This window comes from Ramlibacter alkalitolerans (assembly GCF_016722765.1).
Lineage (GTDB): Bacteria > Pseudomonadota > Gammaproteobacteria > Burkholderiales > Burkholderiaceae_C > Ramlibacter > Ramlibacter alkalitolerans.
Genome location: NZ_JAEQND010000001.1, coordinates 56,280 through 113,429, shown reverse-complemented (window position 1 = coordinate 113,429; position 57,150 = coordinate 56,280). Strand labels below are relative to the sequence as shown.

General features: G+C 69.6%; 49 protein-coding genes and 6 tRNA genes (2 of these 55 running past the window's edge). 30 read left to right on the top strand and 25 right to left on the bottom strand.

From position 1 onward, the window contains the following. From JI746_RS00540 to JI746_RS00505, 8 genes are all read right to left on the bottom strand, one after another. A protein-coding gene (locus tag JI746_RS00540; protein ID WP_201686828.1) for a CHAT domain-containing protein crosses the window boundary here: on the bottom strand, positions 1 to 139 show its beginning. 1,577 nt of this gene lie to the left of the window's left edge; the window shows 139 of its 1,716 coding nt (coding positions 1-139); its start codon is at positions 137 to 139; the stop codon falls past the left edge of the window. A 14-nt stretch (positions 140 to 153) separates the two neighbouring features. Next, complete coding sequence (locus tag JI746_RS00535; RefSeq protein WP_201686827.1) at positions 154 to 777, bottom strand: DUF6151 family protein; 624 nt, start codon at positions 775 to 777, stop codon at positions 154 to 156. Between the two features lie 15 nt (positions 778 to 792). Next, positions 793 to 1,053: a hypothetical protein gene (locus JI746_RS00530; protein ID WP_201686826.1), complete on the bottom strand. Its 261-nt coding sequence runs from the start codon at positions 1,051 to 1,053 to the stop codon at positions 793 to 795. A gap of 64 nt (positions 1,054 to 1,117) precedes the next feature. Then, positions 1,118 to 1,627, bottom strand: a complete 510-nt coding sequence (locus JI746_RS00525) for a hypothetical protein (protein WP_201686825.1) — start codon at positions 1,625 to 1,627, stop codon at positions 1,118 to 1,120. A gap of 90 nt (positions 1,628 to 1,717) precedes the next feature. After that, positions 1,718 to 3,049, bottom strand: a complete 1,332-nt coding sequence (argG, locus tag JI746_RS00520; protein ID WP_201686824.1) for an argininosuccinate synthase — start codon at positions 3,047 to 3,049, stop codon at positions 1,718 to 1,720. A 9-nt stretch (positions 3,050 to 3,058) separates the two neighbouring features. Then, positions 3,059 to 3,376 (bottom strand): pyrimidine/purine nucleoside phosphorylase, encoded by a 318-nt coding sequence (gene ppnP, locus JI746_RS00515; RefSeq protein WP_201686823.1) that lies wholly within the window; start codon positions 3,374 to 3,376, stop codon positions 3,059 to 3,061. 109 nt (positions 3,377 to 3,485) lie between these two features. Further along, the gene (locus tag JI746_RS00510; RefSeq protein ID WP_201686822.1) at positions 3,486 to 4,199 is read right to left on the bottom strand and encodes a glycine zipper 2TM domain-containing protein; all 714 of its coding nucleotides are present in this window, start codon (positions 4,197 to 4,199) and stop codon (positions 3,486 to 3,488) included. Between the two features lie 88 nt (positions 4,200 to 4,287). Next, complete coding sequence (locus tag JI746_RS00505) at positions 4,288 to 4,650, bottom strand: ArsC family reductase (protein WP_201686821.1); 363 nt, start codon at positions 4,648 to 4,650, stop codon at positions 4,288 to 4,290. 44 nt (positions 4,651 to 4,694) lie between these two features. Between JI746_RS00505 and folC the strand changes: the two genes are divergently transcribed. The 16 genes from folC (at position 4,695) to JI746_RS00425 (ending at position 17,323) form a co-directional block, all read left to right on the top strand. After that, entirely contained in the window at positions 4,695 to 5,987 is a 1,293-nt protein-coding gene (folC, locus tag JI746_RS00500; protein WP_201686820.1) for a bifunctional tetrahydrofolate synthase/dihydrofolate synthase, read from the top strand. An 11-nt stretch (positions 5,988 to 5,998) separates the two neighbouring features. Beyond that, complete coding sequence (locus JI746_RS00495; protein ID WP_201686819.1) at positions 5,999 to 6,760, top strand: SPOR domain-containing protein; 762 nt, start codon at positions 5,999 to 6,001, stop codon at positions 6,758 to 6,760. Further along, the gene (locus tag JI746_RS00490; RefSeq protein WP_201686818.1) at positions 6,760 to 7,248 is read left to right on the top strand and encodes a CvpA family protein; all 489 of its coding nucleotides are present in this window, start codon (positions 6,760 to 6,762) and stop codon (positions 7,246 to 7,248) included. Before JI746_RS00495 ends, JI746_RS00490 begins: the two co-directional genes overlap by 1 nt. A gap of 16 nt (positions 7,249 to 7,264) precedes the next feature. Continuing rightward, entirely contained in the window at positions 7,265 to 8,773 is a 1,509-nt protein-coding gene (purF, locus tag JI746_RS00485; RefSeq protein WP_201686817.1) for an amidophosphoribosyltransferase, read from the top strand. Positions 8,774 to 8,775: 2 nt separating this feature from the next. Further along, positions 8,776 to 9,987: an O-succinylhomoserine sulfhydrylase gene (locus JI746_RS00480; protein WP_201686816.1), complete on the top strand. Its 1,212-nt coding sequence runs from the start codon at positions 8,776 to 8,778 to the stop codon at positions 9,985 to 9,987. Continuing rightward, on the top strand, positions 9,984 to 11,366 hold the full coding sequence (gene gltX, locus JI746_RS00475; RefSeq protein WP_201686815.1) for a glutamate--tRNA ligase: 1,383 nt from the start codon (positions 9,984 to 9,986) through the stop codon (positions 11,364 to 11,366). The genes JI746_RS00480 and gltX overlap by 4 nt, the downstream gene beginning before the upstream one ends. A 37-nt stretch (positions 11,367 to 11,403) precedes the next feature. Further along, a tRNA-Ala gene (locus tag JI746_RS00470) sits at positions 11,404 to 11,479 on the top strand. 62 nt (positions 11,480 to 11,541) lie between these two features. After that, a tRNA-Glu gene (locus tag JI746_RS00465) sits at positions 11,542 to 11,617 on the top strand. Positions 11,618 to 11,664: 47 nt separating this feature from the next. Further along, a tRNA-Asp gene (locus JI746_RS00460) sits at positions 11,665 to 11,741 on the top strand. 58 nt (positions 11,742 to 11,799) lie between these two features. Further along, positions 11,800 to 11,875, top strand: a tRNA-Ala gene (locus JI746_RS00455). A 26-nt stretch (positions 11,876 to 11,901) separates the two neighbouring features. Further along, positions 11,902 to 11,977: transfer RNA gene (locus tag JI746_RS00450), tRNA-Glu, on the top strand. A gap of 46 nt (positions 11,978 to 12,023) precedes the next feature. Then, a tRNA-Asp gene (locus tag JI746_RS00445) sits at positions 12,024 to 12,100 on the top strand. A gap of 238 nt (positions 12,101 to 12,338) precedes the next feature. After that, on the top strand, positions 12,339 to 12,776 hold the full coding sequence (locus tag JI746_RS00440) for a DUF2844 domain-containing protein (RefSeq protein ID WP_201686814.1): 438 nt from the start codon (positions 12,339 to 12,341) through the stop codon (positions 12,774 to 12,776). Further along, on the top strand, positions 12,773 to 14,014 hold the full coding sequence (locus JI746_RS00435) for a DUF3443 domain-containing protein (RefSeq protein WP_201686813.1): 1,242 nt from the start codon (positions 12,773 to 12,775) through the stop codon (positions 14,012 to 14,014). Before JI746_RS00440 ends, JI746_RS00435 begins: the two co-directional genes overlap by 4 nt. Positions 14,015 to 14,257: 243 nt before the next feature. Next, complete coding sequence (locus JI746_RS28135) at positions 14,258 to 15,844, top strand: sensor histidine kinase (protein ID WP_201686812.1); 1,587 nt, start codon at positions 14,258 to 14,260, stop codon at positions 15,842 to 15,844. Between the two features lie 9 nt (positions 15,845 to 15,853). Beyond that, positions 15,854 to 17,323 (top strand): sigma-54-dependent transcriptional regulator, encoded by a 1,470-nt coding sequence (locus JI746_RS00425; protein WP_201686811.1) that lies wholly within the window; start codon positions 15,854 to 15,856, stop codon positions 17,321 to 17,323. A 249-nt stretch (positions 17,324 to 17,572) separates the two neighbouring features. Here JI746_RS00425 and JI746_RS00420 read toward each other — a convergent pair whose 3' ends face one another. Then, positions 17,573 to 18,769 (bottom strand): type II secretion system F family protein, encoded by a 1,197-nt coding sequence (locus JI746_RS00420; protein ID WP_201686810.1) that lies wholly within the window; start codon positions 18,767 to 18,769, stop codon positions 17,573 to 17,575. Between the two features lie 15 nt (positions 18,770 to 18,784). After that, positions 18,785 to 19,219: a type II secretion system major pseudopilin GspG gene (gspG, locus tag JI746_RS00415; protein ID WP_201686809.1), complete on the bottom strand. Its 435-nt coding sequence runs from the start codon at positions 19,217 to 19,219 to the stop codon at positions 18,785 to 18,787. Positions 19,220 to 19,365: 146 nt separating this feature from the next. On the opposite strand from gspG, the gene JI746_RS00410 reads away from it, so the two are divergent. The 4 genes from JI746_RS00410 (at position 19,366) to JI746_RS28130 (ending at position 26,687) form a co-directional block, all read left to right on the top strand. After that, positions 19,366 to 20,004 carry a lytic transglycosylase domain-containing protein gene (locus JI746_RS00410; protein WP_201686808.1) on the top strand — a complete coding sequence of 213 codons (639 nt, stop codon included), beginning with the start codon at positions 19,366 to 19,368 and terminating at the stop codon, positions 20,002 to 20,004. A gap of 298 nt (positions 20,005 to 20,302) precedes the next feature. Further along, positions 20,303 to 21,031 (top strand): SCO family protein, encoded by a 729-nt coding sequence (locus tag JI746_RS00405; protein WP_201686807.1) that lies wholly within the window; start codon positions 20,303 to 20,305, stop codon positions 21,029 to 21,031. 91 nt (positions 21,032 to 21,122) lie between these two features. After that, complete coding sequence (locus JI746_RS00400; RefSeq protein ID WP_201686806.1) at positions 21,123 to 23,774, top strand: Ig-like domain-containing protein; 2,652 nt, start codon at positions 21,123 to 21,125, stop codon at positions 23,772 to 23,774. Between the two features lie 321 nt (positions 23,775 to 24,095). After that, positions 24,096 to 26,687 carry an Ig-like domain-containing protein gene (locus tag JI746_RS28130; RefSeq protein WP_201686805.1) on the top strand — a complete coding sequence of 864 codons (2,592 nt, stop codon included), beginning with the start codon at positions 24,096 to 24,098 and terminating at the stop codon, positions 26,685 to 26,687. 206 nt (positions 26,688 to 26,893) lie between these two features. Here JI746_RS28130 and JI746_RS00390 read toward each other — a convergent pair whose 3' ends face one another. The 15 genes from JI746_RS00390 to JI746_RS00320 form a co-directional block, all read right to left on the bottom strand. Then, entirely contained in the window at positions 26,894 to 27,358 is a 465-nt protein-coding gene (locus JI746_RS00390; protein WP_201686804.1) for a VanZ family protein, read from the bottom strand. Between the two features lie 98 nt (positions 27,359 to 27,456). Continuing rightward, positions 27,457 to 28,188, bottom strand: a complete 732-nt coding sequence (locus tag JI746_RS00385; RefSeq protein WP_201686803.1) for a type II secretion system protein — start codon at positions 28,186 to 28,188, stop codon at positions 27,457 to 27,459. Beyond that, positions 28,175 to 28,564 carry a type II secretion system protein gene (locus JI746_RS00380; RefSeq protein WP_330892704.1) on the bottom strand — a complete coding sequence of 130 codons (390 nt, stop codon included), beginning with the start codon at positions 28,562 to 28,564 and terminating at the stop codon, positions 28,175 to 28,177. Before JI746_RS00380 ends, JI746_RS00385 begins: the two co-directional genes overlap by 14 nt. Further along, the gene (locus tag JI746_RS00375) at positions 28,564 to 29,034 is read right to left on the bottom strand and encodes a type IV pilin protein (RefSeq protein WP_201686801.1); all 471 of its coding nucleotides are present in this window, start codon (positions 29,032 to 29,034) and stop codon (positions 28,564 to 28,566) included. Before JI746_RS00375 ends, JI746_RS00380 begins: the two co-directional genes overlap by 1 nt. A 1-nt stretch (position 29,035) precedes the next feature. After that, entirely contained in the window at positions 29,036 to 31,396 is a 2,361-nt protein-coding gene (locus JI746_RS00370) for a secretin and TonB N-terminal domain-containing protein (protein WP_201686800.1), read from the bottom strand. A gap of 87 nt (positions 31,397 to 31,483) precedes the next feature. Then, positions 31,484 to 32,077: a hypothetical protein gene (locus tag JI746_RS00365; protein WP_201686799.1), complete on the bottom strand. Its 594-nt coding sequence runs from the start codon at positions 32,075 to 32,077 to the stop codon at positions 31,484 to 31,486. Further along, positions 32,078 to 32,626: a hypothetical protein gene (locus JI746_RS00360; RefSeq protein ID WP_201686798.1), complete on the bottom strand. Its 549-nt coding sequence runs from the start codon at positions 32,624 to 32,626 to the stop codon at positions 32,078 to 32,080. Then, positions 32,613 to 33,137 carry a hypothetical protein gene (locus tag JI746_RS00355; protein ID WP_201686797.1) on the bottom strand — a complete coding sequence of 175 codons (525 nt, stop codon included), beginning with the start codon at positions 33,135 to 33,137 and terminating at the stop codon, positions 32,613 to 32,615. The genes JI746_RS00360 and JI746_RS00355 overlap by 14 nt, the downstream gene beginning before the upstream one ends. Before the next feature lies 1 nt (position 33,138). After that, positions 33,139 to 33,939, bottom strand: coding sequence for a hypothetical protein (locus JI746_RS00350; protein WP_201686796.1), 801 nt, complete (start codon positions 33,937 to 33,939; stop codon positions 33,139 to 33,141). Next, positions 33,920 to 35,575, bottom strand: coding sequence for a GspE/PulE family protein (locus JI746_RS00345; protein WP_408004068.1), 1,656 nt, complete (start codon positions 35,573 to 35,575; stop codon positions 33,920 to 33,922). Before JI746_RS00345 ends, JI746_RS00350 begins: the two co-directional genes overlap by 20 nt. Positions 35,576 to 35,636: 61 nt before the next feature. Then, complete coding sequence (locus tag JI746_RS00340; RefSeq protein WP_201686794.1) at positions 35,637 to 36,572, bottom strand: SCO family protein; 936 nt, start codon at positions 36,570 to 36,572, stop codon at positions 35,637 to 35,639. 182 nt (positions 36,573 to 36,754) lie between these two features. Continuing rightward, entirely contained in the window at positions 36,755 to 39,559 is a 2,805-nt protein-coding gene (locus JI746_RS00335; RefSeq protein WP_201686793.1) for a multicopper oxidase domain-containing protein, read from the bottom strand. Positions 39,560 to 39,902: 343 nt separating this feature from the next. Continuing rightward, positions 39,903 to 40,292: a response regulator gene (locus JI746_RS00330; protein WP_201686792.1), complete on the bottom strand. Its 390-nt coding sequence runs from the start codon at positions 40,290 to 40,292 to the stop codon at positions 39,903 to 39,905. A 79-nt stretch (positions 40,293 to 40,371) separates the two neighbouring features. Further along, the gene (locus JI746_RS00325) at positions 40,372 to 41,784 is read right to left on the bottom strand and encodes an efflux transporter outer membrane subunit (protein ID WP_201686791.1); all 1,413 of its coding nucleotides are present in this window, start codon (positions 41,782 to 41,784) and stop codon (positions 40,372 to 40,374) included. 930 nt (positions 41,785 to 42,714) lie between these two features. Next, on the bottom strand, positions 42,715 to 44,493 hold the full coding sequence (locus tag JI746_RS00320) for a hypothetical protein (protein ID WP_201686790.1): 1,779 nt from the start codon (positions 44,491 to 44,493) through the stop codon (positions 42,715 to 42,717). Between the two features lie 305 nt (positions 44,494 to 44,798). On the opposite strand from JI746_RS00320, the gene JI746_RS00315 reads away from it, so the two are divergent. From JI746_RS00315 to JI746_RS00270, 10 genes are all read left to right on the top strand, one after another. After that, entirely contained in the window at positions 44,799 to 46,196 is a 1,398-nt protein-coding gene (locus tag JI746_RS00315; protein WP_201686789.1) for a sensor histidine kinase, read from the top strand. After that, complete coding sequence (locus tag JI746_RS00310; protein ID WP_201686788.1) at positions 46,189 to 46,833, top strand: response regulator; 645 nt, start codon at positions 46,189 to 46,191, stop codon at positions 46,831 to 46,833. Before JI746_RS00315 ends, JI746_RS00310 begins: the two co-directional genes overlap by 8 nt. Positions 46,834 to 46,848: 15 nt before the next feature. Next, a complete protein-coding gene (locus tag JI746_RS00305) occupies positions 46,849 to 48,036 on the top strand; it encodes an HlyD family secretion protein (protein WP_201686787.1) in 1,188 nt (395 codons plus the stop codon). Next, on the top strand, positions 48,033 to 50,735 hold the full coding sequence (locus JI746_RS00300; RefSeq protein ID WP_201686786.1) for an ATP-binding cassette domain-containing protein: 2,703 nt from the start codon (positions 48,033 to 48,035) through the stop codon (positions 50,733 to 50,735). Before JI746_RS00305 ends, JI746_RS00300 begins: the two co-directional genes overlap by 4 nt. Continuing rightward, a complete protein-coding gene (locus tag JI746_RS00295) occupies positions 50,732 to 52,873 on the top strand; it encodes an ATP-binding cassette domain-containing protein (protein ID WP_201686785.1) in 2,142 nt (713 codons plus the stop codon). Before JI746_RS00300 ends, JI746_RS00295 begins: the two co-directional genes overlap by 4 nt. A gap of 193 nt (positions 52,874 to 53,066) precedes the next feature. Next, the gene (locus JI746_RS00290; RefSeq protein ID WP_201686784.1) at positions 53,067 to 53,846 is read left to right on the top strand and encodes an IclR family transcriptional regulator; all 780 of its coding nucleotides are present in this window, start codon (positions 53,067 to 53,069) and stop codon (positions 53,844 to 53,846) included. Positions 53,847 to 53,921: 75 nt separating this feature from the next. Further along, complete coding sequence (locus JI746_RS00285) at positions 53,922 to 54,725, top strand: HpcH/HpaI aldolase family protein (protein WP_201686783.1); 804 nt, start codon at positions 53,922 to 53,924, stop codon at positions 54,723 to 54,725. A gap of 23 nt (positions 54,726 to 54,748) precedes the next feature. Then, the gene (locus tag JI746_RS00280) at positions 54,749 to 55,738 is read left to right on the top strand and encodes a Bug family tripartite tricarboxylate transporter substrate binding protein (protein WP_201686782.1); all 990 of its coding nucleotides are present in this window, start codon (positions 54,749 to 54,751) and stop codon (positions 55,736 to 55,738) included. Positions 55,739 to 55,742: 4 nt separating this feature from the next. Beyond that, positions 55,743 to 57,032 (top strand): 3-isopropylmalate dehydratase large subunit, encoded by a 1,290-nt coding sequence (locus JI746_RS00275; protein ID WP_201686781.1) that lies wholly within the window; start codon positions 55,743 to 55,745, stop codon positions 57,030 to 57,032. Beyond that, a protein-coding gene (locus tag JI746_RS00270; protein WP_201686780.1) for a LeuD/DmdB family oxidoreductase small subunit crosses the window boundary here: on the top strand, positions 57,025 to 57,150 show its 5' end (the start). The gene runs 408 nt beyond the window's last position; only the first 126 of its 534 coding nucleotides appear in the window; the start codon lies at positions 57,025 to 57,027; the stop codon falls past the right edge of the window. The genes JI746_RS00275 and JI746_RS00270 overlap by 8 nt, the downstream gene beginning before the upstream one ends.

The following is a 57,150-nucleotide window of genomic DNA, read 5'->3' as shown; positions in this document are numbered from 1 at the left end:
GGAGCGGGCCGGCGGGAGAGCTGTCGACGCCGACGGCCACGCTGCGCGCGTCCAGGCGCCGGGCGGAAATGACGAAGTCGCGGTAGGCACCGGGCGGCGACGCAGGAGAGACCTCGTGGCTGGCTGTAAGTCCCATCATCGGCCTCCTTGTCCTCAGGCCCCTCCGGCCGCCGCCACCTGCGCCTTCACCTTCCGGTGTTCCTCGAGCGAGAGCACCTGCGGCTCCACGCGCGGCCGGCCGCTGTCCGCGTCGAAGAACGGGTTGGTGCGGTAGCCGCCGCTGGCCCGCGACCACGCCAGCCCCGAGACATAGCGCAGGAGCGCAGCGGCGAACGCGAACCGCGGCGACGCCGGGGGACGCCCGTGCGCGCTCTGGCGGTTCACCCGCATGCGCACCGGCCCGAAGGCCGCTTCCAGGTCGGCGCCCGGACTCTCCAGCGCGGTATGCACCAGGCCCACGTGCGACAGCCGAAGGTCGCGCGGCGTGTTGCCGACCGGCGTGCGGCAGCAGGCGGTGAACCAGCGCAGCGTGCCGCGCGGCGTGAGCGACATGCAGGCGAGCTGCTCGGCCCCTTGCACGAAGCGCACGTCGCGTGGCCGCACGGCGACGATGTCGGTGCCGCCGTGCGCGTCCAGCATGCCGGAGGGCAGCCCGAGGAAATGCGCGAAGGCCTGGCAGTCCTTGCAGTAGCAGACGGCGCGCGTGCCGCGGCCGGGATGGCGCACTTCGGCCTGGAAGCGGCCGCAGCGGCAGCGCAGGGGGAAGGGCGTGGCCATGACGCGCTCCTCAGGTCATTGCAGCACGTACACGAAACCGAAGGCCCCGACGGAGGCCACGCGGTCGCCGGCGGTGGTGTAGGAGGCGACGCCCAGCGAGCGGTAGTTCGAGGCGAAGGCCTTCAGGGTGCCCAGGCCCAGCATGCCCGCGATCGGGCTGCGCTCGCCCATGGCCTGGCGGATCTTCTGGCGGTGCCGCTCCGCCGAGGGATTCAGCAGGGCGGCGGCGGCCACGAGCGCGGCCACCACGAGGAGGGTCGAGGCTGCGCGCTTCATCGCTTACGGGCGCTGCGCACGGGGGCGGAAGATGGCGAGCATCGGAGTCTCCTGGCACGCGATTTCATTCCTGCCAGCGCTGGGTGGCAAGGATTTTCTCGAACCGCGCGGCAGCCTGCAGCGCGTCGCCGAAGCCTTCGACGGTGAAGTAGGCGATGGTGCGCCGCGAGCCGAGGAGGTACTGCAGGAAATAGGCGTCGCGCCCTTCGCGCAAACGCTTGGACACGGAGGAGAACTCGACCCGCGCATCCTGCAGGGGCGACTCCGTCACGGCGCGGATCACCTGCGTGTCCTTGCCCGCGGCCAGGCCGGGCATCTCGTCGCGGGCGAAGTTGCGCAGCACCGTCCAGTGCTGGGCGACGACTTCGGCCGGTGCGCCCGGGTGGAGCACGCGGAAGTTCACCAGCACCAGTTCCCCCTCGGGCCCGTGGCCCTCGGCGCGCTGGGCGGAGGCCCTGAAGTTCCATTCCTGCGGGAACTCCACGCTGAGGGTGCCGGCGCGCAGGGCGCGCTCCTGGGCCGGGACGAGGAGCGGGAACAGCGCGAGGGCGAACGCGGCGACGAGCTTCTTCATGGGGACGAACTCCGGTCGGAAGGCCGCGTCATACCACGGCGCGCGGGCCGTGTGCCTCCGGGCATCCCCTCTGCGCCGCGCGCGGCCCGCTCAGTCCTTGCCGAGCGAGGGCAGCGGCGCGTCGCCGCCCGACGTGAGCAGCCCGGTGCGCGAGTAGATCCCGAGCTTCTCGCGCGTGTCGGTGATGTCCAGGTTGCGCATCGTGAGCTGGCCGATGCGGTCCTTGGGCGAGAAGGGCGCGTTCTCGACCTTCTCCATCGACAGGCGCTCCGGCGCGTAGGTGAGGTTGGGCGACTGCGTGTCGAGGATCGAATAGTCGTTGCCCCGGCGCAGTTCCAGGCTCACCTCGCCCGTCACGGCGCGCGCCACCCAGCGCTGCGCCGTCTCGCGCAGCATGATCGCCTGCGGGTCGAACCAGCGGCCCTGGTACAGCAGGCGGCCCAGGCGGCGGCCGTTGTCGCGGTACTGCTCGATGGTGTCCTCGTTGTGGATGCCGGTGACCAGGCGCTCGTAGGCGATGAACAGCAGCGCCATGCCGGGAGCCTCGTAGATGCCGCGGCTCTTGGCCTCGATGATGCGGTTCTCGATCTGGTCGCTCATGCCCAGGCCGTGGCGGCCGCCGATGCGATTGGCTTCCAGGAACAGTTCGACCGGATCGTCGAAGCGCCTGCCGTTCAGGGCCACGGGCTGGCCTTCCTCGAAGCGCACGCGGACCTCTTCGGCCTTGACGGCGACCTCGTCCTTCCAGAACGCCACGCCCATGATCGGGTTGACGATCCGGATGCCGGAGTTCAGGTTCTCGAGGTCCTTCGCCTCGTGCGTCGCGCCGAGCATGTTGGAGTCGGTCGAATACGCCTTCTCGGCCGACATCTTGTAGCCGAAGCCCGCCGCCGTCATGAACGCCGACATCTCCGCGCGGCCGCCCAGTTCGTCGATGAAGGCCTGGTCCAGCCAGGGCTTGTAGATGCGCAGCGCCGGGTTGGTCAGCAGGCCGTAGCGGTAGAAGCGCTCGATGTCGTTGCCCTTGAAGGTGCTGCCGTCGCCCCAGATGTGGACGTCGTCCTCCTTCATCGCGGCCACCAGCATCGTGCCGGTGACGGCGCGGCCCAGGGGCGTGGTGTTGAAGTACATCGCGCCGCCGGTGGAGATGTGGAAGGCGCCGCACTGCAGGGCGGCGATGCCTTCGTGCGCCAGCTGCTTGCGGCAGTCGACCAGGCGCGCCTTCTCGGCGCCGTATTCCATCGCCTTGCGCGGGATCGCGTCGTAATCGGTTTCGTCGGGCTGGCCGAGGTTGGCGGTGTAGGCGAACGGGATGGCGCCCTTCTTGCGCATCCAGTGCAGGGCGGCGCTGGTGTCCAGGCCGCCCGAGAAGGCGATGCCGACCTTCTGCCCGATCGGCAGGCTTTCGAGGATGGTGCTCATGTCCCGCTTTCAGCCGAAGTGGCAGATGTAGTGATAGGGCTCGGTCGTGCGGATCTCGAAGCTGGAGTCGCCGGGCACGGAGAACCTGTCGCCGGCCGAGGACTTCTTCCATTCGCTGCTGCCGGCGAGCTTGTACTCGCAGGAGCCGGCCACGCACTCCATGATCTCGGGCGCGCCGGTCTTGAAGGTCAGGCTGGCCGGCAGGACCACGCCCACCGATTTCCTCGTGCCGTCGGCCAGCGTGATGCTGTGGCTGACGCACTTGCCGTCGAAGTACACGTTGGCCTGGGTCGCGACGGCGACGCCGTCGAATGTCTCGGTGGTCATGGGAGGGAAAAGCTGCGGGGAAACCGCTGATTTTAGGCGAGGGGACAAAGCGCCTCCCCAAAAGAGAAAACCCCGCAGGGCGGGGTTCTCTCGGATCGGCGCGGGATGCTCAGCGCCAGTGGCGGTGGCCGCCGTGGCCGCCGCGGAACACGAAGCCCAGCGAGATGCCGACCGGCGGGTAGTACGGCCGGTAGACAGGGTACGGGTAGGCCGGATACACCGGGTACGGCTGCACGTAGACCGGCGCCGGCACGACCGCCGGAGCCGTTGCCACGATCGCGGGCTGCGCCGCGATCACGCCTTGCACCGGCGGAGCGCTCACCGCGCCGGCGATGCCCGGCGCCGGCACGCTGCCCTGCGCCACGGGGCTGACCTGCAGGCGGACCGTCGGGCCCGGGTCGTAGGGCATGCGGGTGGTGTACTGCTGGCCGGCGTACTGGTAGGTCACGTCGTAGCCGACGGTGCGGTTCTCGTACGTCGTCTCCGTCGTGCAGGTGGGCATCGCCGCCTGCTGGGCACGCATGTTGTTGGCCTCGACGTTGTTGCCCAGGAGCGCGCCGCCCACGGTGCCGATCAGCATGGCCGCGGCCGTGCCGGCGCCGCCGCCGATCTGGCTGCCGATCGCCGCGCCGGTGACGGCGCCCGCGAGGCCGCCCATGCCGGAGGTCTGGGGCGGGGCCTGCACGTAGCCGGGAGCGCAGTTCTGGCGCGGCACGGCGACCTGCTGGATCACGGGCTGGGAGGAGACGACCTGGCCGACTTCCTGCGCGGCGGCGCCGAAGGCTGCCAGGCCGAGGGCCGCAAAAATGACGGTGTGTTTCATGAAGGGACTCGTTGTGGACTGCTGATGCTGAAAGTTTAGACAGCCGGCCCAGCCGTTGCGAGCCTTTACAGTAAAGCGACGGTAAAAATCAACTGCCAGCGGCAGTGCGTGCCTGCCAGGCCGCCGGTTCGAAGCCCACGGTGACGGCGCCATCCGGCCATTCCACCACCGGGCGCTTGATGACGCTCGGCTGCGCCAGCATCAGCGCGCGGGCGCCGGCTTCGTTGCCCGAACGCAACTGTTCCTGCGCATCGAGCTTGCGCCAGGTCGTGCCCTGCCGGTTCAGGAGCCTTTCCCAGCCGGCCGCGTGCAGCCAGGCGTCCAGGCGGTCGGCGGGCACGCCGCCCTTCTTGAAATCATGGAACGCGTAGTCCACGCCCTGGGCGGCCAGCCAGGCGCGCGCCTTCTTCACCGTGTCGCAGTTCGGGATGCCGTAGAGGGTTGCGGCCATGGCCGGATCTTAGGGCAGGGTGCCGGGGCAACGACAATCCCCGCATGAACGACCTCAGCGACTGGCTGGCGCACTGCGAGCGCCTGCATCCGAAGAACATCGCGCTCGGCCTCGACCGGGTCGAACAGGTGGCGGGCCGCCTCGGCCTGCGCTTCGACTGCCCGGTCATCACGGTGGCCGGCACCAACGGCAAGGGCTCGACCTGCGCGATGCTGGAGGCGATCGCGCTGCAGGCCGGCTGGCGCACCGGCGTGTACACCTCGCCGCACCTGGTGCACTTCGAGGAGCGCTGCCGCATCGGCGGCGAGATCGTGCAGGCCGCCTCGCTGCTGCCGCACTTCGAGCGGGTGGAAGCGGCGCGCGCCATGGACGACGTGGCCCTCACCTACTTCGAATTCACGACGCTCGCGATCCTGAGCCTGATGGCGGCCAGCGCCCTCGACGTCGCGATCCTCGAAGTGGGCCTGGGCGGGCGCCTCGATGCGGTGAACGTCGTGGACACCGACTGCGCGATCATCACCAGCATCGACCTGGACCACATGGAATACCTCGGGGCGGACCGGGAGGCGATCGGCCGCGAGAAGGCCGGCATCCTGCGTCCCGGCAAGCCGGCGATCGTGAGCGATCCGGTGCCGCCGCACAGCGTGGTCCAGGAGGCCAGCGCGCTCGGCGCCGACCTGTGGCTGCTGGGGCGCGACTTCAACTTCTCCGGCGACAAGCAGCAGTGGGCCTGGGCCGGGCGCGGGCGCCGTTATTCCGGCCTGGCCTATCCCGCGCTGCGCGGCGCCAACCAGTTGCTCAATGCCTCGGGCGTGCTGGCTGCGCTCGAGACCTTGCGGCAGCGGCTGCCCGTGACCGCGCAGGCGATCCGCAACGGCCTGGCGATGGTGGAACTGCCCGGCCGCTTCCAGATCATCCCCGGCCAGCCGGCGCTGGTGCTGGACGTGGCGCACAACCCGCATGCGGTGGCGGCGCTGGCGGCCAACCTCGATGCCATGGGCTTCTATCCGACCACCCACGGCGTGTTCGGCGCCATGGCGGACAAGGACCTGGCGCCCATGCTGGCGAAGATGGGGCCGCTGGTGGACCGCTGGTACTTCACCGACCTGCCCACGCCGCGCGCGGCGAGCGCGCAGGCGCTGCTGGAAAAGTGGCAGGCCCTGCCGGGCCGGCGCGACGTGCCGGCGAGCATCCACACCGGCCCCGAGGACGCCCTGCGCGCCGCCGTGGCTGCTGCCGAGCCGACTGATAGAATCCTCGTCTTCGGATCGTTCTACACGGTGGGCGGCGTCCTCACGCACGGTGTGCCCCGCCTGTCCGCCAAGCATCTCGGCTGACTCCCCTCCCGATGGCCCTGTTCAAGTTGCGCAAGAAGGTCGACGCTCCGAAGGCCGCGTCCGCGCCGGCCGAAAGCATCGAAGTGATGCGGCGGCGCGCCCGCCACCGCCTGATCGGCGCCGTGGTCCTCGTCCTGATCGGCGTGGTGGGTTTCCCGCTGCTGTTCGATACGCAGCCGCGCCCCGTCGCGGTCGACATCCCGATCGAGATTCCCGACCGCAACAAGGTCAAGCCGCTGCCGCCGCTGCCGCAGGCACCTGCCCCGGCCGCTGCCGGCAAGGTCGCCAGCGCACCGGCGCCGGCCCCGGTGATCACCGAAACCCGCCAGGAAGCCGGCCTCGCTGCGCCGCAAACGAATCCGGCACCGGTGGTGGCGGCGAAGCCCGAGCCGCCCAAGGTGGCCAAGGCCGAGAGCGCTCCCGAGAAGAAGCCGGAACTTCGCGCCGATGCGCGGCCCGAACCGAAGACGCCCGAAGCGAAGGTGGAGACCGCCAAGGCCCAGAAGCTGCTGGAAGGCAAGTCGGTCGATACGGCCGCGGCGGGCCTGCGCTACGTGGTGCAGGTCGGCGCCTTCGCGGAACGCGAAAAGGCGCGGCTGGCGCAGCAGAAGCTGGATCGCGCCGGACTGAAGAACTACACCAACGTCGCCGAAACGAAGAACGGGCCGCGCATCCGCGTGCGGGCCGGCCCCTTCGCCTCCCGCGCCGAGGCGGACCGGGCGGCGGAGAAGATCAAGGGCCTGGCGCTGCCGGCCGCGATCCTGTCGCTTTAGTGGCGGTCCTCGACTGGGTCGTGCTGGCGGTGCTGGCCGCCTCCGTGCTGCTGGGCCTGTGGCGCGGGCTGGTGTACGAGGTGCTGTCGGTGCTGAACTGGGTGGCCGCCTTCGTGCTGGCGCAGTGGCTCGCGCCGCGGGTGGCGGAACGGATGCCGATCGGCCACGCGGGGGACTCCATCCGCTACGCTGCGGGATTCGTGGTGGTGTTCATCGCCGCGCTGTTCGCCCTCGGGCTGCTGGCCTGGCTCACCAAGAAGCTGGTCGCCGCCTCGGGCCTGGCGCCCGTGGACAGGGTGCTCGGCGCCGTGTTCGGCCTGGTGCGCGGCGCGGTGGCCGTGCTGGCGCTGGCCGTGGTGGTCCACCTCACGGGGCTGAAGAACAGCGGCTGGTGGACGGAATCGATGACGGCCGGGGTGGCGACGGCGGCCCTGCGTGGATTGAAGCCGGCGGTGCCCGAGCGGTTCGGCACCTACCTGCCGGCATGAAGGAAAGCGAAACACTATGTGCGGAATCGTCGGGGTCGTCAGCCAGGGCCCGGTCAACCAGCTGATCTACGACGCCTTGCTGCTGCTGCAGCACCGCGGCCAGGATGCCGCGGGCATCGTCACGCAGCAGGGCCGCAAGGTCTACATGCACAAGGCCAAGGGCATGGTGCGGGATGTCTTCCGCACCCGCAACATGCGCGCGCTGCCAGGCAACGTGGGCCTCGGCCAGGTGCGCTACCCGACCGCCGGCAACGCCTACAGCGAGGAAGAGGCACAGCCCTTCTACGTCAACGCGCCCTTCGGCATCACGCTGGCGCACAACGGCAACCTCACCAACGCGCAGGCGCTCAAGACCGAGCTGTTCACGGCCGACCACCGCCACATCAACACCGAGAGCGACACCGAGGTGCTGGTGAACGTGTTCGCGCACGAACTGGAGCGCACCACCCGCGGCGTGCAGCTGTCGCCGCAGGACGTGTTCGCCGCCGTGGCCAACGTGCACCGGCGCGTCCGCGGCTCCTATGCGGTGGTGGCGCTGGTCGCGGGACACGGGCTGGTGGCCTTCCGCGACCCGTTCGGCATCCGCCCGCTGTGCGTCGGCCGCGGGCCCGACGGCACCGTGATGGTGGCCAGCGAATCGGTGGCGCTCGAAGGCACGAACCACCGCTTCGAGCGCAACGTCGCTCCGGGCGAGTGCGTGTTCGTGGACCTGCAGGGCAAGGTTCATGCGGCGCAGTGCGCCGAGGCGCCGAAACTCTCGCCCTGCATCTTCGAATTCGTGTACCTGGCGCGGCCGGACTCGGTGCTCGATGGCATCTCGGTCTACCAGGCGCGGCTGAACCTGGGCGAGACGCTCGCCAAGCGCGTGATCTCCACCGTGCCGCCGCACGAGATCGACGTCGTGATCCCGATCCCCGAATCGAGCCGCCCGAGCGCGATGCAGCTCGCGCAGCTCCTGGGCATTCCCTACCGCGAAGGCTTCGTCAAGAACCGCTACGTGGGCCGCACCTTCATCATGCCGGGGCAGGCGGTGCGCAAGCGCTCAGTGCGGCAGAAGCTCAACGCGATCGGCAGCGAGTTCAAGGGCCGCAACGTGCTGCTGGTGGACGACTCCATCGTGCGCGGCACCACCAGCCGCGAGATCGTGCAGATGGCGCGCGACGCCGGCGCCCGCAAGGTCTACATGGCGAGCGCGGCGCCGCCGGTGCGCTTCCCGAACGTCTACGGCATCGACATGCCGACGCCCTCGGAGCTGGTCGCGCACGGCCGGACGGTGGAGCAGGTGCGCGAACTCATTGGCTGCGACGCGCTGATCTACCAGGATGTCGACGGCATGAAGAACGCCATCGGCAAGCTCAACCCGCAGATCGACGGCTTCGATGCGTCCTGCTTCGACGGCGTCTACGTCACCGGCGACATCAACCCCGAGGACATTGCGCGCATCAACGAGGCGCGCGTCGGCCAGGAAGATCCGCTGGACGTGACGACCTCGCGCCTTTCCATTCCCAATCCCCAAGAGGCCTGAGCATGCAAGGCAAGAAGCTGCCCCCGGGCCTGCGCCGCGAGACCCTGGCGGTGCGCGCCGCGCTGCCGCCCAGCCAGTGGGGCGAGAACTCCGAGGCGCTGTACCTCACCAGCGGCTTCGTGCAGCCGGATGCCGAGACCTCGGCCCACCGGTTCGCCAACCCGCAGGAGGGCTACACCTACGCCCGCACCTCCAATCCCACGGTGACCAGCTTCGAGCTGCGCCTGGCCGCCATGGAGGGCACCGAGGCGGCGATCGGCACCTCCACCGGCATGGCCGGCATCCTGCTGCTGTGCATGGGCGTGCTCAAGGCCGGCGACCACGTGATCTGCTCGCGCTCGGTGTTCGGCTCCACGATGAACCTGTTCGCCAAGGAGTTCGGCAAGTTCGGGGTGGAAAGCACCTTCGTGTCGCAGACCGACCTGAACGAATGGCAGCAGGCGCTCAAGCCCAACACGAAGCTGCTGTTCGCGGAGACGCCGACCAACCCGCTGACCGACGTGTGCGACATCCGCGCGCTGGCGGAACTCGCGCATGGCGCGGGCGCGCTGCTGGCGGTGGACAACTGCTTCTGCACGCCGGCGCTGCAGCGGCCGGTGGAACTCGGGGCCGACTTCGTGATCCACTCCGGCACCAAGTACCTCGACGGGCAGGGCAGGGTGATGGCCGGCGCGCTGTGCGGATCGGCGAAGTGGATCAACGACGTGTTCGCGCCGATCGTGCGCACGGCGGGGATGTCGCTGGCGCCCTTCAACGCGTGGGTGGTGCTCAAGGGCCTGGAGACGCTGGACATCCGCATGCGCCAGCAGTGCGCGAACGCGCTGCAGATCGCGCAGTTCCTCGAATCGCACCCTAGCGTGACGCGCGTCTACTACCCCGGCCTGCCGTCGCATCCGCAGCATGCGCTGGCGATGCGCCAGCAGTCCGGCCTCGGCGGCGGCGTGGTGTCCTTCGACGTGAAAGGCGAGGACCCGGCCAGCCTGCGCGCCAACGCCTTCAAGGTGATCGACAGCGCGCAGGTGATGAGCATCGCCACCAACCTCGGCGACACCAAGAGCATCATCAGCCATTCCGCCACCACCTCGCACGGGCGCCTGTCCGAGCAGCAGCGCCAGGCGGCCGGCATCGGCCAGGGGCTGCTGCGCCTGGCCGTCGGCCTCGAACATCCCCTGGACATCCAGGACGACCTCCTGCGCGGACTGGAGCAACTTTGAACGTTCGTACCCGCTTCGCCCCGTCGCCCACCGGCTTCATCCACCTGGGCAACATCCGCTCGGCGCTGTACCCCTGGGCCTTCGCCCGTTCGCAGGGCGGCACCTTCATCCTGCGCATCGAGGACACCGACCTGGAGCGTTCCTCGCAGGCCGCCGTCGACGTCATCCTCGAAGGCATGCGCTGGCTGGGCCTCGATCCCGACGAGGGGCCGTACTACCAGATGCAGCGCATGGACCGCTACCGCGAAGTGCTGGCGCAGATGCGCGAGCAGGGGCTCATCTACCCCTGCTACATGAGCGTGGAAGCACTGGACAAGCTGCGCGAACGGCAGATGGCCGCCAAGGAAAAACCGCGCTACGACGGCACCTGGCGGCCCGAGCCGGGCAAGACGCTGCCGGCGGTGCCCGAGGGCGTGCAGCCGGTCTGGCGCTTTCGCAATCCGATCGGCGGCACGGTGGCCTGGGACGACAAGGTCAAGGGCCGCATCGAGATCAGCAACGACGAACTCGACGACCTGGTGATCGCGCGCCCCGACGGCACCCCCACGTACAACTTCTGCGTGGTGGTGGACGACATCGACATGCAGATCACGCACGTGATCCGCGGCGACGACCACGTGAACAACACGCCGCGCCAGATCAACATCTTCCGCGCGCTCGGCCAGGAGCCGCCGGTGTTCGCGCACCTGCCCACCGTGCTCAACGAGCAGGGCGAGAAGATGAGCAAGCGCAACGGCGCCAAGCCGGTGACGCAGTACCGCGACGAAGGCTTCCTGCCCGACGCGATGGTCAACTACCTGGCGCGCCTGGGCTGGTCGCACGGCGACGCCGAGATCTTCGGGCGCGAGCAGTTCCTGCAGTGGTTCAACCTCGACCACCTGGGCCGCAGCGCGGCGCAGTTCGACGAGGCCAAGCTGCGCTGGGTGAACGCGCAGCACATGAAGCTCACGGCGGACGAAGCGCTGGCGCAGCTGGTGAAGGACCTGCTGGCCCGGCGCGAGATCGCCACCGATGCGCGCCTGCCTGCCCTGTGCGGCCTGCTCAAGGACCGCTGCGACACGACGGTGGCGCTGGCCGACTGGGTGGCGCGCTTCTACACCGACGTGCAGCCCGATCCCGCCGAGCTGAAGAAGCACATCACCGAGGGCGTGCGGCCGGCGCTGGGCATGCTGGCGAAGATGCTCGAAGCCTGTCCCTGGACGCGGGAAGACATCGCCGAGGCGATCAAGGAAACGCTGCGCGCCACCGGCCTCAAGATGCCCCAGCTGGCGATGCCGGTGCGGGTGGTCGTGATGGGCACGGCGCAGACGCCATCGCTGGATGCGGTGCTCGCGCTCAGCCAGCGCGAACGTGTGGTCGAGCGTCTTCAAAACGCCTGATTTTTCAGTGTAGAATTCAAGGCTCGACACCTGCCGGGGGGGTATAGCTCAGCTGGGAGAGCGCTTGCATGGCATGCAAGAGGTCAGCGGTTCGATCCCGCTTACCTCCACCACGTGGTGTCGGGATGCGTTGATGGTTTCAGGTAGCACGTCCTTGGCGTGCGTCCCAGGTTTTGACCCTATCGTCTAGAGGCCTAGGACATCACCCTTTCACGGTGAGTACCGGGGTTCGAATCCCCGTAGGGTCGCCAAGTTCTGTCGACGCTTGTGCTCGCAAGAGCGGAAGTCGGCACGATGCGGAGTGGTAGTTCAGTTGGTTAGAATACCGGCCTGTCACGCCGGGGGTCGCGGGTTCGAGTCCCGTCCACTCCGCCAGAATCGGGAACACGGGCTTCGGCCCGTGTTTCTTTTAAGAGAAAGAAGAGCGGACACCGGGGGTATAGCTCAGCTGGGAGAGCGCTTGCATGGCATGCAAGAGGTCAGCGGTTCGATCCCGCTTACCTCCACCAGGTTTCCGTTCGTTGCGTCCAGGTTCGACCCTATCGTCTAGAGGCCTAGGACATCACCCTTTCACGGTGAGTACCGGGGTTCGAATCCCCGTAGGGTCGCCAAGTTCGCTGGCACTTCCCCGCATCGCGGGGGGGGCCGGCACGACGCGGAGTGGTAGTTCAGTTGGTTAGAATACCGGCCTGTCACGCCGGGGGTCGCGGGTTCGAGTCCCGTCCACTCCGCCAAGTCTTCGAAGGCCCTGTTCGCAAGAGCAGGGCCTTCTGCTTTTTCGGCCCCGCCGGCGCCATCGTCCGATCGCATGAAGCAGGCACGCCCCGTGCATGCGTCGGATTTCTCAACCGCGCCTGCTTTTGCTTACAAAGGGTCGGCACGCCGGAACTGGCCTTGGAGGGCCCGCTCTATCGTGCTCACGCCCGGAGGGGCCGCGGGACCGCGGACAACGGGCGCATCGACGAAAGACACATGATCCGAATCCTTGTGGCGAGCGTGGTGCTGGCGGCCGGCGGGGCCTGGGCCGGGCTCGATGAAGCGCCGACGCGCGGCGACGATGCCGCCGTGCAGACTTCGCAGGGCAGCACCGTGGCCGGTGCGCCGTACACCGTCGTGCACCGGACGCTGCGCACGGGCGTGGTGGTCGATCAATACGTGGACGGCACCGGCCGGGTGTTCGCGCTGGCCTGGTCCGGCCCGTTCAAGCCGAACCTCAAGCGCCTGCTCGGTCGCCACTTCGAGGCCTACCGCGCCCGCGGCGCGGCGCGCCATGGCGGCCCGCACTCGCGCCTGGCGGTGGACACCGGCGAGGCCGTCGTCGTCTCCGAGGGCCACATGGGCGCGTTCCAGGGCCGCGCCTGGCTGCCCTCGCGCCTGCCCGCCGGCTTCGACACGCGGGAGATGAAATGAGCCCGCGCGCGCCTGGCGCGGCGCGTTGGCTGCGGCACGCCGCGGCGCTGGCGCTGCTGGCGATCCTCGCGGCCTGCGGCGGCGGAGGCAGCGACGATGCCGCCGCGCCCGCCGCGAGCCCGGGCGCGACGCCCGGAGACACCGCACCGGACGTTGCCGCCGGCAGCAACGTCGTGCCCATCCTGCTGGATCGCGGCACCGACGGCAGCGCCATCAATTCGCCGTTCGTGAGCGTGACGCTCTGCGCACCCGCCAGCGGCAACTGCCGCACCATCGACCACATCCTGCTCGATACCGGCTCGGTCGGCCTGCGGGTCAAGGCGTCCGCCCTGGGCACGCTCGCCTTGCCCGCGGTGAACGCCGGCGGCGGCGTGCTGGCGGAGTGCGGCCTGTTCGCGAGCGGTTTTGCCTGGGGCTCGGTGCGCAGCGCGGATGTGCGCCTGGGCGGCCAGCAGGCCGCTGCCCTGCCGGTGCAGGTGATGGACGATCCGGCCGGCCCGTATGCCAGGGTGCCGGCCGATTGCTCCGACACGGGCCCCGCGCTGGCGGATGCGGGCTCCAACGGCATCCTGGGCGTCGGCTTCGACGTGCAGGACTGCGGCAGCGCCTGTGCATCCAGCGTCGTCAGCCGGCTGCCGGGCGTGTATTTCAGCTGCACGGCCAGCGGCTGCTCCATCGCGACAGCGCCGCTGGCCAGCCAGCTGGCGCACCCGGTGGCAGCGCTCGCCGGCGGCGACAACAACGGCCTGGCCATCGTGCTGCCGGACGTGCCCGTCGGCGGCTCGCAACGCGTGGCCGGCTCGCTGGTGCTGGGCATCGGCACGCGCGCCAACAACCAGCTCGGCGGGACGGCGATCTACACGGCGCGCGCCAACGGAAGTTTTTCCACCACTTACAAGGGCGCCGTTCTCCCGGCCTTCATCGACAGCGGCTCGAACGGCATCTTCTTTCCCGATGCCGCCATCCCGCTGTGCAGCAGCGGTTTCTACTGCCCGCCCAGCCCGCTTGCACTTTCGGCGACGGCGACGGGCGTGAACGGGGCCAGCGTGGCGGTGCCGTTCACGGTGGTGGACGCCAGCTCGCTGCCCTCCGGCACGGCGGCGGCGCGGCTCGGTGGCAGCGTGGTCCTGGGAAGCAGCTTCGACTGGGGCCTGCCCTTCTTCTTCGGCCGCAAGGTCTTCGTCGCGATCGCCGGTCGCGCCACCCCGGTGGGTCCCGGACCGTTCTGGGCGTTCTGAAGAAGGACCTTCGATGGCGCCCGGCCCTGCCCCTGCTGCAAAACGAAGCTCCATCCGGCTGTTCTGTCAAGTCGCGGAAAGCCTGAGCGAACCACACCGCTCGTCCAAATTCGTGGCACTTTCGTGCCGAGATGATCGTGACGAATTGCAAGTTCGTCATAAAGCCATTAATAATCGATTGGCCCAGGGGAGCACAAGGGCGGGGCGGGCCCGGGGCGGCTTGGGGACACAAGGAGGAACTTCGTGAAGGACATCGCCGGATTGCCTGGCGGCGGCTTGCGTTTCCCGGCGGCTTTGCGCAGCGGCCGGTGGCGCTGGCCGCGCCGTGCGTCCACGGTGTCGGCCTCCGCTTCGGAAGCCACCGCACCGGCGGTCGCGCCGCAACCGGCCTTCGCACCCCCGCGCCAGACGGCGCCCGGCACGCGCGAAACTCCGCCGTCGGCGGCGCCCGTGCGGCCTTTCAACCTGCTGCGCTGGTTCTCCATCGCCAGCCTGGCGGCGCTGCTGCCGGTGGCGGCGGTCACCGGCACGGTGCTGTCCCACTTCGTCACGCAGCAGGCGCTGCAGCGCGACGCCCTGCTGACGGCCCAGTTCATCTACAACTGCCTGGGCGTCGAGGCCGCGCAGATCGGTGCCGTGAGCCTGGTGCCCTTCCTCGATCCGCGGGTGGACACCTGGTCCGCCGGCCTGTCGCCCAAGGTCGTGGCGCAGGCGCGCTCCGAGGTGTACGAGCACCTCGAGACGCTGCCCGACGTGCTGCTCACGAGCGTCTACGCGCGCGACGGCAAGATCGTCTGGTCCACCAACCGCGACCTGATCGGCACCTTCACCAACGAGAACGAGGAGCTGCGCGAGGCCTTCGCGTCCAAGATGGACGTCGCCAAGCACCATGCCGGCAACATGTCGGAGCGCTCGGAACAACGCTTCGTCGTCGAGCCGCGCGAGTTCTTCATCGAGAACTACGTGCCGCTGACGGACCCGAAGGGCGAAGTGGTCGCGGTGGTGGAGGTCTACAAGGAGCCGCGCCACCTGATGGACTCGATCCGCGCCGGGCAGATCCTGGTGTGGATGACGACGCTCGCCGGCGGCTTCGTGATCTACCTCGGCCTGTTCAGCATCGTGCGGCGCGGCTCGCGCGTGCTGTCGCAGCAGCAGCGGCAGCTGCTGGAGGCGCAGTCGCAGGTGTTCGCGGGCGAGATGGCCACCGCGCTGGCGCACAGCCTGCGCAACCCGCTGGCCAGCGTGCGCTCCAGCGCCGAACTGGCGGCCTGCACCGACGACCTGCCGGTGCGCAAGAACGCGCAGGACATCATCACCCAGGTCGACTTCCTGTCGCAGTGGGTGCGCGAACTGCTGCTGTACTCGCGCCCGATCTCGGGCGAGACCGAGCCGGTCGACCTGTGCACCGTGCTCGACAGCCTGCTGGCCTCCTTCGGGCCCACCTTCGAGCGCTCCAACGTGCGCCTGAACTGGGCCCGCAACGAGGTCTGCGGCACCCACGTGAAGGGCAACACCTCGCTGGTGCGGCAGGCCCTGCACAGCGTGATCTCCAATGCCGTCGAGGCCATGCCCCGCGGCGGCGAACTGCGCATCGAACTGCGCAAGGTCAAGAACCCGGACGGCGTCGAACTCACGTTCAGCGACTCCGGGGTGGGCATGACGGAGCAGCAACTGGAATCGGCCTTCCGGCCCTTCCACACGACCAAGTCGCACGGGCTGGGCGTGGGGCTGCCGATGCTGAAGCGCGCGATGGAGCGCTTCGGCGGTTTCGTGGCGCTGTCCAGCGAGCCGAACGTCGGCACGCAGGTGCGGCTGCATTTCAAGGGATAGGACAGAGCAATGGGCAAGACGGTACTGGTGGTGGAAGACGACGCCATCCAGCAGGCCAACATCAGCGCGTACCTCACGCGCAATGGTTGGGAGGTCCAGGCTTGCGGATCGGCGGAAGAGGCGCTCGGCCTCTTCGATACCCTGCATCCGGACGCGGTGGTGACCGACCAGCGCCTGCCACGCATGACGGGGGTCGAGCTGATCACCAGGATGCGCGAAGGCGATCCGCTCGCCAAGTGCATCGTGATGACGGGCGACGACAGCGCGCAGACGGCGGTGCAGGCCATGAAGGCGGGCGCGTACGACTACGTGCTCAAGCCGGTCTCGATGGCCGAACTGAACCTGCTGCTGGAGCGGGCGGTGGGCACCGCCAAGATGGAACAGGTGCTGCAGTTCCACCAGCAGCGGCAGGCGAGCGGCGCCGGCCTGAACGCGATGATCGGCGAATCCCCCGCGATGCAGGAGATGAAGACGACCATCCGCCAGGTGCTGGAGGCGGAGCGCCGCGTTGCCGACGGCGACCTGCCGGCGGTGCTGGTGCACGGCGAGACCGGCACCGGCAAGGAACTCGTCGCGCGCTCGATGCACTTCGACGGCGCGCGCGCGGCCGGCCCCTTCGTCGAGATCAACTGCGCCTCGATCCCGTCGCACCTGCTGGAGTCCGAGCTGTTCGGCCACGAGAAGGGCGCGTTCACGGACGCCAAGGAGCGCCGCACGGGCCTGGTGGAAGCGGCCGACGGCGGCACGCTGTTCCTCGACGAGATCGGCGAGATCGACATGTCGCTCCAGGCCAAGCTGCTCAAGCTGCTGGAGGAGAAGACGGTGCGCCGGGTCGGGGCGGTGAAGGAGCGCAAGGTCAACCTGCGCATCATCAGCGCCACCAACCGCGACCTCGCGGCGATGGTCAAGCAGGGCACCTTCCGCAGCGACCTGTACTTCCGCCTGCGCATCATCTCCGTCAACGTGCCGGCGCTGCGCGATCGCGGCAGCGACATCCTGCTGCTGGCGCGCCACTTCCTGCAGGCGCACGGGCGGCGCTACGGCAAGCCGAACCTGCGCTTCAGCCCGGACGCCGAGCGCCAGCTGCTCGAATACTTCTGGCCCGGCAACGTGCGCGAGATGCGCAACATGCTGGAGCAGACGGTGCTGCTGGCCCCCACGGACCTGATCAGCACGACGCAGCTCGCGCTGTGCCCGAGCCTGGCGCCGGAATCCAAGTTCGAGCGCGACTTCAAGGGCTGCAACGAGCCCTGCATGTCGGTGCCCAAGGGCAACGGCAACACCGACATGGCGGACCTGGCCGAGATGGAGCGCACGCTGGTCGTCAAGACGCTGGAGCGCACCGGCTGGAACGTGACCAAGTCGGCCAAGCTGCTGGGCCTGTCGCGCGACATGATGCGCTACCGCATCGAGAAGATGGGCCTCACGCGCCCCGTCGACCAGCCCGGCTCGGGCTTCGGCACGCTGCAGGAATATTGATCAAGCGCGCGGCCCGCAGGGGCCGGCGTCGGAGCATCAGGCACGGGTCCGCAAGGCCTCGTGCCTTTTTCCTTAGCGTCCCCGTTTGTTCGGCAAACGGAAAAGACTTCAACGCAAAAGCCGCAAAGGAAACGCAAAAGCCGCAAAGGAAACGCAAAAGCCGCAAAGGCTATCCTTCGAAGGGATCCCTTTGGCGGCTTTTGCGAAACTTTTGCGGCTTTTGCGTTCTTCTCCCTGGATTCGGGCTTGCTACCGGATCGACCCCGCCAGCTCGAAGATCGGGATGTACATCAGGACCACGACGACGCCGATCACCGCGCCGACGAAGACCATCAGCAACGGCTCGAACAGGCGCACGAACCACTCGATCCAGCGGCCCATTTCCTCGTCGTAGAAGTCCGCGGTCTTCTCCATCATCGCGCCCAGGTTGCCGGCCTGCTCGCCGGCGTGCAGCATGCGCAGCGCCACCGGCGTCGACAGCTGGTTGGCCTCGAAGGCCTGCGACAGGGGCTGGCCCTCGCGCACGCGCTGGCCGGCCTGGTCCAGCAGCACCGCCATGCGGGCGCCGATCAGGCCGCGCGCCATGCCGATCGCCTGCAGGACGGGGATGCCGCTTTGCAGCAGGATGCCCAGCGAGCGGTACAGGCGCGTGACGTGGTACAGGAACACCCGCTCGCGCACGCCCGGCAGCGCCAGCACGGCCTGGCCCACCGCGGCGCGCACCGCCGTCACCTGCCACAGGCCCACGGCGCCGGCCACGGCCACGGCTGCCGACACGGCAAGAGCAGCGACGTGGTCGTTGATCATCTTGCCGAAGTTCATCAGCATCTGCGACAGCCAGGGCAGCTTGGTCCCCATCTCGCCGAACACGGTGCTGAAGCGCGGCACCACGTAGCCGACCAGGAACAGCAGCACGCCCATGCCCACCAGCAGCAGCAGCACCGGGTAGACCGAGGCGCTGACGATCTTCTGCGTGAGCATGTCGATGCGCGTGCGGTAGGCCACGTAGCGCGTCAGCCCACCGTGCACGGCGCCGGTCTTCTCGCTCGACTGGATCAGCGCCACGTACAGGTCGGGGAACACCTCCGGGAACTGCGTCAGCGCCTGCGAGAAGGACTTGCCCTCATACAGCAGCCGCACCAGCGCGGCGAGCATCTTGCGCGTGCTGCCGTCGTGCTCCTTCTCCGCCAGGCTTTCCAGCGCCGTGATGAGCGACAGGCCGGCATTGAGGAGCGTCGCGAGCTCCTGGCTGAAAAGGACCAGCGGGAAGGCCTTGGAGCGCCCCAGCGAAACACTCATCGCCGCCAGTTTGCGCACCGGCGAGACGGCGATCACGCGCAGGCCCTGGTGCTCCGCGGCCTGGCGCGCCCCTTCGAGCGTGCCGGCGTCGAACGTCATTTGCACGATGCCGCGGCCGCCGTCGACGGCCTTCACCTGGAACTGCATGATCGATCCGCCGTGTCAGTAGGAGATGTCGGCGTTTTCTTCGGTGCCGCCGGGAGCGCCGTCCTTGCCGAAGGACATCAGGTCGAATTCCGCGGTGTCGCCGGGCGACTTGTACACATAGGCACGGCCCCAGGGATCCGGCGGAACGGCCTTGGCCAGGTAGGGGCCGTGCCAGCGGGGCTCGTTGGCGGGCGCCGCGCTCAGGGCGGCCAGGCCCTGTTCGGTGCTGGGGTACTTGCCCAGGTCGATCCGGTACATGTCCAGCGCCTTGACGATGCTGGCGATCTGGGTCTGGGCCGCCTTGCCTTCGGATTTGCCGAGCTGGCTGAAATACCGCGGGCCGACGATGCTGACCAGCAGGCCGAGCACGACCAGCACGACGAGCAGTTCGAGGAGAGTGAAGCCGCGCCCGACGCCGCGACGTGGCTGCTGGGTGGAAAGTTGTCGCATGGAGAGAGTCCCTCGGTTATGGATACACACTCTGTCGCAAATTTGGTGCCCGCGATAGCGGGAAATCAGCGGCGGCGCTGGCGTGGTCCTTGCGAAGGAAAGGTCTACCGGTCCGAGAGCCGGATCCACACTCTCCGGAGCCCACGATGTCGCATCTCCGTCCTTCCTGGCGCCTGCGGGCCGGCGCCGCCGCCGCCCTCTGTTGTTGCGTGCTGGGCGCCCAGGCCGCGCAGGCCCCGATCCAGGTGACCGACGAAGGCGCCGAGGGCGTCCTCCTGAGCAACCTGGACGGCCCGTTCGAGCCCGAGCCCACGCAGGTCCCCACCCCCGCGGCCGCCGCGCCCGCCCCCGCGGCGCGCGCCGGCAGGCCCGTGGCGCTCGCCAGGCGGCGCGAGGCCCTGGCCCCCGTGGTCAGCGCCGCCGCGCGCACCCACGGCCTTCCCGAGGCCCTCCTGCAGGCCGTGATCGAGACCGAGTCGGGTTTCAACCCCAAGGCGGTTTCGCCGAAGGGCGCGATGGGGCTCATGCAACTGATGCCCGGCACGGCGCGGACCCTGAACGTGGCGAACCCCCACGACCCGGCGGCCAACGTGGATGGCGGTGCCCGCTACCTGAAGGACCTGCTGGCGCGCTTCGGCAACAACCTCGCGCTGGCGCTGGCCGCCTACAACGCCGGCCCCGGCAACGTGGAGCGGGCAGGCGGCATCCCCCGCAACGCCGAGACCCAGGCGTACGTGCCCCGCGTCATCTCCCGCTACCACCACCTGCAAAGCGGGCTGGAGTAGCTCCAGCCCCGGGGGTCTCGGGGGAACGGGTTTCCTCCCCCACCCATTGATGGGGAATCCCCCGCCCGCATTCCCCACCCTTTTCCCCATTTCCAGGCCCGGCCCGCGTTCCAGCGGTCCGGGCCTCGTGTTTGATGTGGATCAAAAGATTGGTTTCGGCACCGTGGTGCCGCCGCAACGCTCCTGCCGCCCTCCGAGGTGCCGGAAGAGTGGGCACTTTGGTTCTTGGTCTGCTCTTTGCGTAACACGAGTTACATACGCGCCGAGTTTCCAGCGTCGCGTCACAAGAGGAGCAGTGATGAATTTCAGGAGCAAGACTCTCGCGTGCACCGGGCTGATGCTGGGGATGATCCTTTGCATGCCGCGGGCCTGGTCGCACGGCGACGGTCACGAGGGTCATCACGCCACCACCCCGCCGGCCTCCGTTGCGGGCAAGCCGGTGCGGCCCACCGATGCCGCGGTGCTCGTGGACCAGGACGGCCGCAAGCTGCGCCTGGCGAGCGATACGCTCGCCGGCAAGATCGTGGTGGTCAGCTTCGTCTACACGAACTGCACCGACATCTGCCCGATGGTGTCGCACACCTTCGCGCAGCTGCAGGAGAGCCTCGCGCCGCTGCTGGAGAAGAAGGTGCGACTGGTGTCGCTCACGGGGGACCCGGTGCGCGACACGCCCGCGCGATTCAAGGAGTACGCCGAGCACTTCTCCCCGAAGCCGGGCTGGCTCTGGCTCACGGGCGACGTGAGCAACGTCGCCCAGGCGCTGCAGGCCTTCGGCATCCACATCACGAAGCCCGAGAACCATCCGGGCCAGATCCTGGTCGGCGACGCGAAGAGCGGTCGCTGGATCCGGCTCTATGACATCGACAAACCGCAGCAGGTGTTGGCCAAGGTCGACGAACTGCTTGCTGCGCAACGCGCCGTGCAGCACTCCGTCGACGACGGCGCGCGGCGCGAACAGTGCACCGGGACAGCGCCGCAGGCGGTGTCCGCAGGAGCGAAGCCTGGCTGTGTCGCTCAGCCTGGTTGATGCAGTACCAGCGACGAACCATGAACGTGGGCAAGCGTAAGCCGGTAAATGCTCGCGATCACCATCCCCTTGACAGGAAAACACAGTAATCATGAAACCGAAGCGCAATCTGATTTCGGCGGCGGTGGTCCTTGCCATTGCAGCTGCCTCCGCCTCCCCCGCCTACGCGGTCCTCGAGCGCATGGGCCCGATCGACAAGTCCCCCACCGTCGGCGGCTTCCCGTCGTGGTTCCAGGACAAGACCGGCGTCACGCTGGAGTTCTGCGCGCCCTCGACGCAGGCGGAACTGGATGGCGGCTGGTGCCTGCTGCTGACCGGTGACACCACCGTTCCCGAGAACTTCCCCACGACCTTCTTCGACGAGCACTTCTACTTCGCCGCCGACAACGTGCTGCTGGAGCCGAACTCCGGCTTCCGCGCCCGCCTGGTCATCGCCCAGGAAGCGGCCTTCAACACGGTGCCCATCGCCGATGGCCAGCAAAGTGTGTTCCAGCGCCATCGCATCTTCCTGACGCGCCTGCCCTTCGACGGCGACTACCGCGTGATCACGCCGTACCAGGACGTCACCTACACCAACCAGGTGGCCGGCGAGCGCATCTTCGAAACCAACGACATCGGCATCGCCTGCGCCGACTTCCTGTGCTCCCTCGATGGCCCCAACGGCCCGTGGCTGCTGCCTTCGGCCACCGCCGGCGGCGCCGAAGTGCCGCCCATGCCCGACCTGCTGACGGCCGCACCCGGAACCGACCCGTTCTTCGACAGCGCCGTCGCCCAGGGCGCCGCGCCGACGGGCGATCCCGGCACGGGCAAGAAGTACATCGCCGACCCGGCACGCGTGGGCCCGATCACCGGCAGCCAGCTGGCCCCCATCACGGTGTATGACATCGACAACCAGAACCCCGCCAACACCAAGGGCGTGGCGCGCTCGCAGGACCACAACACCTTCCGCGTGGAAGTCCGTGCCTCGCAGGCCGACGGCAACGGCGACCTGCTGATGGTCCTGGACGGCGCGACGAACTTCACGCTGCAGGGCCGCCTGATGACCGGCAGCATTCCGGGCAACCTGACGGGCACGCGCTCCACCTACAAGGCGGACGCCAGCGGCAACGTGACCGACCTGGACGTGTTCACGCAGGCTTCGCCGACCGTCGTGGCCCGCATCCCCGGCCAGCCGATCTCCCCCGCCGTCACGCCCGTGGTCTCGTTCTACGACGTGGCCTGCGGCGGTGCCATCACCGTCGACCCGCTGACCGGCGCGGAGAAGGTCAACCCCGGCCCGTACACCGCGCCCGCCGGCGCGCCGCACAACCTGGCGAACACCGGCAAGGACTTCTGGGGCCAGAGCTCGCCCGGCGGCCTGCCGCCCAGCCACGTGTGCGTCGAGGACACGAGCTCGCGCAACGCCGCGGGCCAGGTCGTGCCGTCGTACTACCTGGTGCCGGTCACCGACCACGTGATCATCAACACCGCCCACTACGTCGGTCCGGAGAACGGCACGCTGACGGTCAACGCGGTCTCCAGCGACCCGACCGCCGTCCTGTCGGTGGCGGGCTACGGCCCCGCGGCCGCCGGCTCGCCTGGCGTGTCCGTCGGCGTCGGCGCCGGCACCGGCCTCGAGCTCGCCGGCACCGCCGCGCAGATCATCGCCCTGAAGGCCCCGCCGTCCCAGGTGCAGGTGGTCTCCAGCAAGGGTGGCTCCGTGCTGCGCAAGGTCGACACCGCCCATGGCGTCGCCCAGCTGGTGGGTGCGCCGAGCGCCGTCAACGATTCCGCCTCGATCGACGAGGACTGCTCGCCGGCGTCCGCCGCGTCCTGCGCCGTCGGCCAGGGCGTGACGATCGACCTGCTGGCCAACGACACCGTGATGCTGAACGGCACGGTCTCCAGCCTGCGTGACGTCGTCGCGCAGAACCTGGCAACCGTGACGGTCAGCGCGCAGGCCCCGCGCCTGGGCTCCGCCACCGTGTCGGCCGACGGCTTCATGACCTATGTCCCGAGCCCGAACGCGAACGGCACCGACAACGTCATCTACACCGTCACGGTCGACGGCCAGGCCTCCAACCAGGCGGTCGCGGCGGTCACGATCAACGCGGTGAACGACGTCCCGGTGGCCGCGAGCCAGACCATCAACGGTGTGGCGGGCCGGACCGGCACGATCAACCTGCTGCTCGGCGCGACCGATCCGGACGGCGCGACGGACGTCAAGGATGCGGTGCTCACGACGTGGCCCGCCGAACTCGGCCCGCAGCCGACCCCGGTCAACGGCGTGATCAGCTTCACGCCGGCGGCGACGGGCAACTTCTCCTTCAACTTCCTGGTGCAGGATGCCGCGGGTGCGCAGTCGGCCAACACGGCCCTCGGCACCATCACGTCGGTGGCTAGCGAGTCGATCACCTTCCAGGGTGGTTCCACGCAGTACACGATCAACAAGAACCGCTGGATCGTGCAGGGTACGGACACCGTCCGCGCCCGCCAGGAGATCTCGATCGTCTACACCAACGGTATCGCCCGCACGGGTGAGAACTGCGGTGTCGCCGGTTCGGAGAACCTCCCGGCCTGCGTGGTGGGTCGCGTCACGCTGGACGGCACGGGAACCTTCCTGTTCGACCAGATCATCTCGGCGAACAGCTCGCAGGATCCGCGCGGCACGTTCTGGAGCACCCGTCCGACCAACATCCGGGCGTTCTCCAGCAAGCCGGTCCTGGGTGGCAGCACCGCCAGCACGGGCATCTTCTTCAAGTAAGGAGAAGCAAAGCCGCTTGACCGGGAGTTCCGTCCGCGTGTCCCCACACGTGGGCGGTTCCCCCCGGTGTCGGGGAAAACCCCCCGGCACGCTGCGACTGGAGGTTTTGCGGGGAATGTGGCGGATCGCACCGCCGACGACATCCGGAACCTCCAATCGTCAAGCGGCCGAAAGTCGAGAGACAAGTAGTACGTCGGGCAGCGCCTCGCAAGGGCGCTGCCCTTTGTTTATTCCATGGGGCCCAAGAAATGCACAACCAACTGTGAGTCGTGTCGCAGTTCCAGCACGGCCTCGTTCCCCGTACTACTACAGAGGTCACCCGTGAAGCAAAGACGCAATCTCCTGGCAGCCGCCGTGCTGCTTTCCCTCGCCAACCTGCCGGCGTACGCCGTGCTGGAGCGCGCAGGCCCCGTGAACAACGCACCCACCGTCGGCGGTTTCCCGGCGTGGTACCAGGACAAGACCGGCGTCGCCGTCGAATTCTGCGATCCGAAGAACCAGGCCGAACTCGATGGCGGCTGGTGCCTGCTGCTGCCCGGCGACGTCACCATCCCCGAAGCGTTCCCGGGGAACTTCTTCGACGAACACTTCTACTACGCCGCCGACAACGTGCTCAGCGACGCCGGCAACAACTTCACCGCCAAGCTGGTGCTGGCGGTGGAAGCCGCGTTCGCCAACGGTCCCGCCGTTCCCGGCGACCAGATCACCTTCGGCCGCCTGCGCATCCAGACCACGGGCGTGCCTTTCGAGGGCAACTACCGCGTCATCACGCCGTACTCGGAAACCAACTACCTGAACCAGGCCGCCGGCGAACGCATCTTCGAGACGCTGGACATCGGCGCCGGCTGCCAGGGCAACTTCGATTGCACCCTGGCCTCGCCGATCGGCCCGTTCCTGCTTCCTTCCCCGCAGGCCGGTGGCGCCGAAGTGCCGCCCATGCCGGACCTGAAGGCCGCGCCTGCCGGCACCGACCCGTTCTACGACCAGATGGTCGCCCTCGGCGCCGGACCGACCGCCGACGCCGGCACCGGCAGGAAGTACATCGCCGACCCGGCGCGCATCGGCGCCGTGACCGGCAGCCCGCTGCCCGACTTCATCGCGCGCAACATCGACGGCACCACGACCGCGCGCAACCACAACACCTTCCGCATCGAGGCGAGCGACGCCGGCGGCGTGGTGTTCTACACCCTGGACGGCGAGACCAACTTCTCCCTCATGGGACGCCTGGTGGGCGGCGCGCTGCAAGGCAACGTTGCCAACGGCCGTGCCGTGTACAAGGCCGACGGCACCGGCACGGTGACGGCCGTCGACGTGTTCACCACCGCCACGCCCACCGTTCAGGCCCGCATCCCGGCCCAGACGGCGCTCGCGGCCGTCAAGCCGATCCTCGCGTTCTACGACCAGCCCTGCGGCGGCGCGATCACCGTGGATCCCGTCACCGGCGCCACGACCATCAACGACGGCCCGTACACCGCGCCGGCGGGCGCGCTGCCGCACGACATGCTGGTCACCGGCTCCGACTACTGGGGCCAGAGCCAGCCGGGCGGCGTGCCGGCCAGCCATGTCTGCATCGTCGACCAGACCGCCAAGAATGCTGCCGGCCAGGTCGTGCCCGCGTACTACCTGCGCCGCCTGACCGACGAAGTGACGGTCGCGACCGCCGGCTTCAACGGCACCAGCAACGGCACGCTGAGCGTCACCGCCACGTCGAGCGACCCGACCGCCGTCCTGACGCTGGCCGGCTACGGGCCCGCGACCACCACGCCCGGGACTTCCGCCGGGATCGGCGCCGGCACCGGCCTCGAACTGGTGGGCAATGCCGCCACCGTCACCGGGTTGCAGGCGCCGACCAATGTCGTCCAGGTCGTGTCCACCAAGGGCGGCACCGGCCGCCGCGACACCGACACGAGCACCGGCACCACCACGCTGCTCGGCGTGCCGACCGCCTTCGCCGATTCGGGGACCGTCGCCGAGGACTGCGGCGCGGCCGCCTGCGCCGCCGGCCAGGGCGTGACCGTGGACCTGCTGGCCAACGACACGATCCTGCTGAACGGACAGTCCACGACGCTGCGCAACGTGGTCGCCAGCGGCCTCGGCACGGTCACCGTCGCCGTGCAGCAAGGCCGCCTCGGCACGGCCACGGTGAGCGCGGATGGCATCCTGAGCTACACGCCGAACGCGAACGCCAACGGCACCGACAGCGTCATCTACACCGCCACCGTCAACGGCGTCGCCTCCAACCAGTCGCAGGCCACGATCAACATCACGCCGGTCAACGATGCGCCGGTGGCCGGCAACACCGCTTCGGGCGGCGTGGTGGGCAAGCAGAACATCATGAACCTGGTGGCCAATTCCACCGACGCCGACGGCAACGGGGACGTGCGCGACGCGGTGGTCCTCACCTGGCCCACGCAACTCGGTGGGCGGCCCACGCCCGTCAACGGCGTCATCAGCTACACGCCGGCGGCGAGCGGCGCCTTCAGCTTCACCTACCAGGTGACGGACGTGGCCGGTGCGCTGTCCGCCAACACGGCAACCGGCACGGTCACCGTGTCGCCCGGCGAGATCATCACCTTCGGCAAGCACCAGTTCGTGCAGAACAAGAACCGCTGGACCATCGACGGCACCGACAACATCGTCCAGGGCCAGACCATCACGATCGTGTACGAGAACGGCCTGCTCAAGGGCGCCGCGCTGCCCTGCAACGGCACCGCGACCAACCCGACCTGCGTGATCGGCACCTCGCCCGTCGACGGCCTGGGCAACTGGGGCCTCGACAAGGTGGGCGTGTCCGGTGCGCTCAATCCGAAGGCCGGTGCATCGATCTGGGCCTCGCCCCCGACCCACATCCGCGCGTTCTCGACGCTGCCTTCGCTGGGCGGCACGGCCGCGATCGACATCGTGTTCAAGTGATCAGGGACTGATTCGCAAGGAGAGCGAAGCGTTGCCCGCCCGGAAGCGCCATTCCTGCATGCCTTCACCGGCACGGCGCAACCGGGCGGGCGTTTTTTTCGCCTCCTGCGCGGACCCTCCGGACTGAGGCAGCAACGCACCAGGACCGCATGGCGCTGCGACGCGGAGGAAGACCCAGGTCTTCCTCCGCGTTCTTCATGGGCAGGTCAACGGGCGGGCGGAGCAAGCCCGTCGGCTTCGGGCCTGGAAGCGAATCCCACCAGCCAGGCCAGGCCGTAGCCGGCCAGCCCGCCGGCCACGTCCAGCACCGCATGCCAGAGTTCCGGCCGCCGACCCGGCATCCACAGCTGCACCAGCTCGGAGAGCGCGCCCATGGCCACGAAAGCCAGGACGACGCGCCACGCCCGCGCGGCGGGAAAGGCGAACCAGACGGCGACGCCCAGCACGGCGAAGGCCGCGACGTGGTCCAGGTCGCCACCGGGCATGATCTCGTCGAACACATCGGCGACGCGGTTGGCCCAGGCGAATTGCCCGCGCAGGAACTCGATGGCCCCATACGGGACGACCATGAGGGCGAGCACGCATGCGAGAACCACGACCAGCACGATCCGCGGCGCGATCGGCGTGGGCGGCGCGACGGGCGCCGGGGGCAGGCTGGTGTGCTGCTTCATGGGTGTGAGCTTTCCATGGTGGGATTGTGGCCGGCCGTGATGCCGGTCCGCATCGGATTCGCCGAAGGGTGGCCCTTGCTCAAGCCGGCCCCGCCTGGTCAACGCCTGATCTGGATCACCGGCCCCGGGCGGACCGGCACGGGGGGCGCCGCCGGTGCGGCCTGCGTCCCTGGCGCCCCCGGCGCCGCGGCTGCGGGCTGCCCGGACGGCGCGGCGGCCACGGGACTGGCGCTGCCGGGGGTGCCGGTGTCCGCCGTCGTCGACGTCGCAGTGGCGGGGCTGCCCGGTGTGGCCGTCGTGTCCGTGCCCGGCGTGCCCGGCGCGCCGGGCGTCGCCCCGGCCGCCTGCGGCTTGGTCGGCGCACCGGGGAGGTTGTCGGGGATGAACAGCCAGTCGGAATAGTGGGTGCTGCCCCTGAAGTCGCGGAACCTGGCGGGGAAGTTGTCCTGCTTCATCGGCGTGTCGTCGGAGTGGCTGCGCACGCCGGCGATGCGACCGGTGTCCGACATCACGACGTCGAAGCGGTCGCGCGTCATCGGGTCGTTATAGAGCTGGCGCAGGTGGCGCCGCGGCTGCGGAAAGCGCCGGTCCTCCAGCAGGTCCTCGAGCTGCGAGGGGTACTGCCGCGTGCCGGGCGACTGCATGTAGTAGGCGCGGATGGCGCGGGCGTACTGGTTGCCGGTCCAGAGCAGTTCCTTCTCGCGCGCGCGCCGGCTGGCGATGGTCCAGGTCTCGCCGGTGCCGGCCAGGCCCAGGCCCAGCAGCACCAGCAGGAACAGCACGCCCAGGTAGGTGAAGCCCCCCTGGTGGCGGCGCTTACCAGCTCGCATAGGGAGTGCCGTCCTTGGCGTTGCCGGGCGCCCCGCTGTGCACGTCCTTCACGCCACTGGGCTGGCCGGGATCGGCGGCGGTTTCCACCGTCCACTGGTCGGGCGCGCCGGTGATCGGGTCGGCCGGCAGGCTGCGCAGGTACTTCGCCTCCACCAGCGTCTGCAGCGACTCCGGGTAGCGGCCCAGGTCGCCCTTGTAGTGGTCGATCGCGGTGCGCATCACCGACAGGCTCTGCCGCAGGGCCGTTTCCTTCGCGTTGTCCAGGCTGGCGAAGTAGCTGGGCACCGCGATCGTCAGCAGCGTGCCGACGATCGCCAGCACGATCAGGAGTTCGATGAGCGTGAAGCCCTTGCTTCGTGTCCTGCGTTCGTTCATCACCATTCCCGGTAGTTGCTGCCGTCCAGCGCCTTGCCGTCCGACATCGAACGGACGTCGAAGACGTCCTTGCCGGCGCTCGGCGCGTCCGGCGGGCTGTCGGAGCCGCGCAGGAGCCAGGTCTGCGCCGGCTGCAGGCTGGCGTCCCCGAACGGGTCGCGCGGGACGCGGCGCAGGAAATAGATCTTGGCGCCGCCCGCGCTGCTCTTGTCGATCACGCCGCCGACCAGCACCTCCAGGTTGGGCGGATAGCCGCTGTCGGTCGCGGCCTTGGCGATGCGGCCCTGGTCGGCCGCGTCCTTGTAGGCATCGATGGCGTCGCGGATCTGCATCAGGGCGGCCTTGAGCTCCTGTTCCTTGCCCCGGCGCACCACGGTTTCGGCTACCGGCGCGGCCAGCGCAGCCAGCAGCGCGATCAGGGCCACCGTGATGACCAGCTCGATCAGGGTGAATCCGCGCACGCCTCGCATGTCAGGGCTCCACGGCCAGTTCGGCGCTGGCGGCGGGGGCCGCCGGCACGATGCGGTTGTTGGGGCCGATGGCGGAGAAGCCCGTCACGCGCACCGGCGCCGAGGGTGCCGCCGCGAGGCCCTGCACGTGCACGTGGACCAGCGCGCCGTCGCCCGAGGAGCCTTCGGTGCCGGCCGGCCGCGAGATGCCCACGAACACCATCCCGGCGGCGTCGTCGCGGCGGGCGGAGAACGTGGTCGCGGCGCCGTCGCTCTTGAGCAGTTCGCCCTCGGTGACATCCAGCAGCTTCACGGCCTTGGGGTCGTACGCGATCTGGAACGCGGTGCTGACCAGCGGCTGGTCGGCCCGCAGCCGCACGTTGATCGTCGTGTCCTCGCCCACCTTCACGCTGCCGCCGCCATCGAGCGTCAGCGCCACCGGGCCGGTGGCCGGGGCCGCGCTCTGCGGCGCGCCAGCAGGTGCGGCGCCCGGCGCGGCTGCCGGCGGCGCCGTCACCGGCGCGGCCGGCGTGGCCGTGCGGCCGCGGGTCGCCCCGCGCGAGCCGCCGCCGGGCAGCGGCGTGGCGCCGGCGGGCACGCCGGGCGTCGCGGTGCCGGTGCCGGCACCGGGCGTTCCGGGGGGCGCCGTCAGCGTGACGGCGTCGCCGGCGGTGCCGGACGCGGCATCGGGACCCTGCAGCGAAAGCGAGAGCGGGCGCGAGCGCAGGCTGCCTTCGGTGCCGGAGGAGAACTCCAGCTGGTAGGGCGGCAGGTAGGGCGTGTTGCGCACGATGCGCGGGGTGATCGACAGCACCAGTTCGCGCTTGGTCCAGTGGTCGTTGTTGGACCCGAACAGGCGACCGACGGCCGGCACATCGAGCAGGCCCGGCACGCCGTCGGCGGTGTTGTTGTGATCGTTGCGGATCAGGCCGGCCAGGATCTGCGTCTCGCCGTTCTTCAGCCGCAGCGTGGTCGAGGCGTTGCTGGTCCGCACCTGCACGAGCGTGGTGCCGTTGTTGGTCGTGCCCGTGTTGGTCGAGTCGCTGACCTCCAGCACCACCTTGATGGCGACCTCGTCGCTCTGGTAGATGGTCGGCTCGACTTCCAGCTTGATACCGGTGTCGAGGTACTGCACGGTCTCGGTGGTCACCGGGCCCTGCGTGGACGGCACGGAGGTGGCGTTCACAATCGGGATGCGGTCGCCGATGTGGATCTTGGCCTTGTCCTTGTTGCGCACCCGGATGCGCGGCGAGGCCAGCGTGTTCACGTCGGTGTTCTGCTGCTGCACGCGGGCCTGCAGCGGGCGGTCGATGCCGATGCGGCTGCTGTTGATCGAGCCGCGCAGCGAGCTCAGCAGGGTGGCCGCGCCGCCTTCGGCCGGCAGCACGGTGAAGGTGGAGGGCCACTCGAGCCCGAGGTCCAGGATCTTGTCGCGCGAGACGTCCAGCAGTTCGACTTCCAGCACCACCTCGCCTTCGGCCTGATCCTGCGCCTGCAGCAGCTTCTCGGCCAGGCGCACCGCGTCGGGCGAGTCGCGCATGGTCAGCGAGTTCAGCTTCTCGTCGATGAACAGGTCCTTGGTCTTCAACATGGTCTTGATCAGGGTCTGGGCCTGCTTGACGTCCATGTTGGTGATGAAGAAGGTGCGGATCACCCAGTCCTGGTACTCGCGGATCTTGGCCGGCGTGTTCGGGTACACCAGGACGGTGTTGTCGTTGATGACCTTCTTCTCGAGCTGGTTCTGCGACAGCAGCAGGTCGAGCGCGTCCTCCACCGGCACCTGGCGCACGAAGATCGTGGCCTTGATGTCGGACTTCACGTCCTTGTCCAGGATGAAGTTGATGGCCGTCGTGCGCGACAGGGCATCCAGGATCATGCGGATGTTGGCGTCGCGGAATTCCAGCGTGACCGGGCGCGTGAATTTCGTGCGCAGGCGCGGGTAGGTGCTGACGGTGCGCGCATGCTCCTGCTCGATGTCGCGGCGCAGCGCCAGCGCTTCCGGGGAGTTCGGGTCGAGCGAAAGGATCTGCGTGAGCTGCTTCTCGGCCAGTTCCACGTCGCCGCGGCGGAAGGCGGCGCGGGCCTGCTTGACCATGTCGTCCAGGTTGCGCCGCTGCTCCAGCGTGCGCACCGCGTCGATCGCGCGCGTATTGCGCGGCGACAGGCGCAGCACGCGCCGGTAGCCCTCCATGGCGGCGTCGTATTCACCGGCCGAACGCATGCGGTCCGCGCGCGCGAGCAGCGTGGCGACGATGCGCTCCTGCTCCAGCACCAGCGCGGAGCGGTACTCCGGCTCGCTCGGCGACTGCGCCGCCGCGTCGTTCAGGCGCGCCAGCCCCTCCTCGTAACGGCCGGCACTGATCAACGCCTGCCCTTCCTTCATGGCCTGCTGCGAGGCGCAACCGGCAAGGGCGATGGAGAGAGCGAGTGGTAGCAGCCTGAGCCTGTTCTTCTCCGTACCAAACAACATCTAGGACTTTCCGATCGTTATGGTTTGTTGCGCGTTCATCGGCAAGTACGTCAGCAGCAGCTGGTTGGCGTCGATCCGTTCGAGGCGGTACTGGCCATCGATGACGTCGCCGACTGCGACTGCGTACAGGCGTTCCCCGCGTTGCAGGAACACCTTCATCTTCCCGTCGTCGATCCTTCCCATGAAGGAGAAGGGCACGGGTGGGGCGGCGGGAGGAGGTGGGGGCGGCGGCGGCGGCGGGGGCGGCGCGGGCGGCGGCGGAGGGGGCGGCGGCGGCGGCGGCGGCTGCCATGACTTGACCGCGAAGGCTTGCGGGGGCGGCGCCGAGGCGGCGGCCGCAGCGACGTCGGCCGCTGCCGCGTTCGCCGCGGCGGTTTCGCCGGCGCGCAGGGTGGCCAGCGGGGCCGGGGCGGTCTCGACGGCCGCGGCGGGGCGCGGGGCTGGTGCTGGCGCGCCGCGGGTTGCCGCGCCGCGGGCCGGGCGGCTCGCCATCGCCACGGTTTCGGGCGCCGGGGCCGGCGTGATGTAGTCGTACGCCACCAGGGCGCCCGCGCCACCCAGGAAGGTGGTCCAGAAGATCAGGCGCTTGTTCATCTAGCGGCTCGCAAGGAACAGGGACAGCTGCACGCGGGCTTCCACCTGCGCCTCGCCGATGCTCTGGCGGGACACCGCGACATCGTCGAGCGCCAGCCCGGGAACCGTCTTCTGCGATTCGGCGATGAAGCGCCGGATCTGGCTGTAGTTGCCCTTCAGGGGCAGCGTGATCTTGTAGCGCACCAGGCCCGCGGCCGGCAGGTCGGCGCCGGTGTACTCGCCGTGCATCAGCGACAGCTTCTCCGCGTTCGCCGCGGCGTAGATGCGCTCGACGTACTGCGTCACCTCGCTGGTGGCGGGCAGGGCGCTGTAGAAGCGCTCGCGGCGCTGCGCCGGCGACAGCGGCGCAGCCTCCGCGCCGCTGCGCACGGCCGCGGCCCTGCGCTCGGCGCGCGCCAGCTTGATTTCCTCGGCGGCCAGCTGCTGGCGCGCCGGCAGCAGCACGCCTGCGCCGTAGGCCGCGCCGCCCAGCACCAGCAGCGCGCCGATGGCGCCCGGCCAGCGCAGCGCCAGCAGGCGCTCGACGATGATCAGCTTAGGGATTCGCACTTTGGACTCCCCACTGGGCCAGGATGTGGAAGCGCACCGGCTTGAAGGGCATGTCCTTCATCACCGTGTGATCGAGCAGCACCACCTGCGCCAGCGCGGGGTTCTGCTGCAGCTGGCGCTGGAACGCCAGCATCGCGTCGAGGTTGCGCGCCTCGGCGTGGATCTTGACCTGGCGGCGCTGCGCGTCGGGCGCAATGGCGATCAGGGCGACATCCTGGCCTTCGGCCGTTTCCAGTGCCGTGAAGAGGGTGTCCCACGGCAGCCGGGCGCCATCGAGCAGCTTGCGCGCGGCGATCACGCTCTTGTCGTCGGGCTGGTTGCCGGCCAGCGCCACGGCGCCACCGGGGGCTTGCAGGTGCGCGATGCGCAAGGCGTGCGCGTCCTTCTGCGCATCGACCTTGGCCTGTTCCTGGCCGAGGCCGGCGAGGGCGGCGAGGCCGGCCACCAGCAGCAGCCAGCCGGCCGCACTGGGCGCCGGCTTGCGCTGGAAATCGAACTGCAGGCGTCGCATTTCAGTTCACCGTGAGGGCCATGGCAAGAAAGGGATCGTCGGCGCGCTGCGACAGACCGATGGTGCGCGGCGTCACGCCCTGGCAGGGCGGCACCTTCAGGGCATCGTTGCCCGGCGCGTGCACGAACACGGGCGGCATGCCCTCGTCCGCCAGGCCGGCGAGCTGCGCCTCGCGCTCGATCAGGTGGGCGAGCTCGTGCGGCCGGGCGCCGCTGGCGGTGCTGCGCAGGCTGCGCCAGCGGCCGCCGCTGGCGACCAGCACGCAGCTGCGCGCCGGCTCCGCCAGCACGAACATGAAATCGCGCGAGCCGACGCTGCCGCGCACGCGGTCGAACGCGGCGGACAGGTAGGGCTGCACCGAGACGAGCTTCAGCCGGGACGCGGCCACCGCGTTGCGCAGGCCGTGCAGCAGCGTCGATTCGACGCCGGCGGCGATGCGCGCACTGCCCGAGCGCTCGCGCCCGATCAGGATCTCGCGGCCGCCCGAGTCGCTGCCGAAGGTCTCGTCGAACAGGATGCCCGCATAGGCCGCCTGCTCGGAGGGACGGCCGACTTCCGCGCGCCACGGCAGCAGCACGTACTGCACGAAGTGGTTGGACAGCACGATGGTGAGATCGCCGCGACCGACTTCCGGGCGCGCGAGCAGCCCGGCGAGCGCCGCGATGGCAACCTTCGCGGTCGGTGCCTCGCACTCGGCCTGCGAATGCAGCTGGGGCGCACCGCGCCAGCCGGCGCGCCGCGCCAGCACCACGCGGTCGGGCCCCACCACCGCGGTGAAGCGCTCACGCAACAAACGTGACACGATTGATCTCCTGCAGGGTCGTGCGGCCCAGGGCCACCTGCGCCACCGCCGATTCGCGCAGGAAGCGCAGGCCCCGCTTGCGGGCCGCCTCCTTGATGCGCGCGATCGGCTGCCGGTCGATGATCAGCTGGCGCAGCTCGTCATCGAACAACAGGATCTCGGCGATGGCGGTGCGGCCCCGGTAACCGGTGCCGCGGCAACGGCCGCAGCCCTTGCCCACGACGAAGTGATAGTCCTTGACGGCTTCGGGATCGAGCCCCGACTCCACGAGTTCGGCGATGCCCGGCTTGACCGGCGCGGCGCAGCTCGAGCAGACCTGGCGCAGCAGGCGCTGCGCGAAGATGCCGTTGAGGGCGGAAACCACGCTGTACGTGTCCACGTTCATCTGGTTCAGGCGACCGATGACGTCGAACACGTTGTTGGCGTGGATGGTGGTGAACACCAGGTGGCCGGTGAGGGCCGACTGCACCGCGATCTGCGCCGTCTCGGCATCGCGGATCTCGCCCACCATGATCTTGTCGGGGTCGTGGCGCAGGATCGAACGCAGGCCGCGGGCGAAGGTCAGGCCCTTCTTCTCGTTGACCGGGATCTGCAGCACGCCGGGCAGCTGGTATTCGACCGGGTCCTCGATGGTGACGATCTTGTCCTGGCCGTTGTTGATCTCGGAGATCATGGCGTACAGGGTGGTCGTCTTGCCGGAGCCGGTGGGGCCGGTCACCAGCACCATGCCGTAGGGCTCCTTGGCCAGCTTGCGCATCACCTTGATGTCCTGCTCCTCGAAGCCGAGGGAGGACAGGCGCACGCCCTGGGCGGAATCCGCCAGGTCCTTCTTGTCCAGGATCCGCAGCACGGCGTCCTCGCCGAACACGCTGGGCATGATCGAGACGCGGAAGTCCACCGGGCGGCCCTGGATGCCGACCTTGAAGCGGCCGTCCTGCGGCACGCGGCGTTCGGCGATGTCGAGTTCGGCCATCACCTTGATGCGCGAGACGACCTGTTCGGCCATCTCGACGCCCTGGACGCGGCTGATCGAGGTGAGCACGCCGTCGACGCGGTACTTGATCGCCAGGCCGACGTCGGTGCTTTCCAGGTGGATGTCGCTCGCGTGCGCCTTGAGCGCGTCGTACAGCGTGGAGTTCACCAGCTTGATGACGACGCTGGCGTCCTCGTCGATGCGCACCAGCGAGAGGTCTTCCACCGCCTCGCCGGCCCGCGCCTCGACATCGCTGCCGGTATGGACGCTCTGCACGGCGCGGAAGGTTTCCTCGTGCCGCGCCAGCAGGGCGGCCAGGTCCTCGGGATGCGCCAGGTACAGCGGTGCGCCGCCGAGGCGGGCGTCGAGCCACGCCACCAGCGCGCTGTCGAACGGATCGGCGAAGACGCCGACCGTCTCGCCCGTGGCCAGGTGGACCACCGTGCATTCGCGCTGCAGCGCCTTGGTCAGCGGGATGGTGCTGAAGTCGGGCGTGCTCGCGAACAGCAGGGCGCTCGGGAGCCAGGGGTAGTGAAGCGTGGTCGCCACCGCCTGGAGGAAGGCGGCGGGGTCGAGCCCCATCACGTCCTCGAGTTCGGCGATCACCCGGCGCCCGGAGGCGGCGGCACGCTCGCGCGCGGCCTTCAGCAGGCCGGGCGCCACGCCGCCTGTCTCGGGCAGCGCGTGGAGCAGTGGGGTACCGATTTTCGACTCCTCGCGTTCTTTACTTCTTCGCCTGGAAGGCCGCGCTGCCTTGTTCCAGGAACGACAGCACTGCCTCGACATCCGCTTCGGACAGCTTCAGGTTCGGCATCGCCAGCTTGTTGTACTTCTCGTACAGGCTGACGGCGATCGGGTCCTTGGCTGCCAGGACGGCGTCCGGTTCCTTCAGCCAGCGGACCAGCCAGCCACGCTGGCGGACCCGGGTGACGTGCGTGAGGTCCGGACCAATGGATTTTGCAGTTTCCGTGCCCGGCTGGCCAACGGTATGGCATGTGACGCAGCGTGTACGAAACAGTTCCTCCCCTTTTGACAACGTCGGGAGCCTGACCGGTGCATTTTCATACTTCGGGTTCGCAACTTTCGGCGGCACCTTCCAGTTGGAAAGCCAGCTCCCCACCTGGGTGGCGAGCACCTCCGGGTTTTCCATGGGAGAGGCCTTCTGCCAGCGCCCGGTGAGCTGGTTGCCGACGATCACCGCGAGGTCGTGGTCGATCACGCCGGGGTTGTCCTTGTTGATCGGGGGCATGTAGAGCCCGAGGCGGGCGCGCAGCAGGTCGATGTCCTTCTGCTTGCCCGTGAGGAAAGTCCAGCCCGGCGCCACGTTGAACTTCGCCATGTAGGCCTTCAGGGCCTCGGGCGTGTCGTTTTCAGGGTCGATCGAGATCGAATAGAAGAACACGTCCTTGCCGACCCGGTCCCCGAGCAGGTCCTGGACCTGGCGCAGGCGGGCGGTCTCCATGCCGCAGGCGGCGGAGCACCCAGTAAAGATGAAGTTGATGACGACGACCTTGCCCTTGATCAAGTCGTCGAAGAAACGGACCGTCTTGTGGTCCTGGGTGACGAGCGGCACGTTGGGGAAGTAGTTGGCACCCCAGGGGCTCGCCTGCGAGCCGTTGGCGGCATGGCCGGGAGCGGTCCACCAGATGCCGGTGAGCACCAGGAGGAAGGTGACCGTTCGGAGAAGGTCGCGAAGCGTGACGGGAATCATGGAGTCTTTCCTCTCTTTCGTTGTGAACCGGGGTACTGCCAAGAGCTACTGCAAGAACCGCTCCAACCTGAAAGGCGGGTGGGGGCGCCGGACCGCCTCCACCCGCCTGCCTACCTACTCATGCCCCCGGCTCATTGACTGCCCAGGCTGCCGAGGCCCGTGCGGAAGGTCGGGATGCCGACCGAAGGCGCGTACTCCACACCGTCCCACGTCGGCAGCGGCGTGGGCATGACCATGAACTGGCCGGGCCGCTCGATGTCCCAGCGCAGCAGCATCGCGTTGTCCTCGTGCTGCGTGTTGTGGCAGTGCTCCACGTAGGTGCCGGCGAATTCGCGGAACTTGATGGCCAGGGTCAGGGAACCGCCGCTTTCCGGGTCGCCCCCGATGCGGTAGACGTCCTTGCGCGACCACTTTTCCCATTCCGGCGGCGCCTTGCCGTTGCGGTCCAGGATGATCCCTTCCTCGAAGTGCACGTGCACCGGGTGGCTCCAGCCGCCGCCGGAGGTGATCCGCCAGACTTCCGTGGTGCCGTCGCCGGAGGCGCCGGCGTCGGTCGGGCCGCTCGCCAGCTGCGGGGCGGCGCTGATGCGGCGCGGATCCGCGGTGTACGACACGCCGCCGTCGGCCTTGACCGTCCAGGGGTTCACGTCCGTGCCGCTCGAGCGACCGAAGTCGAAGGTGCGGTAGCGGGCGTTCTGCAGCGCGGCCATCTGCGACCCGTTGCTGCGATCCAGCCAGAGCGGGATCATCTTCTTGCCGGCGGCCTTGCCGGGCTTGGCGGGCTCGTACTCGGCCGGGTTCATGCTCAGGTCGGTGCCGGTGTAGGCCTTCACCACCAGCTGCATGGACTTGCCGACCGTCGGGTCACCCTTGTCCCATTCGCGGCCGCCGTCCTTCAGGACCGGCTTGTACTTCTCCGACAGGATGTCGGCCAGCGGGATCTTCTTCTTCGCGATGATCCCGGTGTCGTGGTGCATCGTGTTGATGAAGTACAGCTTGGTGCCGGCAGCGAACTTGGAGAAGTCCACGACGATGTCGTAGCGCTCCGCGATCGCCTGGGTCGGCAGCGAACCCTTGTGCTCGTCCTTGTTGCCGTTGGCATCCAGGTCCATGGTGCCGTCGAACGGAACGGCGTGCTCCAGGATGTTGCCGTCGTTGGCGACCATGTGGAAGGGCACGCGGTTGTACGACTTCCCGGAGCCGGCCGGGCCCTTGTACTCGCCGGAGCTGCCCTGGACTTCCGCCACGAGGGAGAGCGCCAGGTAGCGGGAGACCGAGCCGTTCAGGATCCGGAAGCGGTACTTGCGGGCCCGCACGTCCAGCACCGGGGCGTACTGCCAGTTCACCAGCAGGCGGTCGCCGATGAAGCCGTCCTTGTTGAAGGGGTTGAACCACAGCTGGCCGTTGCGGTCCCAGGCCTTGTCGCCGATCACCAGGTTCACGTCGTAGTCGCGGTTGCCCCAGGGCATGTTCTGCCCGGACGGCAGGCGCAGGTTCACCCCGTCGTCGATGGCCTCGTTACCCCGGTCCAGGCCGGAGTAGTAGTTCATCATCACGGCGTTGCCCTTGTAGACGTTCTGGGCCGTGAAGTCGAGCATGTGGTCGTGGAACCAGTGCGTGGACATGGTCTCGCGCCAGTCGCCGCGGATGTTGATCTTGCCGTTCTGGCAGGTCTTCACCCCGGGGTTGCTGTCGTTGACCCACAGCGTCTCGCCGTCGGCGCAGGGGAAGGACGCACGCGGATCCGACGCCGTCGTGTTGATGGAGTCGTAGCCGGCGAGCTGCAGGGGCCAGCGGTAGTCGTAGAACTGGCCGGGGAAGAAGAAGGCGTTGGCGAAGCCGTCGCTTTCAGCCGGCGAGTGGCCGTTGTGCTCGTGGGTCGTGATCGTGTGCAGACCGAAGCCGCGGTTGGCGGAGGGGTCGATCGGCAGCGCGTTGTAATGGCGCATCAGCAGCGGCTGGCCGTAGCGCGCCATCAGCAGCTTCGGGGGCAGGGTGCCGTCGAAGGTCCACAGGGAGTGCTTTTCCTGCGTCGGCATGTTCGGGTGGATCTTGATCGCGATCCCCCGGGTCGTGCCGTTGAACGCCGGGTTGCTGTTGTCCGCGGTGTTGTAGTACAGGCCACCCGGGCCGAACTCGCCGACCTGGTAGTTGTGCATCTGCTTGTGGTCGCGCAGGCCGGTGTTGACGCGCGAGGGCGCCTGCACCGTCTTGTAGTAGGCCTGGGGGTAGAACTCGTTCCAGCGCTGGTGGGCCCAGCCTTCCCCTGGCGGACGGCCTTCGGCCGGCGGGTTGACCAGGAAGCGGCCGAGGAACTGCTCGATGTCCGGCTTCCAGGGGTTCTGCAGGCCCGTGTTCGCCTCGCGGGTCGGGAACGGGGAGATGCCGGCCTGGCGCAGGAAGGCGTCGAGCTCGAGCGGGTCCGCCGTGCTGCGCGCGACGTCGGCGTCCAGCTCCGGGCCCGCGCCGGCCTTCGGGCGGGGGAAGGGCAGGGTGCCGGCTTCCACGTTCGGATCCAGCTTCTCGGGCCCGAACTCTTCGAACATCAGCAGCTTCTGCGTGAACGGCTGGGCGCCGAACATCGGGCTGGGGTAGCCGTCGGTGGGGTAGTTGTACGAGCTCAGCGCGTCGCGCTGGATCACGTTCTCGTCCGCCAGCTCCGTCTTGTGCAGGTACTCGCCGCCGCCCAGCTCCATGGAGCCCTCGTTGGCTTCCGGCTGGCTGAGCAGGTCCTGCAGGGCCTGGATGGGGTTCGCCGGCTGCTCATAGCCGTGCGACGGATCGGTCATCGGCGGGTCCTCGAAGGAATCCAGGCCCGTGGCCATGCTGGTGTTGAGGCTGAAGGTGCCGATCGCGGCGGCACAGACGGCCGTCAGAACGAACCCCGGTTTGCTGGCGGCGGCTTGGCGCCGCTCTTTCCCGCTGCTTGCTTTCATTGATGCGCTCCTGAAGGTGAGTTTTCTTCGATCGTTGCTGTGCAACGTCCTGGTCTCCTGCATCAACTCAATCGCATCAAGTGTGCCAGCTTTGATACATCAAGAAACAGATGAACACAACCGTCGGGCAAAGTACCCCGATCGGGGCAACCGGGTTCAGACCAAGGTGCCGTGGGGGTGGGGGAACCCCGGAGGTGGGGAAAATGCCCCGAATTCAGGCGCGCGGCGCCCAAAGCTCATCCTCGGCGCGACGTGACGCTGCTTCGGGCCTCTGGGGCCGAAGTGAGGAATTGCCGGGGAATCGGGGGGAAGTCCCCGATCCGGGGTGGAGCGGGGCGGCTTCTCAGGTCTCGTGCGTGCCGCAGTTGCAGTGGGCCGCTTCGGCGATCAGCCACTGTTCCATCTCGGACAGGGCAAAGGGCTTGTACAGGACCTGCCGGATCCGGTGCTCGCGGGCCTGCCGCACGACGATCTCGCCGGTGTGAGCCGTCATCAGAATGCAGCCGCAGCAGTCGTGCCGCGCCCGGATGGCGCCCAGCGTCTGGAAGCCGTCCATGCCGGGAAGCTCGTAATCCATCAGGATCACACAGGGCTTGCTGCTCGCCACCGCCTGCAGGGCATCCTCGCCGCTGCGGGCGAGCAGCGCCTGCCAGCCCCGGCGGCGCAGGAACTCCTGCAGGTTGTCCCCCAGCAGGTGCTCGTCTTCCACGATCAGGACGGATCCGCGAGACACATCATTCCTTGGACTGCATGGCGCGATTCGAAATGCAGAGCATGACTTGTGCCACTTTGGTTCGTATGATGCCAAGTCGTCAGGAATTGCCGGCGACTTCCCAGCCGCCGCCGAGCGCGCGGATCAGGCGCACGGTCGCCTGGTACTGGGCCGAGCGGACCTGCAAGGCCTCGCGCTGGTTGCGCAACTCGGTGCGGCGGGCATCCAGCACGTCGAGCTGGCTGGCCAGCCCGCTGCGATAGCGCGACTCCGCCAGCACCGTCGCCCGGCGGCCGAGGTCGACCGCGGTGGAGGCGGTGCGCGACTGCACGGCCAGCAGCTGCACGGAGGCCAGCTGGTCTTCCACTTCCCGCAGCGCGGTCAGGATCTGCTCGCGGTAGCCGGCGGCGGCGGCCTCCAGGTCGGCATCGGCGAGCTGGATGCCGGCTTCGCGCCGGCCGCCATCGAACAGGACGCCACCGAGCATGGCCGCCAGGCTCCAGGCCTGGGTGGAAGCCTGCAGCAAGTGGCCGAGGTCGGGCGACGCGGAGCCGCCGGACCCCGTGAGCGTCAGGCTGGGGAACCACGCCGTGCGCGCCACGCCCAGGCGGGTCTGTGCCGCCTGCACCGCGCGCTGGGCGGCCAGGATGTCCGGCCGGCGCGTCAGCACGGCGGCCGGCACGCCGGGGGGGATGGAGGGCAGCGCCGCGCCCAGGTCCTGCGGCGGCAGCTCGAAACTCGGGGCGGGCAGGCCTGCCAGCAGCGCCAGCGCGTGTTCGAGCCCGGCGCGCCGGCGCTGCAGCGCCTGGGCGTCGGATTCGATCGCCGCCAGTTCGGCCTGCGCGCGCACGTATTCCAGTTCGGCCACGGAGCCGGTCCGCAGCCGCTGGCCGGTGATCGTCACCGTCTCGCGCCAGGCGTTGGCCGCGGCGTCCACCAGGGCCCGCTCGGCGTCGAGCGCGCGCAGTTCGAAATAGGTCTGGGCCACGTTGGCCTGCACCAGCAGGTGCGCGTCGCGCAGCAGGGCCTCCTGCGCCTTTGCATCGAGGCTTGCCGCGTCGACGCCCTGCTGCAGCCGGCCGAACAGGTCGGCTTCCCAGGAGAAATCGACCAGCGCGGTGACCAGCGTGCCCTGGCCGCCGGCGGCATTGATGATCGGGCCGCCCTGGCGATCGAAGCCGGTCCGCACGCCGAGCTGCGGGGCGCGCTCGGCCTGCGCGGTGCGCACCAAGGCGCGCGCGCGAGAGAGGCGCGCCGCCGCGGTCTGCAGGCTGGTATTGCCGCTCACGGCCTGGGCTTCGAGCCGGTCCAGAACGGGATCGCGGAAGACCTGCCACCACTGCGCGCCCGCGGCCGGCGCTGTCACCACGTCGGGACTGGCGTGGCGGAAGGCAGCGGGGACGTCGAGCGGGGCGGGCGCCTCGAGCGGCGCCGAGGCACAGGCGGCCAGGGCCATCACGAGCGGCACCGCGGCCAGGCGGAGGGCGGCGGGGGAGCGGCGGGCTAGGCGCATGGAGGAAGCGTCATCCAGATGAACCTGGGGGCGGATGCAGTGTGCCCTCCGCCCCCACGGAAAGCTGGCCGGGGTCAGGCCCCGACGCAGCGGCTGATGTAGCTGGCGATCTGCACCACGGTGTTGTTGATGCTGCTGCCTTTCTTGCCGGCGCGGAGGCTGGACTTGATCTTCATGGTGTAACTCCTGTCGAGGGTGGATTGGATTTGGATCTTCTCCCGCCGGCCAGGGGCGCCGCGCGGGCCCCAACTCAAACGCAAGTCCCGGGCCCGCCTCGTTGGGGCCGAATCTGACGGCCTTCCGCCAGGGCGGCGACAAGTTGCCGCGGGCGCTGGGTGTGGCCGCCCGGGACCCCCGGCTTGCGGGTGACAGGACCAGCCGCGAGGCATCGGCTCGTGGCTGGTGTCGTGGGCACCCTCGAGGGCATGCCCATGAAAAAGGGCGGACGGCCTTTCGGCCATCCGCCCTTGCAGGCAGGTTGCGCCTGCGTTCAGGCGCCGACGCAGCGGCTGATGTAGCTGGCGATCTGGATCACCGTGTTGTTGATGCTGCTGCTGCTTTTCTTGCCAGCGCGGAGGTTGGACTTGATCTTCATGGTTTGTCTCCAGTCGAGGGGATCACGTGCATCGAGGCACTTGGTATTCACCGGCGGCTGCCGGCGATTCTTGGGTCTTCTTCCATCAGCGGGACGCGCGCCACGGAGACGCGTTCCCGCTGGTGCGCTCAGGCGCCGACGCAGCGGCTGATGTAGCTGGCGATCTGGATCACCGTGTTGTTGATGCTGCTGCTGCTCTTCTTGCCGGCGCGGAGGTTGGACTTGATCTTCATGGTTGGCTCCAGGTGTCGAGGGGTAGGAAAAATGTGCTTCGAGGCACTTTGTGATTGCCGGATCGTGCCGGCAATTCTTTGTTGGCCCGGTCTTGCGGGGACTCAGGCCAGGATTTCGTTGCTCACCTCCAGGGTGTCGGATGTGATCGTCACGCGGAATCCGAGCAGGCGCTCGAGTTCGTCGAGCAGGTGCGGCAGGCGCCGTGCCTCCTCCGCCTGCAGCAGCACGTGGATGTCGACGTCGGTGGCGCTGAAGGGGCGCTTCGGCTGTTCGCGCCCGAGCAGCGCGTTGATGCGGTGCTGCGTCTCCGTGCACAGGGCGAGCGTCTGCTGCGTGCGCACGAAGAAGTGCATCAGCGTGTCGACCAGCCAGTCCACGCTGCTGGGATCGCCGCCCTCTTCGGTGCCGAAGCGCTGCTGCAGGATGCCGCGCAGGACTTCCGCCGGCGCGCGATGCTGCTCCGACAAGCGGCCCGAGACGCGCCCGGGCAGCGACTGGCGCACCGGGTCGCCGAGGCCCGCGGCGCACTTCTCGTAGATGTCGGCATACACCCGCTCGCGGTTGCCGCGCCACTCCTCGGTGGCGTGGAAGGTCTCGTTGCGCAGCGTCTCCGCCTTCTGGCGCAGGTAGACGTCCAGCTTCTCCAGGATCTCCGTGCGCGGTCCGATCCAGGCCTCCACCAGCTGCGCCATGCGGGCGTAGGTGCGCGTCATGATCGGCCACATCGAGAACACGGTGGCGAAGGCCTGCAGCCCCAGCAGGCCGTAGTCGAAGGCAGGCCGCATGTCGTCGAGCGCCTGCTGCACCGGCTCGGCGAAGGCCACGCCGGCGAACTGCTCCGCCTCGGCGCCTTCGACGAGGACCCGCAGGAACTGGTCGATCATCGCCGTCGGGCCGGCGCACACGCCTTGCGTGGAGTGGAGGGAGTAATTGCGCTCGGCGTACGCGTGGATCTCGGCGGCCGTGACCGGCGTGTCGGGCGACAGCGTGGCCTCCACCACCGGCAGGAACAGCATCTGGTGCGTGGTCATGCGCAGGCCGTCGGTCACGCGGAACAGGGCCGAGAGCACCGGGTGCAGGTCGCCGCTCGGGACGCGCCCCTCCTTCTTCACCAGCGGATAGGTGGCGACGGCCAGCACCAGCGTCGACAGCCGCTCGACGTCGCCGAGCGTCATGACGGCGCGCGCCGCCGGGAAGCGATCGAGGTAGGCCTGGCGGATGCGCAGCAGGCAGCCCATGGCCTGGTTCCAGTGGGCGCGCATCGCCTTGAGCGCGCTCACGTTCATCGGCTTGTCGTCCAGGTAGCGGCTGCCGGGATAGATGCAGGTGCGCCAGCGGGTCGGCACGTCCACCCGCAGCGGCCGCGGGAACACGTTGGCCTCGCCGACCTGCCGGCCTTCCTGGTCGAGCGCGATGTGCGCGACCCGGAACACCGGGACGACCAGCTCCAGGTAGCCTTCTTCCAGGGGCCGGCCGGCGATCTCGCGGGTGATTTCCTCGAATTCGTCCCAGGTGCGCAGCCGGTCGCTGGGCGCCGGCGGCAGGGGCGAGGGCTGGTCCTTGCCTTCGGGGCCGGAGGAGAAGCCGTCGGCGGCCTCGGCGCCGTGCACCAGCACGCCTTCGCCCACCAGCTGCTCGAGCAGCTCGCGCACCTGCGGCCAGTCGTAGCCGACGGTCCATTGCACGGCGCTGCCGGCGATGAAGCTCGCGTGCTTGGCGAGGGTTTCCCCGAAGCCGAACAGCTCCGGCTCGTCGAAGATGACCTCTTTCGCGCCGCAATACAGATGCAGTTCGCGGGCGCCGTCGTCTCCTGCCGCATACTGCACCACGACCCGCTTGTTGAGCGGGAGGAGCAGCTGGTCGTGAGGTTCAATCCGCACCTTTGGCTCCTCTGGACGCCCTTCTTCGGGCTCAGCGGTCTGCAAGGAAGGGTGCGCGAACGGGCACACGCCAGCGGCCGCGGGGTAGGAGCCCGGGAGCAGGCTCTCGGCGGTGGCTGCGTGTTGGAGGTTCGACATGAAGCGGATCGTAGGGACGCGACCCATGCCCAACTACGGGAGAGATGCGCGATTTGACGGCTCTCAAGGGTCGTCGGACCCGGCACCTTGGTGCCTTGCGAAATACGGTCGGGCTGCTACATTCAGCCGAAGACGATTGTGTCAAAGTGTTCGTGCGCCTTGCGGAAATGAAGACCTTCTTTTTTCGGTTGTCGCTGTCGCAGCAGTTCATGCTCCTCAGCTTTCCCATCCTGCTGGCCGGGACCCTGTTCATCGGCCGCTGGATCGGCCAGCAGGTGGAAGACAGCGTTGTCCACCGGGTCGGCGGCGTCACCGCCCTGTATGTGGACAGCTTCATCGCACCGCACGCCCAGGCCCTGGCGCGCTCCGACGACCTGCCTGACAGCGACCGCGAGGCCTTGACCGGGCTGCTGAAAGACACGCCGCTGGGCAAGCGCATCGCGGGCCTGAAGATCTGGCGCCCGGACGGCACCGTCGTCTACAGCAACGAGCCGGACCAGATCGGCAAGCGCTTCGAGCTCGAGGACGGGCTCGTCGCCGCCCTGCACGGCGAGATCTCGTCCGAGATCTCCGAGCGCAACGAGACCAGCACGCACGGGCAGCCGCTGCCGCGCGTGATCGAGACCTACACCCCGATCCGCGCCGACCGCCAGGGCAAGATCATTGCCGCCGCGGAGTTCTACCAGCACCCGGAGGAGGTCGATCGCGAAGCCGGCGCCGCCCAGCGCCAGAGCTGGATGACCTTCGCCGCGACCATGCTCACGATCTACCTGGCCCTGTTCGCCGTGGTGCGCCGCGGCAGCGAGACCATCGTGCGGCAGCAGCGCGACCTGAGCGAGAAGGTGGCGCAGCTCACGGCGCTGAACGCGCAGAACTCGCTGTTGCACCAGCGCGTCAAGCGCGCCGCGGAGCGCGCCACCGCCCTGAACGAGAACTTCCTGCAGCGCCTCTCGGCCGACCTGCACGACGGTCCCGGCCAGGACCTCGGCTTCGCGCTGATGCAGCTCAAGACGGTCGATGGCTCCTGCCCGAGCGCGGCGGACGGCAAGTGCGCGGCCGGCAACCTCGAGCCGGTGCGGGTCGCGGTGCAATCCGCGCTGACGGACCTGCGCGCCATCTCCGCCGACCTGCAGCTGCCCGACATCCGCCACCTGTCGCTGCCGGAGCTCGCCGCCCGCTCGGTGCGCGACTACGAAACGAAGACCGCGTCCAAGGTGCAGCTCGATTGCACCGTGCGGGACGTGCCCGCCTCCATGCGCGTGAAGATCACCCTGTGCCGCGTGCTGCAGGAGTCACTGGCGAACGTGTACCGCCACGCCCAGGGCAAGAACGCCCGCGTGCGGGTGACCGGCGACGACGAGACGCTGGTGATCGAGGTCAAGGACGAGGGCCCCGGCTTCCAGCCGGGCAACAGTCGCCGCCACGGCCGCCTGGGCCTGGCCGGCATGCGCGAGCGGGTGGAGGTGGCCGGAGGGACGTTCACCATCCAGTCCGCGGCGGGCCAGGGCACCACGGTGCGCGCCACGCTGCCGCTGCAGACCAACGAGGAGGAATTGCATGTCTGACCGTATCACCATCGTCGTCGTCGACGACCACCCGCTGTTCCGGCAGGGCGTCGTCTCCGCCCTGCAGCAGGAGCCGGATTTCCAGGTCGTCGGCGAGACCGACTCGGGCGAGCAGGCGCTGCAGCTGGCGCGCACGCTGATGCCCCAGGTGATGCTGCTGGACGTGAGCATGACCGGCTGGAACGGCATCACCACCGCGGAAAAGGTCAGCATCGCCTGTCCCGCCACGGCGATCGTGATGCTCACGGTGTCCGACGACAAGGACCGCCTGCTGGCCGCCTTCAAGGCCGGCGCGCGCGCGTATGTCCTCAAGGGCGTCTCTGCCCAGGAGCTGGCACGGGTCGTGCGTGCAGCTGCGGCAGGAGAAGTCTACGTGTCCCAATCACTCGCAGGCGAGATGCTGGTCTCGCTCACCCAGGGCAAGGCGCCCGACCCGCTGCAGGAACTGACGTCGCGCGAGCGCGAGATCCTGGCGCTGATCGGCAACGGCTTCACGAACCGGCAGATCGGCGAAAAGATCTTCCTGTCCGAGCAGACGATCAAGCACTACGTCACCAACATCCTGCAGAAGCTGCAGGTCCGCAGCCGGGTCGAAGCCGCCCTGCTGGCGAACCGCCACAGCAGCGGCACGCGCTGAGGCATCGGTAATGCCATGCCCACCCGCTTCGTCCGTACCACACGATCGCTGGCGCACGACCGCGGCCGGCGCGCCTTGCTGGGGTTCGGTGCGGCGGCGTTGCTGCTGGCCGCCTGGCTGACCTGGTTCCTGTTCGGGCAGGTCACCGTCTACGAGGTCTCGCGCCAGGCGCGGCTGGAGGTGCAGCAGTCGGCGCACCCGGTGGCGGCCCTGGTCCAGAGCCGCATCGCCAGCAACGCGCTGGTCCTGGGGCAGGAGGTCCGCGCCGGCGACCTGCTGATCGAACTCGACGCCCAGCCGGACAAGCTCAAGCTGAAGGAGGAGCAGTCGCGCCTGGAGACGCTGCTGCCCCGCATCCACTCCCTCCGCAAGGAAGTGGCGGCGCTCGCACAGGCCGCGGCCCGCGAACACGCGGCCGCGCAGGCAGCGGCGCAGGGCGCTTCCTCCCGCACCCGCGAAGCCGCCGCGGCGGTGGATTTCGCCCGCGAGAACGAGCGCCGGCTGCGCGAGGAAAGCGCCATCGGCGGCGTGGCGCAGATCGAGGCCGTGCGCGCCCAGTCGGAAACCCTCAAGCTGGACGCCGCCCGCGATGCCCTGGCCGCCGAACAGCGGCGCCTGAGCACCGAGGCCGAGGCCCGCGCCTTCCAGCAGGAGGCGCAGGTGGAGTCGCTGCGCCGCATGATCCTGTCGATGGAGGGCGACGCCCAGGCCGCCGAATCGACGATCGCCCGGCTGCGCGAGGAAATCGACCGGCACCAGGTCCGCGCCCCGGTCGGCGGCACGATCGCCGACGTCGCCGCGCTGCGCACCGGCGCCTATGTTGCCGCCGGCCAGAAGCTCGCCACCGTCGTTCCGCACGGCGGCCTGATCATCGTCGGCGAGTTCGCCCCCGCCGCGGTGCTGGGACGCATCCGTCCCGGGCAGGCCGCGCGCCTGCGCCTCGAAGGCTTTCCGTGGGCGCAGTACGGCATGATCGATGCGCGCGTAGTCCGCGTCGCCGGCGAGGTGCGCGACGGCCTGGTGCGGGTCGAATTCGAACCCGCCGCCCAGGACGCGCCCCGGCTGCCGCTGCAGCACGGCCTGCCCGGCTCGATCGAGGTCGGCATCGAGCAGGTCTCGCCCGCGCAACTGCTGATGCGCGCCGCCGGCCACTTCGACATGCCCGCGCCCGCCGCCGTGGTGCGCGAGATGGCGGCGCAATGAGCGCCGCCGCTGCCAGCATGGGGCGGCGCTGGATCGTCCCGGAGGTCGTGCAGATCTCCGCCATGGATTGCGGGCCGGCCTCGCTCAAGAGCGTGGTCGAAGGCTTTGGCATCCCGGTCAGCTACGGGCGCTTGCGCGAAGCCTGCCAGACGGACGTCGACGGCACCTCCATCGACACCCTCGAGACGCTCGCCAACCAGCTGGGCGTGAACGCCGAACAGGTGATGATCCCGCTGGACCACCTGTTCCTGGATTCGGCCTCGGCGCTGCCGGCCGTGGTGGTGGTCCACCACTCCGACGGCGCGACCCACTTCGTCGTGGTGTGGCGGCGCATCGGCGGCTGGGTGCAGGTGATGGATCCGGCGGTCGGCCGCCGCTGGCTGCGCTGCTCGCGCCTGGCCCAGGAGGTGTTCGAACACGAGACCGACGTGCCGGCGCCGGAGTGGCGCGAGTGGGCGGCGTCCGACGATTTCCTGCTGCCGCTGCGCGAGCGGCTCGCGCGGGTCGGGGCGTCGCCGCGCCAGGCCGATGCGCTGGTCGAGGAGGCGCTGGGCGACGCGCTCTGGTTCGGCCTGGCGGCGCTGGATGCCAGCGTGCGCTTCATCGCCTCCGTGATCGAGGCCGAGGGCCTGCGACGCGGCTCCGAGGCGATGAAGGTGGTCGAGTCCCTGTTCCGCGACACGCACGCCAGCACCGGCGACATCTTCCGCATCATTCCCCCGCGCTACTGGGCGGCGCGCGCGCATCACCTGGGCCAGGACGGCCGGCTGCTGCTCACGATCCGCGGCGCCGTGCTGGTGCGCCTGAGCGGCCGCACGCCGGGCGAGGCGGCCGAGAGCGCCGAGGCGCTGAAGTCCCCGGAACTGAAGGCGGCGCTCACCGAAAAGCCGGTGCACCCGATGCGCGTCGTGGGCTCGGTGCTCGCCAGCCAGGGCCGCCTGGGCCTGTTCGCGCTGGTGGCTGCGATGGCCGTCGCCGCCGGCGCCGTGCTGCTCGAGGCGCTGATGTTCCGCGGCCTGTTCGACGTGGCCGGCGCGCTGAACGTGGCGAGCCAGCGGCTGGCGGCCTTCGGCGCGGTGCTGGCCTTCGGTGCCGTGCTGCTGCTGATCGAGCTGGGCATCGCCGCCGAAACCATGCGGCTGGGCCGGCAGCTGGAGGCCCGCATGCGCGTCGCGCTGCTGGAAAAGCTGCCGCGCCTGAGCGACCGCTACTTCCACAGCCGTTCGGTGTCCGACATGGCGGAGCGCAGCCACAGCCTGCCGCTGCTGCGCCTGCTGCCCGGGTGGGCGCTGCATCTGCAGCAAAGCATCTGCGACCTGGCGTTCACGCTGCTCGGAGTGGCGCTGATCGACCCGGCCAGCGTGCCGCTGGCGCTCGGCATCACTGCTGCCGCACTCGTGATCCCGCTGCTGCTGCAGCCGGTGCTCAATGAAAGCGACCTGCGCGTGCGCAATCACGCCAGCGCGCTGCACATCTTCTACCTCGATGCGCTGCTCGGGCTGGTGCCGATCCGCTCGCATGCGGCCGAACCGGCCGTGCGGCGCCGCCACGAGGGCCTGCTGGTGGAATGGGTGCGGGCCGGGCGCGCGCAGATCGGCGCCTCGCTCGGCGCCGCGGGCGTGCAGTCGGTGGTCTGCGTCGGCCTGGGCGCCTGGCTGCTGATCGCGCACTTCGGCCGCTCGGCCACCGTGAGCGGCGCCGACCTGCTGCTGGTGTACTGGACGCTCAAGCTGCCCGCCATCGGCCACGCGCTCGCCGGCCTCGCGCAGCAATACCCGGCGATGCGCAACGTGCTGGTGCGGCTGCTGGAGCCGATCAACGCACCTTCGGAGTCCGGCGCCGAGGCGCCGCAGTCTGCCGCCACGCCGCAGCACGCTGCGCAGGCCGGCGTCGCCGTTGCCGTCGAAGGCGGCAGCGTGCTGGCGGCCGGCCACGGCATCCTGGAAGACCTCGACCTGGCGATCGCCCCCGGCGAGCACGTCGCGATCGTCGGCTCGTCCGGCGCCGGCAAGTCCAGCCTGCTGGGGCTGCTGCTCGGGTGGCACCGCCTGGCCACCGGGACCCTGCGGCTCGATGGCCAGCCGGCCGGCGCCGCGCAGATCGAGCACCTGCGCCAGGCCACCGCCTGGGTCGATCCGGCCATCCAGCTGTGGAACCGGCCCTTCCTCGACAACCTGCTGTATGCGTCCGAAGGCAAGGCGCTCGAACAGGTCGGCCCCGTGCTCGACGCCGCCCGCCTGCGCGGGGTGCTGCAGAAGCTGCCGCAGGGCCTGCAGACCTGCCTCGGTGAAGGCGGCGCGCTGCTGTCCGGCGGCGAGGGCCAGCGTGTGCGGCTCGCGCGCGCCTTCCTGCAGCAAGGCGTGCGGCTGGCGCTGCTCGACGAACCATTCCGCGGCCTCGCGCGCGGCCAGCGCAGCGAGCTGCTGGTCGAGGCGCGGGCCTGGTGGAAGGACGCGACGCTGCTGTGCGTGACGCACGATGTCGGCGAGACGCAGTCCTTCGATCGCGTGCTGGTCGTCGAAGGCGGCCGCATCGTCGAAGACGGCGCGCCGGCCGATCTCGCGCGGCGCGAATCGCGTTACCGCGAGATGCTGCTGGCCGAGGAGGACGTGCGTTCGCGCGTCTGGCAGGACATCGCGTGGCGGCGCATCCGGGTGGAAGACGGCGCGCTGCGCACCGGCGAAGGCAGCGCGGCATGAGCGGATCGAACGACGCTGCCGACCTGCGCGCGCTGCTCTGGCCCGTGCCGCGGCTGGGCGAGGCGCTGGAGGAACTGGCGCGGCGCGCCCGCCTGCGCGTGGCCGCCGCCGAGAGCCCGCAGGTCCCGGCGACCCTGGCCGCCGACGGCGAGCAGGAGCAGGGCCGCTGGCTCGAATGGGCGGCGCACCGCCTGGGCCTGGAGGCCGAGGGGCTCGATGCCGTGGCGCCGGAAATCGAAGGCGTCCTGGCCGGCGCCGCGCCGGCGCTGGTGCGCGTGGAGGACCCGGCGGGCGACGGCTACCTGCTGCTGCTGAAGTCCCGTGGCGACACGGCGCACCTGCTCGGTCCCGACCTGCGCGTGCACCGCCAGTCCATCGCCGGCCTGCGGCGCGCGCTGTGCGACCGGCTGGAGGCGCCGTACGCGGCGGAGATCGACAAGCTGCTGGCGGCGGCGGCCGTGCCGCCCGGGCGGCAGGCCAGCGTCCGCACGGCGATGCTGCGCGACCGGCTGGCCAGCCGGCAGGTCGCTTCGTGCTGGATGCTGCGCCTGTCGCCGGCGCGCGGCTTCTGGGACCAGCTCGCGCAGGAAGGCCTGCGCCAGCGCATCGTGCCGATCGTCGCCGTGTTCGGCATCCTGTACGGACTCGAGGTGCTGTCCTGGACGCTGATCGGGCAGGGCACCCTGCACGGGCGCGTGGACGGCGGCTGGCTTGCGGCCTGGACGCTGCTGGTGGTCTCGCTGGTGCCGCTGCAGTGGCTGGGCGGATGGCTCGACGCCCGCTTCGCGCTCGACGCCGGCCGCATCATGAAATCGCGGCTGCTCGCCGGTGCGCTGCGCAGCGACGTCGAGACGCTGCGGCGGCAGGGCGCCGGCGAACTGCTCGGTCGCGTGCTCGAATCGCAGGCGCTCGAGTCGCTGGCGCTCAACGGCGGCTTCGGCGTGCTGGTGGCGCTGGTCGAACTCGTGTTCGCGGCCACCATCCTCGCCGCCGGCGCCGGCGGCTGGCTGCACGTGGCGCTGCTGCTCGCGTGGGTCGCGATCACCCTGGGCCTGGGCTGGCGCTACCTGGTGGCGATGCGCGCATGGACGCTGGAGCGGCTGCGCATGACGCAGGCGCTGGTGGAGCGCATGGTCGGCCACCGCACGCGCCTGGCGCAGGAACAGCGCGCCCGCCGCGACCACGAGGAGGACCACGAGCTCGGGAACTACGTGCGCAGCTCGCAGGAGATGGACCGCGCGGTGCTGCCCATCGTCGGCGTGATGCCGCGCGGCTGGATCCTGGTGGCGCTGGCCGGCATCGCGCCCGCCTTCGTCGCCGGCACGGCCTCTTCGGTCGGCATCGCGGTGGCGCTGGGCGGCATGCTGCTGGCCGGCCGTGCCTTGACCGGGATCTCCGCCGGCGTGACGGCGCTGGGGCGGGCCGCCATCGCATGGAAGCAGGTGGCGGGGTTCTTCGCCGCCGGTGACGGCGCCGCGCGCGAGCCCTTCCTGCCGGCCTCCGTGCGCACCGACGAAGACGGCGCGCCGCGCTGCCTGGTCGACGCCCGCGAGCTGAGCTTCCAGTACCAGGAGGCCGCCAAGCCGGTGCTGCGCGACATCGACCTGTCGATCCGCCACGGCGAACGCATCCTGCTGGAGGGCTCTTCCGGCGGCGGCAAGTCCACGCTCGCGGCGCTGCTCACCGGGCTGCGCGTTCCGGCCTCCGGGTCGCTGCTGCTCGATGGCCTGGACCGCCAGACCCTGGGGCGCAACTGGCACCGGCTGGCGGCGGAAGCGCCGCAGTTCCACGAGAACCACATCCTGAGCGGCACGGTGGCCTTCAACCTGCTGATGGGACGCAACTGGCCGGCCAGCGAGGAGGACCTGGAGGAAGCGCGCGCGCTGTGCGAGGAGCTGGGGCTGGGCGACCTGCTGGAACGCATGCCCGCCGGCCTGGCGCAGACCGTCGGCGAGACCGGCTGGCAACTCTCGCACGGGGAGCGCAGCCGCATCTTCCTGGCCCGCGCGCTGCTGCAGAAGGCCGAACTCACCGTGCTGGACGAAAGCTTCGCCGCCCTCGATCCGGAAACGCTCGCGCGCTGCCTGCGCTGCGCGTTCGAGCGGGCGCCGACGCTGATGGTCATCGCCCACCCATGAAGCCGCTGCGCGGCGGCGACGCCGCAGCAGCTCGAAGGCTACAGGGAGGGGGCGGTGCTGCACTTGGGGCTCGGTGGTCCGCCTGGCGTGCCGCAGGACTTCGGCGCCTGCCCGGTCGCGACGATCGCCCGGGACGCGCCGGCCGATTGACCGTGCGGGAGCGCGGCTCGCGGCCATGCCGGACAATCCCGGCATGAGCAGCCAGGACAAGATGCTCTCCCTGCTGGACGCCTTCAGCGTCGAGGCGCCCGTGTGGTCGGCCGACGAACTCGCGGCGCGCCTGGCGCTGCCGCCCTCCACCTGTTACCGCTACCTGAAGTCGCTGCACCAGGCGGGCCTGCTGGCGCGCGTGGGCAGCGGCTCGTACGTCGTCGGCCCGCGCGTGCTGGCCCTGGACCGCATCTCGCGGCTGTCGGACCCGGTCTACAGCGTCGGCAGCCCGGTGGTCGCCGCGCTGTCGCGGCGCACCGGCTTCAGCGCGCTGCTGTCGGTGCTTTACAGCGACTCCGTCATGTGCGTGCAGCAGGTCGCCACCGAGGATGCGCCCCCGGGCCTGTTCGGCCGCGGCCAGCAACGGCCGCTGGTGGCCGGCGCCAGCGCCAACATCATCCTCGCCCACCTGCCGGTCCACCAGTTGCGCAGCGTCTTCAACAAGCAGCGGGACCGCATCGTCGCCGCCGGCTTCGGGCCCGACTGGGAGAGCCTGCGGGGCCAGCTTGCGGCCATCCGGCAACAGGGCTACAGCTTTACGGCCGGTGAATACCGTGTCGGCATCGCGGGCCTGGCGGCGCCCCTGTTCAACAAGGAGGGCGAGGTGCTGGGGAGCATCGCGCTGGCCACCTCCATCGCCTCGCCGCAGCTGGAGCAGTTCAAGGCCCTGGCGCCGCCGCTCCTGAAGGCGGCCGCCGAGATTTCACGCGGCATCGCCGCCAGCGCCAACGTGGTGGACCTGCCCGCGCGGGCGCTGGGATAGGCCTCGACAAGCTCTGAAATTTCTCCTACAATGTGAGAATTTTTCAGAAAGTGCCGGCACTGCCGCCGGACCCCCATGAGTCCCTCCCTTTCCGAAATCCTTCGCAACGGCGTGAAGGAGAAACTGGCCCGCGATGAAGTCGTGGCCTCGATGATGGTGCGCCTGGTGCGCGGCGTGGAGATCGCGCGCATCGCGAAGTCGGCCGGCTTCGACACCTTCTACATCGACATGGAGCACTGCGCCTTCTCGCTGGAGACCACCAGCCAGATCTGCATGGCGGCCCTGGAGATCGGCATCCCCGCCTTCGTGCGCGTGCCGGCCAACACGCCCGAGTACATCTCGCGCGTGCTCGATGGCGGCGCCATGGGCGTGATCGCCCCGCACGTGCGCGACGCGCAGCAGGCCCGCGACGTGGTGCGCCATGCGCGCTTCGCGCCGCAGGGCGACCGCTCGGCCAACGGCGGCCTGCCGCACCTGCAATACCGCAGCTTCCCCACCGTGGAAGCCAACCTGGCCCTGAACCAGGCCACGATGGTGATCCTGATGATGGAAGCCGTCGAGGCGCTGGAACGCGTCGAGGAGATCGCCGCCGTCGACGGCGTCGACATGCTCCTGGTCGGCAGCAACGACCTGACCGCCGAATGGGGCGTGCCGGGCCAGTACGACGACCCGCGCCTCGCCGCCGCCTACGAACGCACGATCGCCGCCTGCCGCCGGCACGGCAAGCACGTCGGCATCGGCGGGCTGGCTTCGCGGCCCGACCTGGTGGAGAAGTTCGTGCGCCTGGGCGCGCGCTTCGTCTCCACCGGCACCGACCTGTCGTTCCTGATGGCGGCCTGCACGCAGAAGGCCAAGGCCGTCGCCTCCCTTTCCCGCTGATTCCTTTCCCGGAGAAAACCAAGATGCCGTTCACCCGCCGCAGCGTGGCCCGTGCCGCCCTCGTCGCCGCCGCTTTCAGTGCAGCCGCGCCCTTCGCCCTGGCGCAGGGCGCCTGGCCGAACAAGCCGGTCAGGATCGTCGTCGCCTTCACCGCCGGCGGTCCGACGGACGTGGTGGCCCGCCTGATCGGCCAGAAGCTGGCCGACAAGTGGGGCCAGCCGGTGGTCGTGGAGAACAAGCCGGGCGCCGCCGGCCTGCTCGGGTCCGAGCTCGTGGCCAAGGCGCCCGCCGACGGCTACACGCTGCTGATGGCCACGGCCGGCAACCTCACGGTCAACCAGCACCTGTACAAGAACATGAAGTTCGACCCGGTCAAGGACTTCACGCCGATCACGCAGACGGCCGCCGTCGACTTCGTGCTGGTCGCGCAGCCGGACGCGCCGTTCAGGAACGTGAAGGAACTGATCGCGGCCGCCAAGGCGAAGCCGGAGTCGATCAGCACCGCCACCTCCGGCAACGGCGGCGCACCGCACCTGGCCGCCGCCCTGTTCGAGGACGCCGCCAAGGTCAACCTGCAACTGGTCCCGTACAAGGGCACGGCCGACGCCGTGAACGCGGTGCTCGGTGGCCAGACGGACCTGGACTTCGACGCCGCCTCGCAGGTGCTGCCGCACATCAAGGCCGGCAAGCTCAAACCGCTGGCGGTGCTGGGAAGCCAGCGTTCGCCGCTGCTGCCCGAGGTGCCCACCATGGCCGAAGCGGGCCTGCCCTCCTACAACTTCAGCAACTGGTTCGGCCTGGTCGGCCCGGCCGGCCTGCCCGGGGACGTGCAGGCGAAGCTGCAGAAGGACGTCGCCGAAGTCCTGCAGAACGCCGAGATCAAGGCCCGCTACCAGACCATGGGCCTGCAGCCGCCCACCGCGACGGCGTCGGCGCAGTTCGCCGGCCTGATCGCGAAGGACGCGGCGAAGTGGGGCGCCACGATCAAGGCGGCCCACATCGTCGTGGAGTGACGCGATGGGCATGACCATCACGGAGAAGATCCTGGCGCGCGCGGCGGGCCTGGACGCCGTGCGGCCGGGCCAGTTCCTGGACTGCAAGGTGGACCAGGTCGCCAGCATGGACCTGCAGGGCAAGCTGGTGTTCAACACGCTGGGCACCCTGGGCAGCGAATCGCTGTTCGATCCGCAGCGGGTGGCGCTGACGCTGGACCACCAGAGCCCGGCGCAGACCGTCGCCATCGCCGACGTGCACGCCGCCATCCGCAAGGCGGCGAAGAAGTACGACGTGAAGAACCTGTTCGACGTCGGCAGCGGGATCATGCACGTGGTCATGCCCGAGCGCGGCCTGGTGCTGCCCGGCGAGCTGGTGATCATGAACGAGTCGCACACGCCCACCGGCGGCGCCATGGGCGCGGTGGTGATCGGCGTCGGCCAGACCGATGCGGCCGTGGCCGCGGCGCTGGGCGAGATCTGGCTCGTGGTGCCGGCGACGATCCGCGTCAACCTGCGCGGCGCGCTGCGCCCGGGCGTCACGACCAAGGACGTCGCGCTGCACCTGATGAAGCTGCTCGGGTACGAACGCAAGGCGATCTACAAGACCATCGAGATCGGCGGCCCGGGCGTGGCCGCGCTGTCGATGGACGCGCGCTTCACGATCACCAACTACTGCTCCGACATGGGCGCCAAGTCGGCGATCTTCCAACCCGACGCGGTGACGCTGGAATACGCAGCGGCGCGCGCGCAGCGCGAGTTCACGCCCGTGTACAGCGATGCCGACTGCAGCTACGAGGACGCGATCCACGTCGACCTCGGCACGCTGGAGCCGCTGCTGGCCTGTCCGCATGCGCTGGACAACATCCACAGCGTGGCCTCGCAGGCCGGCAAGACCATCCACGAGGCCTTCATCGGCACCTGCACCAACGGCCGCTTCGAGGACCTCGCGGCGGCGGCGGCGATCGTCGAAGGCCGCAAGGTGGCCGATGGCGTGCGCTTCGTGGTCGTGCCCGCCTCGCGCGAGGTCTACCAGCGCGCCCTCAAGGCCGGCCACATCGCCACGCTCAGCGAAGCCGGCGCGCTGGTGTTCCCACCGGGCTGCGGCCCCTGCATGGGCGAGCACAGCGGCGTGCTGGGTGCCGGCGAGGTCGCCATCAGCTCGGGCAACCGCAACATGAAAGGCCGCATGGGCAGCCCCGACTCCTTCGTCTATCTCGGCTCGCCGCAGACCGTGGCCGCCTCGGCGGTCGCCGGCGTCATCACCGACCCGCGCACGCTGCAGCCGGTCGCCAGGGAGGTGGCCCATGCCTGAGCCGATCCGTGCCGGCGCCTACCGCGTCGGCGACGACGTCAAGGCGCTGGAGATCATGCCCACGCGCTTCAAGAGCTCCAGTGCGCTGTTGGACGAGGAGCTCGCCAAGGCGGCCTTC

Excerpts from the sequence above, each read along its gene's own strand:
- JI746_RS00535 (WP_201686827.1), bottom strand. The coding sequence starts at position 777 with ATGGCCACGCCCTTCCCCCTGCGCTGCCGCTGCGGCCGCTTCCAGGCC.
- JI746_RS00530 (WP_201686826.1), bottom strand. The coding sequence starts at position 1,053 with ATGAAGCGCGCAGCCTCGACCCTCCTCGTGGTGGCCGCGCTCGTGGCC.
- JI746_RS00525 (WP_201686825.1), bottom strand. The coding sequence starts at position 1,627 with ATGAAGAAGCTCGTCGCCGCGTTCGCCCTCGCGCTGTTCCCGCTCCTC.
- argG (WP_201686824.1), bottom strand. The coding sequence starts at position 3,049 with ATGAGCACCATCCTCGAAAGCCTGCCGATCGGGCAGAAGGTCGGCATC.
- ppnP (WP_201686823.1), bottom strand. The coding sequence starts at position 3,376 with ATGACCACCGAGACATTCGACGGCGTCGCCGTCGCGACCCAGGCCAAC.
- JI746_RS00510 (WP_201686822.1), bottom strand. The coding sequence starts at position 4,199 with ATGAAACACACCGTCATTTTTGCGGCCCTCGGCCTGGCAGCCTTCGGC.
- JI746_RS00505 (WP_201686821.1), bottom strand. The coding sequence starts at position 4,650 with ATGGCCGCAACCCTCTACGGCATCCCGAACTGCGACACGGTGAAGAAG.
- folC (WP_201686820.1), top strand. The coding sequence starts at position 4,695 with ATGAACGACCTCAGCGACTGGCTGGCGCACTGCGAGCGCCTGCATCCG.
- JI746_RS00495 (WP_201686819.1), top strand. The coding sequence starts at position 5,999 with ATGGCCCTGTTCAAGTTGCGCAAGAAGGTCGACGCTCCGAAGGCCGCG.
- purF (WP_201686817.1), top strand. The coding sequence starts at position 7,265 with ATGTGCGGAATCGTCGGGGTCGTCAGCCAGGGCCCGGTCAACCAGCTG.
- JI746_RS00480 (WP_201686816.1), top strand. The coding sequence starts at position 8,776 with ATGCAAGGCAAGAAGCTGCCCCCGGGCCTGCGCCGCGAGACCCTGGCG.
- JI746_RS00440 (WP_201686814.1), top strand. The coding sequence starts at position 12,339 with ATGATCCGAATCCTTGTGGCGAGCGTGGTGCTGGCGGCCGGCGGGGCC.
- JI746_RS00435 (WP_201686813.1), top strand. The coding sequence starts at position 12,773 with ATGAGCCCGCGCGCGCCTGGCGCGGCGCGTTGGCTGCGGCACGCCGCG.
- JI746_RS00425 (WP_201686811.1), top strand. The coding sequence starts at position 15,854 with ATGGGCAAGACGGTACTGGTGGTGGAAGACGACGCCATCCAGCAGGCC.
- JI746_RS00420 (WP_201686810.1), bottom strand. The coding sequence starts at position 18,769 with ATGCAGTTCCAGGTGAAGGCCGTCGACGGCGGCCGCGGCATCGTGCAA.
- gspG (WP_201686809.1), bottom strand. The coding sequence starts at position 19,219 with ATGCGACAACTTTCCACCCAGCAGCCACGTCGCGGCGTCGGGCGCGGC.
- JI746_RS00410 (WP_201686808.1), top strand. The coding sequence starts at position 19,366 with ATGTCGCATCTCCGTCCTTCCTGGCGCCTGCGGGCCGGCGCCGCCGCC.
- JI746_RS00405 (WP_201686807.1), top strand. The coding sequence starts at position 20,303 with ATGAATTTCAGGAGCAAGACTCTCGCGTGCACCGGGCTGATGCTGGGG.
- JI746_RS00400 (WP_201686806.1), top strand. The coding sequence starts at position 21,123 with ATGAAACCGAAGCGCAATCTGATTTCGGCGGCGGTGGTCCTTGCCATT.
- JI746_RS00390 (WP_201686804.1), bottom strand. The coding sequence starts at position 27,358 with ATGAAGCAGCACACCAGCCTGCCCCCGGCGCCCGTCGCGCCGCCCACG.
- JI746_RS00385 (WP_201686803.1), bottom strand. The coding sequence starts at position 28,188 with ATGCGAGCTGGTAAGCGCCGCCACCAGGGGGGCTTCACCTACCTGGGC.
- JI746_RS00380 (WP_330892704.1), bottom strand. The coding sequence starts at position 28,564 with ATGAACGAACGCAGGACACGAAGCAAGGGCTTCACGCTCATCGAACTC.
- JI746_RS00375 (WP_201686801.1), bottom strand. The coding sequence starts at position 29,034 with ATGCGAGGCGTGCGCGGATTCACCCTGATCGAGCTGGTCATCACGGTG.
- JI746_RS00370 (WP_201686800.1), bottom strand. The coding sequence starts at position 31,396 with ATGAAGGAAGGGCAGGCGTTGATCAGTGCCGGCCGTTACGAGGAGGGG.
- JI746_RS00365 (WP_201686799.1), bottom strand. The coding sequence starts at position 32,077 with ATGAACAAGCGCCTGATCTTCTGGACCACCTTCCTGGGTGGCGCGGGC.
- JI746_RS00355 (WP_201686797.1), bottom strand. The coding sequence starts at position 33,137 with ATGCGACGCCTGCAGTTCGATTTCCAGCGCAAGCCGGCGCCCAGTGCG.
- JI746_RS00335 (WP_201686793.1), bottom strand. The coding sequence starts at position 39,559 with ATGAAAGCAAGCAGCGGGAAAGAGCGGCGCCAAGCCGCCGCCAGCAAA.
- JI746_RS00325 (WP_201686791.1), bottom strand. The coding sequence starts at position 41,784 with ATGCGCCTAGCCCGCCGCTCCCCCGCCGCCCTCCGCCTGGCCGCGGTG.
- JI746_RS00315 (WP_201686789.1), top strand. The coding sequence starts at position 44,799 with ATGAAGACCTTCTTTTTTCGGTTGTCGCTGTCGCAGCAGTTCATGCTC.
- JI746_RS00310 (WP_201686788.1), top strand. The coding sequence starts at position 46,189 with ATGTCTGACCGTATCACCATCGTCGTCGTCGACGACCACCCGCTGTTC.
- JI746_RS00305 (WP_201686787.1), top strand. The coding sequence starts at position 46,849 with ATGCCCACCCGCTTCGTCCGTACCACACGATCGCTGGCGCACGACCGC.
- JI746_RS00300 (WP_201686786.1), top strand. The coding sequence starts at position 48,033 with ATGAGCGCCGCCGCTGCCAGCATGGGGCGGCGCTGGATCGTCCCGGAG.
- JI746_RS00295 (WP_201686785.1), top strand. The coding sequence starts at position 50,732 with ATGAGCGGATCGAACGACGCTGCCGACCTGCGCGCGCTGCTCTGGCCC.
- JI746_RS00290 (WP_201686784.1), top strand. The coding sequence starts at position 53,067 with ATGAGCAGCCAGGACAAGATGCTCTCCCTGCTGGACGCCTTCAGCGTC.
- JI746_RS00285 (WP_201686783.1), top strand. The coding sequence starts at position 53,922 with ATGAGTCCCTCCCTTTCCGAAATCCTTCGCAACGGCGTGAAGGAGAAA.
- JI746_RS00280 (WP_201686782.1), top strand. The coding sequence starts at position 54,749 with ATGCCGTTCACCCGCCGCAGCGTGGCCCGTGCCGCCCTCGTCGCCGCC.
- JI746_RS00275 (WP_201686781.1), top strand. The coding sequence starts at position 55,743 with ATGGGCATGACCATCACGGAGAAGATCCTGGCGCGCGCGGCGGGCCTG.